The organism is Tenacibaculum piscium (assembly GCF_021390715.1).
GTDB classification, from domain to species: Bacteria; Bacteroidota; Bacteroidia; order Flavobacteriales; family Flavobacteriaceae; genus Polaribacter; species Polaribacter piscius.
In genome coordinates, this window is the sequence record NZ_JAJGWT010000001.1 from 115,956 (window position 1) to 173,626 (window position 57,671).

The following is a 57,671-nucleotide window of genomic DNA, read 5'->3' on the forward strand; positions in this document are numbered from 1 at the left end:
TTGCAACCTACAAAACTCATAAATGGTATGCTGGAACAAATTTATTCTTTGTCGGAGAACGAAAAGCAAAAGAATATAACGTAATCCCTGAAACAACATTTAAAACAATCGATTTAGAAAGTTATTTCGATATTAATTTAAATGGAGGCTATCATATAAGCGATTCTTTTTCAGTATTTCTACATCTGAATAATATTTTAAATACGGATTACCAAAGATTTAATAATTTTAACGTACAAGGTTTTCAAGCAATGGGCGGATTAAGCTGGAAATTTGATGCACTTTTTTAAAAAAAATATATTTTAACTATAAAAATGCATCTTTTTAAGGTTTTTAACGTCTATTATATGAACTTTAAAACCAAAAATTATGAACCATAAAAATCAATGTACGTGTAATTGCGAAGGATGTAAAACAGGAAATTGCTTAAATTGTACCTGTGAAAATTGTACTTGTAATCATTGTAATTGCTAAAATTTACTAGCATACAAAATGTATAAAATATAACAGTAATTATTTTTCATTAAATAATTACTGTTTTTATTTCAGAAAAAAATGACCAAAAAACAAGCCAAAATAGCAACCGTAACATCAGAATTAACAACCAATTATATTTGGAAAAAATATAGTGACGACCTTAAATATTTTATCTTAAGTAACGTTAAAAATGCCAGCAATACTGACGATATCCTACAAGATACGTTCATTAAAATACACACCAAAATAAACACCCTAAAAGATACTACAAAACTCAAATCATGGGTTTTTAGCATTGCCCGAAATTCAATACTCGATTATTTTAAAAATAACAATAAAACATTCGAATTTGCCAATTTCGAAACCTCTACAAATATAAAATCCGCAGAAATACACACCGCTAAAGATTGTTTAGAAGGTATCTTAAAAAATCTACCTAAAAAATATCGAATCCCTTTACTTTTATCAGATATACAAGGCGTAAAACAACAAGAAATTGCCGATACTTTACAACAAAGTTTATCAACAACAAAATCGCAAATTCAAAGAGGTCGCAAAATGATAACGAAAGGTTTTATCGATTGTTGCGGATTTGTAACAAACGAAAATGGCAAATTAGTGGGCGAAATTAAAGATAAAAAAGATTGTAAAATCTGTAATTTATAACCTGTAATTTATTTGACAAATCGCTTCTTTAAACCATCGATAATAATAGCGTGGTCTTGCTTGTCGTGAAGCCCTGAAACCGATACAATAGCAACCATTCCCACATTTTTAACAAAAATAGGAATCGAACCGCCTCGAGCTAAATATTCCTTCGAATCTAAGGCAAAAGTGCCATTTAACGTCATTTTTCCTTTCTTTAATTGATGTTTTACACTCAATGAACTTTCTTCAAAATTTTTAACAACATTCGCTTTACGGCGTAACCAATTCAGCTTATCGGCAGGTAAATTATCATCAACATATAAAAATATCGTGTAATTTAATCGCTCGATTTTTACCGCAACACGCTGTTGGCGTTCTTTGGCTAAATCTACAATCGCCATACCGATTTCAAGCCCTACTCGATTACTAAAACTCTCTAATTCTATTTTTTTAATGATGTTATCATCTTCATTTTTAGGCAATTTTTCAAGGTTTTTTTGAGAATATACATTGGTCAATATTCCAAAAATAATTATGATAATAATTTTTTTCATCTTAATGGATTTCTTTACTATTTTTATGTTGCAAAGTACAAAAAACTACAAAAATAGTCTTAACTATTCTCTACAATCGCAATTTCAGCATCGGTTAAATTGTATAATTTATAAACCATCGCATCAATTTCTGTATCGGTTTGATTTATTTGTGTTTTTAACGCCTGAGCTTCGGCTTTTTTTACCATAAAAACATCCATCCAATCCATTTCATCTAGTTTTGTAAGTACGGGAATTATTGGCTGTTCGTTTTTTACAAGTTCTTTATTATTGCTTTTTATCGCCTTGTTGAGTTCTTTTATAAAATCGCCAAATTCTAAATCGTGCCAGTTTTGAAGCTTTTTTGATAACTTTTCTAATTGAAATTTTTGCTTTAGATAGTTTTGGAAATTGTTAGATGTTAAATTATTTTTATTTGATAAATTAATTAATTTTTCTGATAAGACAGATAATTCTAAATCTATATTGTTAAAATTATTTGAAATTGGAATTGTTGTTATTTTATCTCTTCTAAAATCGTAAAAACCACCTTGTAATGTTGTACAAATATTTTTCAAATAAAAGAATACAAGTTTAGAATTTAAAAAAGCTAATAATGATTTTGAGTCAGTAGAAATAAAGAAATTATTATCTAACAAAAAAACCTCTCCTTTTTCATCAAGATAAAAATTACCTCTATTATTTATTCTTGGATATATAATTTTAGGCTGTTGCATTTCTTCATAGTAAGCACAAGCTCTCAAATTCCAATAATTAACACCTTGGTCATATCTTTTTATTAATACATCTTTATAATTATCTAACTCTTCTTTTATATCTGGAAAATCATTAAGAATATCTAAATCATATCCTGTAAATAATAAATATTTATCTTGAAAATTAAATGTATTTCTTTTTACTTCTTTACCTGTAGCTAAAACCTTTATTTGTTCTTTATTTTTAAAGTTTTTAGTTATTAATTCTTCTCGCTTTTCTGAATCAATTGTAAAAGCTTCATTTCTCCCTGTTGTTAAACCCCTAAATACTTTTTTATCAACAAAATCGCCTAAACTTATAGAATCTTTTTTTATTTTTTCTAAAAGTTTAAATGAAGTAATATCAATAAAATTCCACATTTCATCAGTTAAAGAATCACAAGAAACTAAATGTTTTTTATTTTCTAAAGTGATAATTGGGTCGTCCGTATTATCTCTTTTATTAATTTCAGAAAACAAAAATGTTTTTGCTTTATTATCCGATTTTTTATTTAAAATATAAATAATTGGATACGTAGTTGCATCGGCAAAAACAGGATAATCATCAAAATCTAACAATAATTCTAAATTAGCATCTTCCTTCATAACCTTTCTTATATTTTTCCCATAAGTGGCTTTTAGAAATTTATTAGGCAGAATAAATGAAAACAAACCTTTTTCATTCATTAAATTAATACCTTTTTCAATAAAATAAGTATATAAATCGGCTACACTATTATAGCATTTATAATTTTTTTCTAAATAAGGTTTTATCTCTTTAAATAATTCTTGTCTAACATACGGCGGATTTCCAATAATCACATCAAAACCGCCATTTTCAAATATTTGAGGAAACTCATTTTCCCATTTAAAGGCTTTATCTCTTGCAACGGTTTTACTATCAATTAAAGAATTTCCACATTTAATATTGCTATTTAAGTTGTTTAATTTTCGTCTAGGTTGTGCGGTTCTTAGCCAGAGAGAAAGTTTCGCAATTTCTACGGATTCTTCGTTTAAATCGACTCCAAAAATATTATTTTCAAGGATTTTATTTTCAATATCAGGAAATACAAAACCACCGCCTAAAAGTTTGGTTTTTAGTTCGTCAATATAGGTGTGTTCTTTAATTAAAAAATCTAAAGCTTGGTTTAAAAATGCTCCCGAACCACAAGCGGGGTCGCAAATAGTCAGTTTTAATAACCAATCTCGATAAACATCTAAGAACGAAACTAATTTAATAATCGTTGTTTTATTTCTGTTTTTTCGTCCTTTAAAATAGTCATCTTCTTTGATACCAAGTTCTGTTTTCTTTTCGGTACAAAGTTTACCAACGGTATTATCTACAATATATTTTGTGATGTATTTTGGCGTATAAAAAACGCCATCTTTTTTACGTTTACTTGTTTGTTTATCAAAATTTGAACCTTGAATTTCAGCATTTACACTTTCAATTTCATTTAATGAATTTTCAAAAATATGTCCTAAAATATTTACATCAACTTGGCTATCAAAATCATATTCCGATAATTTTTTAGTATGTTTATACAGTAAAGTATCATCTAAAATAAGCGAATCTAAAACGGCATCAGGTTTAAAAAGTCCGCCATTATAAGCGAAAATTTCGGCTTTTTTGTCTGTTCCTTCTCTACCAGTATCTAAATATTTAAAATACAGTTTAAAGCGATTATATAACGGAACTTCAACATCTAAATCTTTTAATTTATCCCAATTTTCAAGGATTTGAAGTGTTGAATTTGGCGGTAATAAACCTCTATCTTCGGCAAAGAAAATAAACAGAAATCTATCAATTAATTTTTGCGATTTTTTAAACAGACTAAGTTTGATATTTTTATTAATGCTATCAATATTTTCTTTTTCCTGTTCGGTTCTAAAAACAGGATTCTTTAAATTCTGTTTTATTAAATCTCTATATAATTCTCTTTTAAAAAGCGAATAATCGTTATAAAATTCTTTCGTAATTTGTTCTTCTTTAACTACGGATGCTTCTTTAATTTTTAAAGGAATATTATTTATGATATTATCTTTATGCAAGCACAAATACAAGAATTGAAACTGTTCTTTAGTAAGTTCAAAAAGATTAAATTCTTCAAATTCGGTGGCATCGTTTATATAGAATCGTAATTTTTCAAAATTGGAAGTAATTACATAAACACAGCCTTTCTGATTTGCTTTATAATCAAAAGCTTGTTTTCTGATGCTTTCTAAATCCTTGGTTTTCGTGCCTTTTAATTCGATAACGGCAATAGCAATATTATCGTTTAAAATTGCGCCATCTGCTTTTCGTGCATTTGTTTGATTTTTATATTCGGCAACTAGGTTAAAATCGGCATTTGGTTTTAGGGTATAATCTAAAATAGTAACAAATAATTCCGTTAAAAAAATACCTTGATATTCTTCTTCTTTTGAGCTTCTGATATTTTCTTGTATGGTAGGATTTAGAAAATACTTTGTGTATTTTTTGTAGGCTTTTTCTACAATTTCTTTTTCTTGAAGTTTGAGATGTTTTTTTAATACGGATTTTTGAAATAACGACATTTATAGCTTTTTTTATTGCTGATAAATTTACTTTAAAAAAGTTGTATCGAAAATTTTTTTAGTGTTGAAAATGATAAAAATAAAATAATGATTTTTTCAATAATAAAGTCGATGAAAAATATGGGCGAATAAATTTCCAAAAAAGGGCAGATATATTTACAAAAAGGATAGACGGATTTCAAAAAAAAAGTGGGGCAGACACATAGGTCTGCCCCTACATCGATAATCCGTAGGGGCGAACCTATGTGTTCGCCCAACCTATGTGTTCGCCCAACCTATGTATTCGCCCAATCTGTGTGTTTGCAAAACAGAGCAGATGGATTTCAAAAAAAAAGTGGGGGCAGACACATAGGTCTGCCCCTACATTGATAATCCGTAGGGGCGAACCTATGTGTTCGCCCAACCTATGTATTCGCCCAACATATGTATTTACCCAATCTATCTATTTAAAACTAAGAAACAACAAAATTGCTGACACATTTGCTGACACAGAAAACATTTAAACAACAAAAAACCTTACTATTTCTAGTAAGGTTTAAGTGAGCCCTGGAGGATTCGAACCTCCGACCGCCTCCTTAGAAGGGAGGTGCTCTATCCAGCTGAGCTAAGAGCCCGTAGTTTTTAAAGTTGCTACGTACAACTGTGTCGGGGTGGCAGGATTCGAACCTGCGACCTCCTCGTCCCAAACGAGGCGCGATGACCGGGCTACGCTACACCCCGATTAGTCATCTTAATTGCGGAGAGACAGGGACTCGAACCCTGGCGACAGTCACCCGTCGACAGATTAGCAATCTGCTCCATTACCACTCTGGCACCTCTCCTAATTTAATAACTGTTATAAATAACAACCTTAAATTGCGAGTGCAAATCTACATCTAATTAAAAGATTTCACAAGCTTTTTTTTATTTTTTTTCGTTTTTTTTTCATCATTCTGGATACTCGATACGTAAATGATAGATACTCATTAATTTAACTTTAATAATTTTTTTTATTTTTTCTATCTCTCTAAAGGTGATATCGGAATTTATAAACTGATTATCGTTTTTTTGCTTCTCAATAATTTTATCAATTAAAATATCCACCGATTGTGCTGTTGGATTTTTTAAACTCTTTGAAGCCGCTTCTGAAGCATCACACATCATTAAAATTGCTGTTTCTTTTGAAAAAGGAATCGGTCCTTGATATTGATATTTTTTGATATTTACTGCCTCTTCCCCGTGTTCTTCAACTGCTTTTTTATAAAAATAATACGCAATAGTTGTTCCGTGGTGAGTTCTTATAAAATCAATAATTCTATCGGGTAAATTATTTTTCTTTGCAATTTCAATTCCATTAATTACATGATTTAGAATAATTTGTGCGCTTTCTTCTGCTGATAAATCATTATGAGGATTTACACCTGTTGATTGATTTTCGCCAAAATACATCGGATTTTCCATTTTACCAATATCATGATACAACGCACCAGTTCTAACTAACATTGAATTTGCTCCTATTTCATTGGCGGCTGCTTCTGCCAAATTCGCCACCTGCATCGAATGTTGAAAAGTTCCTGGAGCTTTTTCATTTAAATCTCTTAACAACTTCGAATTGGTATTCGATAATTCTAATAACGTAACATCAGAAACCAATCCGAAGATTTTTTCATAAAAATAAATGAAAAATACCACCAAAAATGATAACAATCCATTGGCAGCAAACATTCCAAAATACGACCAATTTATTTTATCGGCACTTCCTTCTTTCAAAATGGAAAAAGCAAAATAAGTAAGCATATAAATTAAGGTAATCTGACCAACCGATATAAATAAACTCGCCCGTTTATAAAGCTCTGAAACTGTTAATATTGCTACAATTCCAGCAATAATATGAAGATAAATAAATTCAAAACTATTGGGTACAATAAACCCTAATAATAACACCGTAAGCACGTGTGTAAAAAGTCCTAAACGAGCATCAAAAAAAGTTTTTAATATAATCGGTAAAATACTCAACGGAACAACATACAGATATTCAGGATTAAATTTAACAACCAAGGTTTGTACGAAAATTATAAAAAAAACATTGAAAATAATAAACGTAACAGTATTATTATCATTAAAAATTTCTAATCGATATTTATGAAGAAATAATAAGAGCATCAACAAGGCTAAGGACACTAAAATTGTGTATCCGAAAACAATCCAATTATAATTCGATTTGGTTAAAAGTTGCGAACTCGAGGCTTTTTCATACGATTTTAAAACATTAAATTTCGTTGCTTTTACAATATCGCCTTTTAAAATAATTAATTCTCCTTTTGATACCTTTCCTTTTACATACGAAAGTTGTTTTAAAGCTTCGTTTAATTCTTTTGTACTATATTTTGTATCAAAAATAACATTCGGTTCGAGTGCTTCGGATAAACGATTTAAAAGTATTTCTTGTTTTTGAGCATCGACTTTATGCGTATTTTCGGCGATAAATTTCAGGATATCTTTTGATTGTACTAATCTAGCAAAAGGCACATCTTCAATAGCATTTCCTTTTCTTAGCAAGATTAATTCATCTTGATTTGCTTTGGGAATACTAGCGTCTTCTAAAAAACCGTAGGCATATATTTTGTTGATAATCGTTGTTCCCAACTCTTTTAAAACGGTCAAATCTTTGGTTGCTAATGAATCTGATAGCGTTATTTTTCGAATATAACTGGTTAAAACACGTGCGGGAGTTTCTTCATTATACACGAAATATTTTTTTAAATTATTGCTGATTTCTTTTGTTTCTTCATCAATTTCTTTGGCTGTTTTTTCAATGGCAAAATCAAAAGGAGCGTATAAATTATCGTATTGCCAAGGTTTTCCTTGCGTATAATCGTATTTAAATTGTCCTGCTTTTGGGAATAAATATACAATTGCCAAAACGGCTATCAGAAACAATAATACTTTATAGATAATCGCATTATTTTTATATAGTTTATTGATAAAATCGTTCATTTTTAATATTTAGATATGTAAATATAACCTTTCCGTATTATTTTGACTCCTTATTATAAAATGGTTATTTTAGCAGAAGAAATTTAACAAATTCCATCAATATGAAAGAAGTAGTAATTGTATCGGTCGCAAGAACACCAATAGGTAGTTTTTTAGGAAGTTTATCAAGCATACCCGCGCCAGAATTAGGGGCAATTGCCATAAAAGGTGCGTTGGCTAAAATAAATTTACAGCCCGAAATAGTTGATGAAGTTTTTATGGGAAATGTTGTTTCGGCTGGTATCGGACAAGCTCCTGCACGTCAATCGGCTATTTTTGCAGGGATTCCAAATACCGTTCCTTGTACTACGATTAATAAAGTTTGTTCATCAGGAATGAAAGCGATTATGTTAGCAAGTCAGGCAATTGCTTTAGGCGATGCCGAAATTGTAGTTGCTGGAGGAATGGAGAATATGAGTTTAATTCCGCATTATCAACACGCTAGAAAAGGGAATAAATTTGGTTCGATCACCCTAGAAGATGGCTTATTAAAAGATGGTTTAGTTGATGCTTACCAGCAAGTTTCGATGGGTGTTTTTGCTGATGCTTGTGCTACCGAATATAATTTTTCAAGAGAAGAACAAGATGCTTTTGCGATGGAATCGTATGAGCGTTCGGCAAAGGCTTGGAGCAAAGGAAATTATGCCGATGAAATTGTTCCTGTTGAAATACCACAACGTCGTGGCGAACCTATTATTTTTTCGGAAGATGAAGAATATAAGAATGTAAAAATGGATAAAATTCCTGCCTTACGCCCTGCTTTTTCTAAAGATGGAACCGTAACCGCTGCGAATGCTTCTACAATTAATGACGGTGGTGCCGCTTTAATTTTGATGTCTTTAGAGAAAGCTACAGAACTAAATTTAAAACCTTTAGCAAAAATAAAAAGCTATGCTGATGCGGCTCACGAACCAGAAAATTTTACGACAGCTCCTTCAAAAGCATTGCCAAAAGCCTTAAAAAAAGCTAATATTTCAATTGATGATGTTGATTATTTTGAATTAAATGAAGCATTTTCAGTAGTTGGTTTGGCGAATATGAAAATTTTAAGTTTATCTGCCGATAAAGTAAATATTAATGGTGGGGCAGTTTCTTTGGGGCATCCTTTAGGAGTTTCAGGAGCAAGAATTGTAATTGCTTTAACCTCGATATTAAAACAAAAAAATGCCAAAATTGGAGCGGCGGCAATTTGTAATGGTGGCGGTGGTGCAAGTGCAATGATTATCGAAAGAATGTAAATTTTAATAAAACAAATAAATGCAATTAACCTCTTTTGGAATTTGTAATTTAAGTAGTATTCCCATGCGTTTTGAAGCTAGCGATACTTCAGAAATGGTAAATCAAGTTCTTTTTGGCGAACATTTTAAAGTGCTAGAAAAAAAAGATAATTGGACTAAAATTGAATTGGCTTTCGATAAATATCAAGGTTTTATTGACACGAAACAATACCAAGAAATTAGCCAAGAAATCTATAACAATTTATCATCCGAAGAACATAAAAACTATTCGGGTGATTTTATTAATCTTGTTGATTTTAAAGATGATTTTGAAGATGATAATTCTAAAAATCAGCAAAAATTAACAATTCCTTTGGGAGCTAGACTTCCTTTTCTAAAGGATGGAGAATTTAATATCAAGCTAAAAAAATATACTTATCAAGGGAAAATCTATGATAAAAAACAAGATATTACCAAAACAGCGATGTTATTTTTAAATGTGCCGTATTTATGGGGCGGGAAATCTGTTTTCGGGATTGATTGCTCAGGATTTACGCAAATGGTTTACAAATTATGTGGCTATACTTTATTACGTGATGCCAGCCAACAAGCTACACAAGGCACGTCTGTAAGTTTTATCGAAGAAAGTAAAACGGGTGATGTCGCTTTTTTCGATACTTGTTTTGATACTTCTTTTGATGATGAAAAATCAGCAAAAATAACACACGTAGGAATTATTTTAGATAATAATACGATTATTCACGCACACGGAAAAGTTCGTATTGATACGCTAGACCACAATGGAATTTATAATACCGATTCAAAAAAATATACCCATAAATTAAGAATTATAAAGCGTTTTATTTCATAATATATTTTAAAAAATAAAACAGGCTCATAAAAAAACCGAAACATTTTACGTTTCGGTTTTTTTTATATTTTAATTGATAAAATTAGGAAGTTTTAGCTTATTTTTTAGCTTAAAAACTATCTTAATGATTTGTATAATGTTCTATATTCAGTTGCTTTCGCTTCCATTTCTAAAACTTCATATAAGTTCATTAATGTTTTAACAGTATCAACACTTCTTTTAATCGCATCTGCTTTTTCTAAAAATGGTAATGCTTCTTTATATACTTCTTTTTGCTGTAAAGCTAAAGCGTCATATTTTTTATTGTTGCTTAAATTTTTATTCATTTCCTCAACAATTTTTTTATCTTTTCCTAAGACAACAACGGCTAAGTTCATGTAAGCATCTCCATAATCAGGATTTAATTCGATTGCTTTTTTGTAGTATTTTTTAGCCTCTTCAGCTCTTCCTTGATTAAAGTTTACAACTCCTAAATTGTAGTATAAAGTAGGATTTTCAGGATCTAAAGCAACTGCTTCGCTCATTAATTCTCCAAATTTATCCATTTTATTAAGCTTCACATACATATCCGCTTCATTTAACAATAAATTTAAATCTTTTGGATTTGCTTTTCTTGCTTCCGCTAATGCCTCGATCGCTTCATCAGTTTTACCTTGTTCTTTTAACAAAAGTGCTACATTTTTAACGATAGTCGCTGTTTTAGACTCTGTAGATTTGTTCTTCGGATTAGTATATTGTTTCGTTTTCACTAATAAGTCTCTATTTTTTTTAGAACCTAAATTTTCAACTTCTCCTGTTAATTTACTCGTTGCTAAATATTGCGTTTCAATACCTGTATAACCAACTTTTCGTAATTCTCTATAATATTTAATTGCCGTATCATATTCCTTTGCTTGTGTAGCCGATATTGCTGCATTATAAGCAAATGAAGTATCTTTTGGACTTAATACGTATGTTAAATAAAAGTTTTCAGCAGCGTTTTTATAGTCTTTTTTATTGTTATATAAATCGACAGCTTTATCAGAAACTTCTTGAATCATGGTATTCAAGATAGGTTTTGCCTGTTCAGAGTATTTACTTTTACCCATCGCTAACAAGCTATTTAAAGCCGTTGCAGCATTTTCATAATCTTTTGTAGCGGCTAATGCTTTTCCTTTTAAAAAGTAAAACTTAGAAGTATATTTAGCTTGAGCTTTATCCATTACTAATTTTTCAGCAGCATTTAACGTAGTAATTGCTGTTGTAAAATCTTGTTTTTTTATGGCTTTCTCTGCTGTTTTCAATTCTGATTTTTGAGCTAATAATCCTAATGATGCTAAACCTAAAGAAAGTGTTAATAATTGTTTTTTCATTTTAGTTCTTATTTATTTATTGTTATTCTTGATCTTCGTTTGTGTTATTTTCAATTTCCGTGCCGTTTTCAACTGTAAGTTTTTCTACATCTTGAGTTTCTTCTTCGACTTCTTCTTCACGCATTACTTTTGCTACTGCAGCAATGCTATCATTTTCTTTGATGTTAATTAAACGAACACCTTGTGTTGCACGTCCCATCACACGTAAATCTTCCACAGCTAAACGAATGGTAAGTCCTGATTTGTTGATAATCATTAAATCATTTGAATCGTCTACATTTTTAATCGCTACTAATTCTCCTGTTTTTTCTGATATATTTAAAGTTTTCACTCCTTTTCCACCACGGTTTGTAACACGATAATCTTCTAATTTAGAACGTTTACCATATCCTTTTTCAGAAACCACCAAGATATTACTATCCATATCATTTACGGCAATCATTCCTATTACCTCATCTTTATCATGTTGTAAACTTATACCACGAACACCAGATGCGGTTCTTCCCATTGGGCGCGTTTTCGCTTCTTCAAAACGAATCGATTTACCCGATTTCAAGGCTAACATTACTTGACTATCACCAGTTGTTAATTTTGCTTCTAAAAGCTCATCACCTTCTTTAATGGTAATGGCATTAATACCGTTAGTTCTTGGACGAGAATATTGTTCTAAAGAAGTCTTTTTAACCTGACCTTTTTTAGTCGCCATAATTACATAATGACTATTGATATACTCTTCATCTTTTAAATCTTCAGTAACTAAAAATGCTTTTACTTTATCATCAGGTTCAATATTGATTAAGTTTTGCATCGCTCTACCTTTGGTATTTTTTCCTCCTTCGGGGATTTCATACACACGCATCCAGAATACTTTTCCTTTTTGAGTAAAGAACATCATATATTGATGATTTGTTCCGATAAATAAATGCTCTAAGAAATCTTCATTACGAGTTGTTGCACCTTTTTGCCCACGTCCGCCTCTATTTTGAACTTTATATTCATCAAGATTCGTACGTTTTACATATCCTGCATGCGAAATAGTTACCACAACTTTCGAGTTTGGTATCATATCTTCGATACGCATATCGCCACCAGCATAATGAATTACTGAACGACGTTCATCACCATATTTATCTCTAACATGAATTAATTCATCAGTAATTATTTGATAACGTCTTGGTTCGTTTGCTAAAATATCTTTTAAATCAGTGATTGTTAACATTATTTCATCAAACTCACCACGTAACTTATCTTGTTCTAAACCAGTCAATTGACGCAAACGCATTTCAACAATAGCTTTTGCTTGAATTTCTGTCAATTCAAAACGTTTGATTAAACTCTCACGAGCTTCATCACCATTTTTAGAAGCACGAATAATTTTAATTACCTCATCAATATTATCCGAAGCAATAATTAATCCTTCTAAAATATGCGCTCTTGCTTGCGCTTTCTTTAATTCAAATTCTGTTCTACGAACAATAACTTCGTGTCTGTGTTCAACAAAATAATGAATTAATTCTTTTAAGTTTAATTGCTCAGGACGACCGTTTACTAATGCAATATTATTGACACTAAACGACGTTTGTAATTGCGTATATTTAAATAATTTATTTAAAACGATATTAGGAATTGCATCACGTTTTAAAATATAAACGATACGCATTCCGTTTCTATCAGATTCATCACGAATATTCGCAATTCCTTCTAATTTTTTATCATTGACTAACTCCGCAGTTTTTTTAATCATTTCTGCTTTGTTCACCTGATACGGAATTTCAGTAACAACGATACATTCTCTTCCTTTTACTTCTTCGAAAGAAGTTTTAGCACGCATTACAATACGACCTCTACCAGTATGAAAAGCATCACGCACACCTTCGTACCCGTAAATAGTTCCTCCTGTAGGAAAATCTGGGGCTTTAATGTGTTCCATTAAGCCATCAATATCGATATCGTTATTTTCGATATAAGCAATCGTACCGTTTACAACTTCTGTTAAGTTGTGTGGTGCCATATTTGTTGCCATACCTACTGCAATACCTGACGCTCCGTTTACTAATAAGTTCGGAATACGCGTTGGTAACACGGTTGGTTCTTGTAGGGTATCATCAAAATTTAAGCGATGATCTACGGTATCTTTTTCAATATCCGCCAACATATCTTCGGATATTTTCTGCATTCTTACCTCGGTATAACGCATTGCTGCTGGAGAATCTCCATCAACAGAACCGAAATTCCCTTGTCCATCAACCATCATATAGCGCACACTCCAGTTTTGTGCCATTCGAACCATCGAATCATATACAGAAGTATCTCCGTGTGGGTGATATTTACCCAGTACTTCCCCTACAATTCTTGCTGATTTTTTATATGAACCTGTTGCTTTAATACCCAATTCATGCATCCCGAATAAAACTCTTCGATGAACTGGTTTTAAACCATCTCTTACATCTGGTAATGCTCTTGATACAATAACTGACATTGAATAATCAATGTAAGCTGCTTTCATTTGCTCTTCAATGTTGATCGGGATCAACTTTTCGCCATCTGCCATATATAATTCTTTAAAATTCTTATTTTGTTAATAAAAAGTAACTTTCATACTTTATCAAAAAGCACTAAAAACAATGCTAATGTAGCTATGTTTCTTAAAACATTGCAAGATACGATAATGACACCTTTTATACAAAAAATAAAGTTATTGTTTTAATGATACTTATCAACAATTTTAGCTATTTTTAAGCATTAACAACGTATATTTAACACACTAAAAAAAACGCTTAAAAACTACTTGGTATCTTTTTTGTTATTTTTAAGAAAAAACCTAAATTTACCATCATACAACTAAATTTTATGGACGATAATTTTTCACCAGAAGTTAAAAATGTAATTACTTTCAGTAAAGAAGAAGCCTTACGACTAGGACACGACTTTATTGGAACAGAGCATTTATTATTAGGTTTGATAAGAAAAGCAGACGGAAAAGCCATGGAAATATTAACTACTTTTAACGTAGATTTAGAGTTAGTTAGTACTAAATTGGAGCAATTAAATCCAGTAACTTCCTCATCAAACAACACCGAATCAACTAGCTTACACCTTACAAGACAAGCTGAAAAAGCGATACGAACAACCTTTTTAGAGGCGAAATTATATCAAAGTACCACTATTGATACCGCACATTTATTGTTATGTATTTTACGTAACGAAAATGATCCGACCACTAAATTGCTTAAAAAATATAACGTGACTTACAAAAAAGCAACCGAAATTTATAAAGAATTTCATTTAGAAGATTTGCCAGAAACACCAACTTCCGAAACACCTTCGGATAGTAATTTTCCTGGTGATAAATTAGATCCTTTTGGAAGATCGAACACCAACAAAGACAAACAAGATAAAAAATCGAAAACACCTGTTTTAGATAATTTTGGACGCGATTTAACCGCATTCGCCATTGCAGGAAAACTAGATCCTGTTGTTGGACGTGTAAAAGAAATTGAACGTGTTTCGCAAATTTTAAGCAGACGTAAAAAGAATAATCCAATGTTAATTGGAGAACCTGGTGTTGGAAAATCGGCAATTGCAGAAGGTTTGGCTTTAAGAATTGTAGAACGAAAAGTGTCAAGAATTTTATTCGATAAACGAATCGTTTCCTTAGATTTAGCAAGTTTAGTCGCTGGAACAAAATATCGTGGACAATTTGAAGAACGCATGAAAGCCCTGATGAATGAACTCGAAAAAAATGACGATATCATTTTATTTATTGATGAAATTCACACCATTGTAGGCGCTGGAGGTGCAACAGGTTCTTTAGATGCTTCCAATATGTTGAAACCTGCGTTAGCTCGTGGCGAAATTCAATGTATCGGTGCTACAACTTTAGATGAATACAGAACAAATATCGAAAAAGATGGCGCCTTAGAACGTCGTTTTCAAAAGGTAATTGTGGAACCAACAACGGTTGAAGAAACTATCCAAATTTTACACAATATTAAAGGAAAATATGAAGCACATCATCAAGTTTCATTTACCGATCAAGCTATTGAAGCTTGTGTAAAATTAACGAATCGATATATGACAGACCGATTTTTACCTGACAAAGCAATCGATGCTTTAGATGAAGCTGGATCTCGAATTCATATCACCAATATTGTCGTACCAGAACAAATCATCGAATTAGAAGCGAAATTAGAAGAGATTCGAACGCAAAAGAAAACTGCCGTAAGTGGTCAAAAATACGAAGAAGCAGCAAAACTTCGTGATGATGAAAAAAATATTGAAACAGCCCTCGATTCTGCGGAAAATCAATGGGAAGAAGATGCCAAATTAAACCGTGAAATTGTTACCGAAGACAACGTTGCTGAAGTCGTTTCGATGATGACTGGAATCCCTGTAAATAGAGTTGCCGAAGCTGAAAGCCATCGTTTAGCCGATTTACCAAACATGATTAAAGGAAAGGTTATCGGGCAAGACGAAGCGGTAACCAAAGTGGTCAAAGCAATTCAACGAAATCGTGTGGGATTAAAAGATCCTAATAAACCAATTGGTTCGTTCATATTTTTAGGTTCAACAGGTGTTGGAAAAACACAATTAGCAAAAGTTTTAGCCCGTGAATTATTCGATTCTAGCGATTCTTTAATCAGAATTGATATGAGTGAATATATGGAAAAATTTGCTATTTCTCGTTTAATCGGAGCGCCTCCAGGATATGTCGGATACGAAGAAGGTGGACAATTAACCGAAAAAGTTCGTAGAAAACCATATTCTGTAATTCTTTTAGATGAAATTGAAAAAGCACATCCTGATGTATTTAACATGCTTTTACAAGTACTCGATGATGGGCATATTACCGATAGTTTAGGGCGTAAAATTGACTTTAGAAATACCATTATTATTATGACTTCGAATATCGGAGCGCGTAAAGTAAAAGATTTTGGTGCGGGAGTTGGTTTTGGTACTGCTTCTAAAAAAGATCAGGAAGATGCACACGTAAAAAGTATTATTGAAGGCGCTTTGAAAAAATCATTTGCTCCTGAATTTTTAAACAGAATTGATGATGTTATTATTTTCAATTCATTAGAACGTGAAGATATTCATAAAATTATCGATATCGAATTAGAAAAATTATTAGCACGTATTGCTGATTTAGGTTATAAATTAATCCTAAGCGAAAAAGCAAAAGATTATATCGCTGATAAAGGTTTTGATAAAAAATACGGTGCCAGACCTTTAAAAAGAGCCATTCAAAAATATATTGAAGACGCTTTAGCCGAAGAAATTGTAAACTCAAAACTAGATGAAGGCGATACTATTTCAATGGATTTAGATCAAGAAGAAAATAAACTAGTTATCAATATTGAAAAAGGCGAAAAACCAACAGAATCTCGTACTGAAATATCAGAATAACGATCAAAAAATAATTCTAAAAACTCCTAAGATTTTTCTTGGGAGTTTTAGTTTTATTAACTATATTTAACTCACTATTTTTTATAATTTCACTTTCTTTCTGATAGAAAAAATCAAAAATAAAAAGACGTTAAAATACCGTTCCAAATTCTTTTGATATTCTTTTAGTCTTTTCTTTGATAAAAAACCTAAAAAAAAGTAACTTTGACCCCTAAATCCTCATTCATATTAAACAGTAAACCATGAAAAGACTACTACTTTTAGCCCTCATAGGAGTTACCATTATTTCTTGCGAAAAAGAAAAACCAAAACCTGTAAAAGATTATCTTATCTTATCAGGAACAATTGAAAATTTCAAAAAAAGAGAGGTTACTTTAACAGGATTTAACTTTGAGAAAAAAATAAAATTCGATAAAAAAACACGCTCGTTTTCGGATACTTTAAGAATTAAAGAAAATGGATACTACACTTTAAAAGCAAACAGAAAACCTGTTAATTTATATCTTTCAGATACCGTAGATACCAAAATTATTTTTGATTATAAAAATGCTGATGCCATCAAATTTGAAGGAGGTTATGCCAATATTAATACTTATTTTGTTGAGAAAAACAAAAAATTTGGTGAAATTCTAGTAAGCGCAAACAACTTATTTTCTTTACAAGAAAGTGATTTTTTAGCAAAAATGGATCAATATAAAGAAGCCTTAATTGATTTATCAATCGCTAATAATCTGCCTACAGATTTCTTGAAAAAAGAAGTTAAAAATATTAATTATGAATATTTAAGAAACTTGAGTAATTATCAAGATTTTTATGCAACTTTAACTGAAAATGATAAGTTTGTAGTCTCTGCTGATTTTCCAAATCCTCTTAAAAACTTCAATTACAGTAGCGGTGAAGATTACGTAAATTCATACGCATATCGTAAGATGTTAGAAACCCAATTAGAGGTTATCGCTAAAGAAAAAAATGAAGAAGGAGGCGATTATTATTTAACATATTTAGAAACCATACAAACCGAAGTTAATGATCCTTTAGCTAAAAATGATTTATTATATAAAAAAGCTAAAAATGGTATCACTTTTACTGATAATTTAAAAGAATTTCACGATAAATTTATGCAATATTCAACAGATGAAATGCATAAAAAAGAAATTTCAGAAAGTTATCACATATTAAAAGCAACCGCAAAAGGACAACCTGCTCCGAAATTTTCAAATTTTGAAAACTATAAAGGCGGAACAACTTCTTTAGATGATTTGTTAAATAAAGGAAACTATTTATATATTGATGTTTGGGCAACTTGGTGTGCATATTGTAAAAGAGAAATTCCTTTATTAAAGAATTTAGAAGAAGAATATCATGGAAAAAAATTAACATTTGTAAGTATCAGTGTTGATGATAAAAAACAACATGAAAAATGGAAACAAACAATAGTCGACAGAGAAATGACTGGAATACAATTATTTAGCGGTAAAAAGCAAGGAGATTTAGAATGGGCTCAAAAATTCTTAATAAAAGGATTGCCTAAATTTATCATCATTGCTCCTGATGGAACAATTGTAAGTCCTAATGCACCTGCTCCTTCTCAAGGAGAGAAATTAACAAACATATTTGATGAATTAGGAATATAATTCATTCATTTTTCAACTAAATTTTTAGTGTTTTCAAATACTGATAAAACTCAAAAAACCGCAAATATTTGCGGTTTTTTGAGTTTTATATTTAATATCTTATTTTTATTTTACTTTCAAACTCCATTCAAATTCAAATTTAGATACTGAAATTCCTTCTCCATTAATTCCTTCAGAAGTAACTAAAATAGTTTGCCCCTCACCTGTTTCAACCGATTTTTGAATCGCTTGTTTAATTGCCAATCCATCGTTACAAGAAAAATGAATTTTTCCTGTCGCTTTTTTGGTGAAATTGGCATTCATATTGGTAACTAACATCGATACTTTTTTGTTTGATGCATCAATAGCTTGTATCACTAAAATACCTGTGGATAATTCAGCAGCCATTCCTTGAACTGCCCAAAACATACTCTTAAAAGGATTCTGATTTATCCAACGATGCCTGACTTTTACTAACGATTTTTCTTCTGAAATCGATAAAACTCGAATCCCACAAATATATGCCGATGGTAATTTTAACAACGTAAATAAATTAATTTTTCTGGGCGTAAACTTCATTTTTTGAGTATTTATTGGCAATTTACTACTTTTTTTTAAAACTCAAAAAAGCTATAAAATCTAAAAAAAATGTTAATAAAAAGTTAAATACAGTACTTTGCATTGCATAGTACCTTTTTAAAGATATATATTTGCATAGTAAAATACTATATAAAAAAAACTGTTATGCAAAACGACGAAAATACGAATGCTCTTTTTATACATTTATCTGCTTTTTTAGGCTATTTTTTTCCTTTAGGAAGCATTATTGCTCCTTTAATTTTATGGCAACTCTTTAAAAGTGATAGTCCCTTTTTAAATCAACACGGAAAACAGGCTGTGAATTTTAATCTTAGTTTTACGCTGTATCTTTTTATAGCAACCGTCGTATTTCTTTTATTTTTATTCGGATTTTTCTTTGGAAGCTTTATCAATATCTATAACGAAACAGACTTTAATTTTAATGAAAATTATGCTTACTATGGAATTTTTTCTGTTATCGGTTTAGTTATTGGTGGATTTTCAATGACTGCTATTTTATTAAGTCGAATCGTTTTAATTATTATCGCTTGTGTAAAAGCAAATAAAGGAGAAGAATATCACTACCCTTTTACTATTAATTTTTTAAAATAACCTTACAAATCGTAGTACATGAAGATTGAAAATACAAAAGCACAAATGCGAAAAGGTGTTTTAGAATATTGCATTTTATCTATTTTACAAAATGGTGATGCCTATACTTCTGAAATACTTTCAACATTAAAAAGTGCAGAAATGATTGTGGTTGAAGGAACGATTTACCCGCTACTAACCCGCTTAAAAAATGCAGGTTTACTAAGCTACAGATGGGAAGAATCAACCTCAGGACCTCCACGAAAATATTATGTTTTAACCGAAAATGGTACACTATTTTTAAAAGAATTAAACACTACTTGGGGAAATTTAGTAAATGCTGTAAATTTAGTAACAAGTAAAAAATCAACTAAAAATGAATAAGACAATAAATATAAATTTAGGCGGATTCTTCTTTCATATAGATGAAGTTGCTTATCAAAAATTAAAACACTATTTAGAAGCTATCGCCCGTTCTTTAAGCGATGACCCACAAGGAAAAGATGAAATTATCTCCGATATTGAGGCTCGTATTAGTGAACTTTTATCTGAAAAAATAACCGATGTACGTCAGGTTATCAATGAAAATGATATTGAAGAGATTATTACCATCATGGGGCAACCCGAAGATTATGCAGAAACAAACGAAAGTTTTGAAGATGATTCATCATACCGTGAAAACAACAGAAAATCATCTAGAAAATTATTTAGAGATAGCGATGATAAATTTCTAGGAGGTGTTTGTTCAGGAATTGCACATTATTTCAATATTGATGTTATTTGGATTCGAATTGCTTGTATTATTTTAGTTGCCTCTGGATTTTCGCCTTTAGCCTATATTATTTTATGGGTTTTATTACCCGAAGCTAAAACAACTTCTGAAAAATTACAGATGCGAGGTGAAGCTATAAATATTGATACTATTGAAAAAAAAATTCGTACCGAGTTTGAAAATATATCAACAAAACTAAAAGATGGTGCGAGTGAAATATCTGATAAAATTTCGAGTGCCGATTATGAAAAATTACGTTCACAAACCTCTTCTGGATTGCAAGATTTTATTGCTACAATTACCCAAATTTTACGTGCGGTATTTAAAATATTTGCTAAATTTATAGGTATTCTTTTGATTTTTATTGCTGGTATCGTTATTCTTTCATTGTTATTTGGAGCATTTTCAATCGGTAGTTTAGAAATTTTAAATGTTGATAATGACTTTGTACACTATCCACCATTTTTTTATGAAGCGATTTTACCTAAATGGTTGTTAGCAATTTCATTATTTATATTAATCGGAATTCCGATGATGGTATTATTTATTTTAGGATTAAGAATATTATCTCCTTCGGTTAAAAAATTAAATAATACCACTACTTTTAGTTTATTAGGCGTTTGGTTGATTTCATTATTTGCCATTGGTTTTTCGGGTATCGAATATGCAACAACACACGCCTATAATGGTGCTAATGTGAGCAAACACAACATTGCTTACACTAAAGAACAACCTTTAAAAATTAGCGTTATTAATGATGATACCATTTATTATAACCACAATTTAAGCAACAGAAACAACGCTGAAGGTGTTGTGATTAATGATGTTAAAATGAAATATTCGAACGATATTAATATTGATGTTCGTAAAAGTGAAACTGGGCTTACTTATATCGAAATTAAAAAAACATCCGAAGGTAAAAAACGCAAGCAAGCAAATGATAACGCACAGGCAATTCAATATAATTTTAAGATAGTAAATAACACCATTATTTTTGATGCCTTCTTTTTAAGTGCGTATAAAAACATCTGGAAAGACGAAGAAATTAAAGCGACCATTTATATTGATGAAAATACAACGGTTTATTTCGAAGATTCAGCTGGTAAATTTATTGATGATATTAAAAATACCCAAGATATTTATGATCGTGATATGGCGAATCATCATTTTAAAATGACCTCAAAAGGTTTTGAATGTATCGATTGTAATTCCTTTAAAAAGAATAACAATAATAATGATGATGATGATGATGATGATGAAAACGAAAATATAATCAACGAAAACTCGGATATCTAAATTTAAGTATCAAATAAAAAAAAGCTAAAGCGTCATTGTTTTAGCTTTTTTATTTAATAATCATTTATATTTAACAAAAAAATGAAGCGGTCTTTTTTATATCGATAAAACCTTAACTATAATTAATCATAATTAAATTAAAAAACAGACTATGGACGCAAATCAGGAAAAGAAATCAAAAAAATTATTTGAACAATACAGTCAAGAAGAAATCAGTCAAGAAGATTTTGAAAAAGCCGAAAAGAAATCCAAAAACTTAGGCGAACAAATGGATAACTTCAAGTTATTACTAGAAATGCTCAAAGATTCTTGGAGCGGAACATATCAATTAAACAAAACATCTTTAGCGATTATTATTGGGGCTTTATTATACGTTGTGTCACCAATAGATGCCATTCCTGATATTATTCCAGTATTCGGTTGGCTCGATGATATTACTATCGTAGGATATGCCATGACAAAATTAAAAGATGTAATTCAAGATTACAAAAACTTTAAAGGGATTCGTTAAATTTATTAAACATCAAATTTTCGTCATGCTAAATTTATTTCAGCATCGCATCAACACAAGAACTACGGCAAATCAGGATGTGAAACTGAAATAAATTCAGTTTGACAGATTCTATTTTCTGTTTTCCTGCTATATTTTTTTTGATAAAATTTAAACAGGCTCTAAATAAAAAACTATAAAAAAACGGACTAAAAAATATGAAATTCCCCAAAAAAGGTGCGCTTTCTTTAGGCATCGCAACCGTTGGAATGCTATTGCTAATTACAGGTCTTAAAACTGAATTTTTAACACATACAGCTTGGCATATTTTATTAGCGGGTTTTGAAGCTGCCGTAGTTGGTGGCTGTGCCGATTGGTTTGCGGTTCGTGCATTATTTGCGGAAATTCCGATTCCATTTATTAAAAAGCACACCAATATTATTGTTAAATCGAGAGCTAAAATTTCTAACGGAATTGTCGATTTAGTATCTAACGAATGGCTATCCAAAGAAAGTTTATCTGAAAAAATAAAATCGGTCGCTATTGCCGATAAAATAATAGACGCTCTAAAAGAGGAAAAAAATATTTCAAAAATTATTCATTTTTTACAAGATATTCTTTTAAAATTTTCAAAAAATACCGATTTTTCAAAACTTGCTCCCTATTTAGAAAAAATACTAAAAAAGGAATTACAAGGAATCGAACTTGGAAAACCTTTAGGAATCTGGCTACAAAAAGCAATGAAAAATCAAGAACATTCCGAATTATGGAACGTCGCTTTATCGAGTATTTCTAAAACCATCAATAATGATGAAACACGTGAAATGCTCATAAAAAATGTTGCTAAACAATCTGAAAGCCTAAAAAAAGAAAGTACTTTTAAACTTTTTGCCGTAAAAACAGCACAAAAATTTGGAGGATTAGACAATGAATCTATAACCGATAAATTAATCAAATCAATGAATGATTTATTGGCAGAAATAGCCACAGACACACAACATCCGTTGCGTAACAAATTAGAAAACGAACTAGTAGATTTTGCCAAAAAATTGGAAATTGGAAACCCAGATGCACTTGCTTCAATTCAAAATATGCAAGAAAAACTAATCCATAATATTGAATCAAAAACCATTGTTGCTAAATTAGTAAACTCACTACAACATAAATTACAAGAAGATTTAAACAACGATAAAAGCGTTTTTATTGAATTTATCAAGCAAAAATCAACTCAAGTTATAAACGATTTTTCTACTAATTCAGAACTTATTGAAAAAGCAAATCAAAATTTAAAATCAGGACTTATTTCAATAATTCATAAAAATCATCATCTAATTGCAAACACGGTTTCCGAGAGTTTAGAAAATTTAAACAACGACGATTTGGTAAAACAAATTGAAGATAAAGTAGGTGATGATTTACAGTATATTCGACTCAATGGCGCACTTGTTGGCGGAATTGTTGGGATTATTTTACATCTTTTGAAAATGATAATTTTTTAATCAAACAAGAATTAATCACTAATTTTCTTATTTTTGTTTGATGAAACAATCATTTTATTTATTCGTATTTTATTCTCTGTTATTTTTGTCATTTAACTTAAACGCACAAGAAGAATTATCTGTAAAATCTTTTACAAAAACAACGCAAAATCATCTGCAAAAAAAACGACAAAAACAGCGACAAAAACTTCCTGAAGGATTTTCGTATATACATGATATCGCACCAACAATTAGACAAGAAATACGCTATTGTTCCGAAAATAATTTTACAGGAGTTTCTATTAATGGCTATCAAGAAGCCGTACTTATAGGAACTACCGCGATGGCAAAAGCACTGAAAAAAGTACAAACCGATTTATCAAAAAAAGGATTAAGTCTTAAAATTTTTGATGCCTATCGTCCACAAACTGCCGTGAATCATTTTGTAAAATGGGCGCGCGTTACAAACGATACATTAAGAAAAAAACAATATTATCCGACAATCAATAAAAAATACTTGTTTCAAAAAGGTTTTATTGCGTCTAAATCAGGACATTCTCGTGGTAGTACCGTCGATTTAACAATCGTGAATATAAAAACAGGTAAAGAATTAGATATGGGAAGTCCGTATGATTTCTTCGGAAAATCATCCTATATCACGTATCCAAAATTAACCGAAAATCAACAAGAAAACAGGCAGTTATTACAAACTGTTATGAAAACTCATAATTTTAGACCTTATGCTAAAGAATGGTGGCATTTTACACTGCGATTCGAACCGTTTGCTAAAACGTATTTTAGTTTTCCTGTGGAATAAATAATCCGAAGTTAAAAATAGCCAACTTTCTTAAATAGTTGTTTTTTAACTATTTATTTAGATAAATAAAAAACATCAGCATTATATTTGCTTATATTTTTTTTTAAAAAAATGATGAAAAACATACACCCTTTTTTACTTCTGATGACACTTAGTTTCAGTACCTTTAGTTTTGCACAACTTGACGCTTCTTATGGAAATAAAAAAGATAATAACACTTCTTTCGGTATGATTTCTGCCCCTGCAAGTGATGCAAAAAAACCTCAATCCTTAGATTTTTCCAAGACAAATACGGATGGTTTTAAAACCGCACACAGCCAACAACAAAAAGAATATCAAAAAAAACAAGCCGAAAAAAATTTAGAAACGAAAGGAATTTTAACCAAAGCAAAAATTGCCGAAGAAAGCTATTTAAATAATTTCCCGAAAATAAATGGCATGTATCATTATCCGATTATCGACCAAGATTTAGGAAGTTTTAGCACAAAAGATAAAAATGTAACCATTATTTGTCGTGATTATCAATATCCTGATGGCGATAAAGTAACTATTTTAGTGAATAATATTCCCGTGGTTAGTAATTTAATTTTAAAACAACGCTATCAATCTTTTAACATTTCCTTAGATGAAGGAATTAACACTATCGAAATTTTAGCACTAAACCAAGGTTCTTCAGGTCCAAATACCGCAGGTTTCAAAATTTTTAACGATACAGGAAATCTACTTTCAGCCAATGAATGGAACTTAGCAACAGGTGCAAAAGCATCTATTATTATTGCTAAAGAAAAATAATAATTTAGCGCATTTTAAAAATAAAAAAATAGCTGTATAAATTTTAATAAGAACTTTTTTAAAATTACTAAAAACTACTTACTTTTGTCGTTGCACTTATTAAAATAAGTGTAACAAACAAACATTAAATAAACAACTAATATATAATGAATAAAATCACCAAAGAAACCTATATCAACTGGTATAGAGACATGCTTTTCTGGAGAAAGTTTGAAGATAAGTTAGCCGCTGTTTACATTCAACAGAAAGTAAGAGGTTTTTTACACTTATATAACGGTCAAGAGGCTGTTTTAGCAGGTGCGTTGCACGCAATGGACTTATCTAAAGATAAAATGATTACCGCTTATCGTAATCATGTACAACCAATTGGTATGGGCGAAGACCCAAAACGTGTAATGGCCGAATTATATGGTAAAGTTACCGGTACTTCAAAAGGTATGGGTGGTTCTATGCATATTTTTTCAAAAGAACACCGTTTTTATGGTGGTCACGGAATTGTTGGTGGTCAAATTCCGTTAGGAGCAGGATTAGCTTTTGGTGATAAATACAAAGGAAATGATGCCGTAACATTATGTTGTTTTGGTGATGGTGCTGCACGTCAGGGTTCGTTACACGAAACATTTAATATGGCAATGAACTGGAAATTACCCGTGATTTTTATTGTAGAAAACAATGGATACGCCATGGGAACTTCTGTGGAAAGAACCGCAAATCATACCGATATCTGGAAACTTGGTTTAGGATACGAAATGCCTTGTGCTCCTGTTGATGGAATGAATCCGATTAAAGTTGCCGAAGCGGTAGACGAAGCGATTCAAAGAGCACGTCGTGGTGAAGGACCAACTTTCTTAGAAATGAAAACGTACCGTTATAGAGGACACTCAATGTCGGATGCACAACACTATCGTACAAAAGACGAAGTAGAAGAATACCGTAAAATTGACCCAATCTCGCAAGTATTAGAAATTATTAAAGAAAACGAGTATGCTTCTGCTGATGAAATTGAAGCAATTAAAAAAGAAGTAAAACAATCTGTAAGCGAATGTGAAAAATTTGCGGAAGAATCTCCATATCCAGAAGTAAATCAATTATTCGATATGGTGTACGAACAAGAAGATTATCCATTTATAAAATCTAAGTAAACCATGGCTACAATTATAAACATGCCTCGCTTAAGCGACACAATGGAAGAAGGAGTTGTTGCTTCTTGGTTAAAAAATGTAGGAGACAGTATTGAAGAAGGTGATATTTTAGCCGAAATCGAAACTGACAAAGCTACCATGGAATTTGAATCTTTTCACGAAGGTGTTTTATTACACATCGGAGTTCAAGAAGGTGAATCCGCTCCTGTTGATACTTTATTAGCAATTGTTGGTGAAAAAGGGGAAGATATTTCTAGTTTATTAAACGGAAATACTGCGACTATTGAAACTAAAGAAGCTCCTAAAGCGGAAACAACTGCTAACGAAGAAGTAGCTGTAAAAAATGATACAGTAGCAATGCCAGCAGACGCTATTGTAATTAACATGCCACGTTTAAGTGATACCATGGAAGAAGGAACTGTTGCTTCTTGGTTGAAAAAGGTAGGTGATACTATTGAAGAGGGTGATATTTTAGCTGAAATCGAAACTGACAAGGCTACTATGGAATTCGAATCTTTTAACGAAGGTGTTTTATTACACATTGGTGTTCAAGAAGGCGAAGCTGCTCCTGTTGATACTTTACTTGCTATTATTGGTAAAGAAGGTACAGATGTTGCTACCGTACTTGCTGCATTAGGTTCTGAAAATACAACTTCATCTGTAAAAACAGCAGAAAAAGCTATTCAAAAAGAAGAAGCTCCTAAAGAAGAAATTAAAGTAGCTGCTACTGAAACAGCAACTACAACAACTTCTGGCGGAAGAATATTTGCTTCTCCATTAGCTAAAAAAATAGCAAAAGATAAAGGAATTAAATTAACAGCAATTAAAGGTTCTGGTGAAAACGGACGTATCGTTAAAAAGGATGTAGAAAACTACACTCCTGCTGCTGTTAAAGTTGAAGCTCCTGTTAGTTCGGCAGCGACAACTAATTTTGCTATCGCTGGAGAAGAAAACACATCAGAAGTTAAAAATTCTCAAATGCGTAAAGCAATTGCGAAAGCCTTAAAAAATTCTAAATTTGATGCGCCTCACTTCTACTTAAATATTGAAGTAGATATGGACAATGCAATGGCTTCTCGTAAAATAATTAATGCCGTTCCTGATACTAAAGTATCATTTAACGACATGGTTGTAAAAGCCTGTGCGATGGCATTGAAAAAACATCCAAACGTAAATACAAGCTGGACAGATAATACTACATTATTCCACAGTCATATTCATATTGGTGTTGCCGTGGCTGTTGATGAAGGTTTAGTAGTGCCTGTTGTAAAACATACAGATGCGTTAAGTTTAACTCAAATTGGTGCTTCAGTACGTGATTTAGCTGGTAAAGCTAGAAACAAGAAAATTTCTCCTATAGAAATGCAAGGAAGTACTTTTACGGTTTCTAACTTAGGAATGTTTGGTATTGAAAGTTTTACTTCTATTATCAATCAGCCTAATTCTGCTATTTTATCTGTTGGTGCAATTGTACAAAAACCTGTTGTTAAAGACGGTCAAATTGTTGTTGGAAATACGATGAAATTAACGTTAGCCTGCGACCACAGAACGGTTGATGGTGCCGTTGGTGCTCAGTTCTTACAAACATTAAAAACTTTTGTTGAAAACCCTGTTACCATGTTAGCATAGGTTTTTAACTTACATATATTAAAAAAGCTCGAGCAATATCTCGAGCTTTTTTTATTTACAAATATTCTTTGCTTGTACAATATGTCGTTGATTATGATTAATTACAAATCGAAAAGTATCACCTAACCTAAATTTTAACAACGGTAATGTAATCGCTGTTTTTATCTTTGTCAGATTTTTATTTTCGGCTAACTCTAGTAATTCTAATAATTCTTTTTGAAATATAATAAATCGTTCTAAAACAACTTTTTTATCTAATTTTGAATAAATCGGATTCTTACTTTTAAAGGTATTCATTGTTTTCATTCTTTCTTTAGGCAACATCTCTAAAGCAAATTTATTTCCTAAATATCCCGATTTAAAAACTGTCGATTTTTGATGTTTAGATTTCTCTATTCTTTTTCTGATTTCATTATTGTAGAATTCTGCGTATAAATTCAAATGCTCTAAACATTCTAAAACAGACCATGATTTTGCTGTTTTTTTATATTGTAACTCTTCCGAAGTATTATTTTTTAAAGATTCTGCATAATTTATATGAGAAATTACAAGTTGTTTTAATTCTGATAATAATTCTTTGGTATTAAAAAAGCTCATGTTTGAAATTTAATTCAAATATGAGCTTTTTTATAAAAGTAAATATTGATGCTAATCAAGATTTTTTAATATCCTAGATAATGTTTCTGGCGTCATTCTTAAATAAGACGCAATATATTTTTGAGGTATCTCTTGAAATAATTGCGGACTTCTTTTAAAAACTCTATTAAAACGTTTTTGAGGTGAATAAGTAATTAAATCGATTTCTCTTTCTATTTGTTGATACATAAAGCTTTCCAATAAACGCATCCATATAGCTTCACATTCTTTTTCAGAATTTATAAAACGCATATAATTTGATTTAGAAATAACTTTTAATTTACATTTTTTAAGCGCCTGTTTGGTTTTTCAGTTAAAAAAGAATCTAACACCGTAATTATCGAGTTTTTATAACCAAACCGAATAGTGTGTTCTTCTTTTTCATCATCAATAAAAACACGTAAACTTCCTTGTTCAACTAAATACAAATTAGTATTTAAATCTCCTTTATTGATAAGAAAATCATTTCTTTTAAGTGTAATTTCTTTATCCCATTGGTTTTCTAATTTTTCTAAAAGCAGTAATAAAGGATTCATTAACATTTATACTATTAAATTTTACGCATTTTATCTATTAAATAAAAATCAGCTAAAACCAACGCAGCTAAAGCTTCTACAATTGGTACAGCTCTTGGTACAACACAAGGGTCATGACGACCTTTTCCTTGAATTTCGGTTAATTCACCATCAGAATTTATAGTTTGCTGATTTGTCATAATCGTAGCCACAGGTTTAAAAGCTACACGAAAATACACGTCCATTCCGTTTGAAATTCCTCCTTGAATTCCTCCTGATAAATTAGATTCTGTTGTTCCATCTTGATTAAAAACATCGTTATGTTCAGAACCTTTCATTTTAGCCCCGCAAAATCCGCTACCAAATTCAAAACCTTTTACAGCATTTATTGAAAGCATTGCTTTTCCTAATTCGGCGTGTAATTTATGAAAAATAGGTTCTCCTAATCCAACAGGCATATTTTGAATAACACAAGTTATCGTACCTCCAATAGTATCACCAGCTTTTCGAATTTCATGAATTTTAGCAATCATTATCTCTGCCGATTTTTCATCAGGACAACGAACAATATTACTTTCAATTTTAGATAAATCTAACTCTTGATATGGTTTATCAATAAAAATATCGCCTACTGATGATGTAAATGCATCAATATTAATATGTTTTATTAGTTGTTTTGCTAATGCTCCAGCAACTACCCAGTTTGCAGTTTCACGTGCCGAAGTACGTCCTCCACCTCTATAATCTCTAATTCCGTATTTTTTATCGTAGGTATAATCGGCGTGTGACGGACGATATATGTTGGTATTATGATTATAATCTTTACTTTTCTGATTGGTATTTTTAATCATAAAACCAATAGAAGTACCTGTTGTTTTTCCTTCAAAAATTCCTGATAAAAATTCAACAGTATCTGGTTCTTTACGTTGGGTTACAATTTTAGATTGCCCAGGTTTACGACGGTCTAATTCTTGTTGAATAGCCTCAAAATCGACCTCCATTCCTGCAGGAAAACCATCAATAACGCCACCTATTGCCGTTCCGTGCGATTCACCAAAAGTGGTTACTTTTAATATATTTCCAAATGAATTAAACATGCTTCTTAATTTTAAAACGAAAGTAATTTAAAAATTATAATTCTCTTAATGAAAAATGTAAAAACTAATTAAGTATGTATAAATATAACAGTAATGTTACCTTTTGTGTATTGCTATAAATTTAAAAACACTTATTTTTTAACGCTTCAAAAATTATTTAAAATATAACTTACTGATACCTAAAAAAATACACTATAAAAAATCAAATAATAAACATTTCAATAAAAATAATAGGTTTTTTATTTTTCAGAACTGAAAAAAGATTGTAAATTTGCAACCGCATTCAGATTTATTTGAATGTCTGTCTGGAGAAATGGCAGAGTGGTCGAATGCGGCGGTCTTGAAAACCGTTGTACTGCAAGGTACCGGGGGTTCGAATCCCTCTTTCTCCGCAAAAACCGAAACATTTACTTGTTTCGGTTTTTTTTGTGCTGATTTTTATGAAAAAAAAGTAATATATTTTTACGCATTACTTTAAAAATAGAACGAATCACGAAGGTAATATTATCTAAAATATTTTAAAATAAAAACGTTAATAAAACATTTAATATCTAAAAAAGTTATATATTTGCAACCGCATTCAGATTTATTTGAATGTCTGTCTGGAGAAATGGCAGAGTGGTCGAATGCGGCGGTCTTGAAAACCGTTGTACTGCAAGGTACCGGGGGTTCGAATCCCTCTTTCTCCGCAAAACCGAAACATTTAGTTGTTTCGGTTTTTTTTTGTAGTTATTATTAAGAGCTTGTTTAATTAAAAACTGTCAGTTCGAGTGATTTTTTTTCTTCAAAAATAATATCGAGAACTTTTTTATATAAAATTTAAACAGATTCTAAACCAAAAAAAACGCTATCAATATTATTGACAACGTTTTGTTTCTTTTTCTTCCTCTTCAGAAATAGCAAATTTCCCCCGATTATTCGTGTATTCGTATTCGTAATTTCTATTGAATTGTGATGAATTTTCCAAAAACCCAGCCGATTTCTCCGCTGTTTCGTTTTACTTTATACCAGTACGTTTTGATATAATCTAAATCTGTTTTTGAATAAACCATTCCTTCTTTTCTTTTTCCATTTTTATCTTTAAAAGAGATTAAAATATCATCATCAAATTCTGGATTTACAGCAACTATTTCAATAGATTTTCCTTTTTCTAAAACATGTTCTTTATCATCTCTATCTGTTACGGTTATTTTCTTTTTGATTAAAATAGTTTCTTTTTTAGAAATATATTTATCTAAAATAGTAACCTTTTCTCCAGCGTTTTTAAAAGAACCGATAATTTTATATTGAGATGAATATCCCTCTCGCATTATAATATCCGTTCCATTGATGTATCCAATGCTTCCTACATTACTTTTTTTCTCGTAGGTTTGAATGAATTTTATATTTTTTCGCTCAATATTTGTTAATAAATAATCGACATTATTATTTTTTCCTACATACCAGTTTATATTTCTGAAATAATTATCCATTTCTTCTGCTGGTTTAAAAATATATCCATGACGAGCAAATATTTCATTTCTCATTATTTTCAAATCTTTTTTTGTCAAAGATTTCATATCATAATGTGTCAATGTTCTTTCACTTGCTATCGGATATAATCCTACAAATTTTCGCGTTGGTTGTTTTCCATTATTAGTGATTTTTCCTACTGGCTTTTCTTCAATAGATTTCGCTTTAATTTCTTTAGAATTAGAACGATTTTCCATGTTGTTATCAACAGAAAACTTCATATTTCCTAACATTGTAAACAAACTATTTTCCGAATTATCTCTATTTTTTATAGTTTGTAACGCTTCAATCAGCTTTAATTTTTGCGTTTTAGACGATATTTCAACATCACTTCCGCAAGATGTTAAAACAAGGAGCGTCATTACAGTAAAAAGTAGGTGATTTTTTTTATATTTCAATTGTAAAATCATCATCATCAAAATTTTCAATTTGTTTATCTAATGTTTTTTTCAAGTCAGCCATAGGATTATGATTTGCCACATTAACCATCGAGTTTAAGCCTTCTCTGATATAATCTAAATTCCCCTCTGCTAAACCTTTATCAATTACTTCTTCCGATTTATCCATCGCTCGACTTTGTTTACTGTATTCCGTGTCGATATGTTTATTTATGGTATCATATTGTTTGTCAATTCTCTCTAATTCAACATGGGTTTGAGCTTTTAATTTTTGACTTTCAAAATGCATTTTTTGAACATCTGATAATGTACCCGCTAATTGTTGTCCATTATTTGCTAAACCAGATAATTGATTTGCTGTATTTTGAATATCTAAATTCACTTTTTCAACTTTGGCAAGTCCATTTTTTAGTCTAGTAATATTTTTACTATCAGTATTCGAATTATTATTATTATTATTATTATCCATTTTTAACAGTATTTAATTGGGTTTTTATTTTTTTCAATACACCAGCAAATTTGAAAACATCTTCTTTATTATTAACAATAACAGGTAATGCCTTTAATGTTCGCCTATTTATTTTTTCAAATTCTTTGAAATTTTCTGTAGAATTTTGTTCATATTTAAGCTGATTTTCTAATGATTTATGATATCCTTGTTTCAGCTGATTTTTGATAGTTTCATACTCTTGTGCTTTTTCTTTTCCGAGTAATTCACGACGGCTTTTAGCGTAAGCGATAAAATATGCACTTTTGCTACTTAATAACGTTTTCCAAAAAGAAACGGTAATTGGTTTTTCCTGTGCTTCTTTATCTATTTTGATTATTTTATTTGCTAAATCATAGGGTTTTCTATTTTCTTGATACGTTGTAAAAACAGCGTTTTCTTTTAATTGATTAACCACAGGTTTTAATACTTTTTCAAAACAAGTATCTAAAATCACATCGCATTTATCATACAATCTTTTTTCTTTTATAATTTCTTGTTTATCAATCTCTAACGATTGAATACGATCTTTTATTCCGTCTATTTTAGCACTCAAATCATAATCAGCTTCTCTAACTTTTTTAATCATTTGAGAATTTTGCTGTAATGCCTTTACGCCTGCGGATAAAAGCTCAATTCCAACGCCAACAGCCATTTCATTTCCTACCTTCTTTAAATCTCCTTTTGTAAATTCATTTTTATCGGAAATCGTACTAAAATGACCATTTTCTAAACTAGAAACAATAACATTTCCAATATTATTTCCTACCGTTCCGAAATCTATTTGTTGAATATCAGATACATCTAAATGATAATCAATCATTGTTTCTTTAAGTTCATATTCGCTAAAATCTCTAAACTCTTCGAATATTTGAAGATTATTTTCTTTGATAGCTAAAGGACCAAAAAACTCTCTTAAAACAAATTCTGTAATCCCCATTATCCGTGCATACACCTGTACTTTATCTTGTCCGAGTTGAGTACTGGCTTGTTTTATATCTTTTCGGAATGCTTCAAAATCAGGAAGTACACATCCTTTCAGATAATCAACTTTTTCTTCTAAATCATCTTTTGCACTACTTGACATTAAGTAAGTACTGCTTAACTTATAATTATCTAATCCCTTAAAAGATTGATTTAGTTGTGTTTTCAAACTATTATCAACAAGTACAACTTGATTAATTTTTTGAAGTTTATTTTCAATTTGTTGAATCTCTGATGAGTTCATAGAATTTCCACATTCACCACAAGAAGATTGATGTGGCTGTAATGAACTTCCACAATTGGAACAAAATATATTCATAGTTTTTGTTTTAATATTTAGGTTCGTGTAATAAAAATTATAAATAATAGAATTGGTAAAATCCAAATAAGAGCATCTTTTTTATAAGAAATCTCTCCTCCTAATTTTTTTGCTTTCTCTACTACAATTGGTTTTAAAACGAAAAAAGAAACAAGAACATATATTATATAAAAACCTAATAAAGACCAAAATAAAACCATTGTATCATGACTTTTATTTAATTTTACTAAGAGTTCTTTTTTGTTTTTCTTTGCTGATTTATTATTTGGGCTTATTTTTAAAACAGTTTCGAAATCGGTTAAAGCATTTTCTAAATCGCCATTTTTATGATATAAATCGGCTCTTTTCAGATATAATTCCGTATTATTTTGTTCTTTATTAATCGCTAAACTATATTCATTGATTGCATTATCAAAGTCTTCTTTTTGCTCAAAATAAACTCTTTTTAAAGCGTGTGCTTCTTCATCTTTATGATAAATTAAATATTTTTTAATTGCATCTTCAAAATCAGCATCATTATTAAGATAATAGACATACGCTAAATTCTTATACGCTTTTGATGATTCGCCTTCTAATTCGATTACTTTTTCAAAATTTTCTGCTGCTTGGTCAAGCATTTTTAAATTTGTAGATGCTATTCCTTTTAAAAGAAAGGCTCTTGGAATCGTTTCATTAATTTCAATAATTGTATTGACATGTGTAATTACATTTTGATAATCCCCTTGATGTAAGGAATTTTTAGCCTGTATCATGTGTGTATTACACAATTCTTTTTTTTGTTCCGAAGTAAGTTCTGTGGAACAACTTATTGAAATTAGAACAATAAATACGGCAAAAAAAGCGACATAAATTTTCTTCATATTATTTTTTTTATAATTGATTCTTCAACTTGATAAACGCCTATTTTAAACTAAAACAGGCGTTAAAATTGCTTTCATTTTAAAGATTAACTGACGCTAAAAGTATTCATAGAAACATCTCCAGGTGAAATTGTAAGCCCATACATTCTACTAAAAGCGTTGATAATTTGTTGTTTTCCGTCGGTTGTCCAAACCATTGTTCCTGGAGTTACCACGGTTACAGAAATTCCTGGTTCAACCCATTGTTGGTCGATGTACAATTTTTTCTTTAATGTAATTTGAAATGTTGCCATAATATTTAGTTTTAATTAAGTTTATTGATTTTTAGATTTAAATTATATAATTCAGGTTTATACGTTGTTAATATTAAGTACGCACTTTTGTAGTTCTTTTTTTCCATATAATAATTATATGCTTGTCTGATAATCGTATTAATAGCCAATCCGCCAACAGTAATTTCCATATCAGTATTTTGATTTAGGAAAATGGTCAATGCTTCTTTATCTGTTTTTTTCGATATCGTAAGAATTGAATGACGCAATACGGCTTGATATACTTTTATCATCTTTTTTAATTTATTGACTCACGAAATAAGTTTAACTTCACATTTGAGTAGAATTTCCGAAAAAAGATATATTCAAAATTTTACACCGTTTTTCGGAATCTAACTCAATTTATAATCAATTTTTATTCTTTAGAGCTTTTGAATAATTCAACTGCTCCCCAAATAGCTAATCCAACACCAGCACTAATAGCTAGTGGTGCTGCTAAAGTTGTTCCTATCACAGCTGTTGCAACTGTTGCAACTGTTCCTACTGCTCCCGTAACTGCTACTCCATTGTTCATTTTGTTTTCTGCCATTTTTTTTCAATTTAATTGTTTAACTTAAATTCATTCCTTGTTGATAACACTACAAAGGTGCAACATCAAAATACTTTAAAAACGATGTGTTCAGGGCTGAACAGAAAATAATTTCACACTTAAATTTGAGGCATAAAAAAACTCCTAAGTGTATTACTTAGGAGTTTTTTAAAAATAGAATATTTTAATTAATGACTATATTTAAGTTCAATAATTTGATTATCAATCGTAAAATGACAATATTTATTGGAGTCCATTTGTATTTTTTTCAGATGATTTTCAGCTAATTTTGGAAATTGCAAATCATTAATAGTTAATATATTATCTTTCACTTTAAAATAATGCGGATTTACAAAACAAGATAATTTCTTTTTAACATTATTATCAATAAAAATACTCGATTCCACTAAAGTATTTTCAATCAAGTATTTATTAGTGATACTTTTAATATAAACTTCTTTGTCAAGGGCAGTTCTTAATGTTAAATAATAGTAATACTCTGAATTTTTAGCTAATTTTAAAGCGTTTGTTACAATACCGTCTTTGATAATAAAAGGATACGCACTTTTACCCGAAATTAAAATAAAAGCAATATTTTGTATTTCCTGATATTTATTTCCAGCAAATTTTCCAGCATCTTTACTATCTTCAATACTTCTATTATTGATTAATATTTTAATGTTTTCGGTTTCTTTTTTAAGAATAACATCGGATTTAATTTTATAATCTATTTTAAAAACTTTGTTACAAAAATCTTTTAAAAAATCACACGATTTACTACAACTAACTGATGGCAATATATCGATATGTGAATTTAAAGAAATAATGGCATTTATCTCTTTAAAATATTTATGAAAATACAAATCAACAATCGCGGAAGTATCGGCTTGTATTTTGAAGGTAATTTCTTTAGTTTCTTCTTCAAAATAGAGTGAAAACTCACAATTATCGTGTGCTATAAAGCAGAAAATTCCGTTTATATATTTGGTGAAAGAAGACATTTTAAAAAAATACTTAGAAAATTCATATTGAAGATGTTCGAGTATTATTCTTAATGGAAATTTATTTTCTTGCCATTTAACTTCGATGAATTCGTTTAAATCACTTGAATTATTTGAATTATTTATTTTTTTTAATTTCGATACACTTAAAAATTCTTCATAATCATGATTGACAAGAAGTTGAATATCTTCTAAAAAATACTGTACATTTTCCAAACAATTTCGATTTTCAAAATCGCCAAGAAGTTCGGAAGGGATTCCTTTTTTTTGATTATCCAGTAATTCTAAGCTTTCTAAATTCGGAAAAATCTGTAAAATTAAATGCAATATTGATGCGGTAATAATTAATTCATTATTACTTAATAGTAAATATTTTAATTTTTTGTGTATTATTTTTTGATTAAAAAAATCATTATCAATTAAATTATTTGACAAATCTAAATATTCTAAATCAGCAGGTAACTTACTAATATTTAAATATTTAATTAAATTATTATTGACCTCTAAACTTTCAATTTTAGTTGGTAAATTTTGTAAAGTATCCAATTGATTAATTGCATTTCCGCTTACATTTAAGTCGATTAAATTTGGAAGATTAAGGTTTATTTCTGATAATTTTTGAATTGTTGTTCCAAATATTTGCAGATACGTCAAATTTTTTGGCAAGTATTTTATGGCGTCATTATAACAATATAAAATACTTAAACTTTCCAATTGATTTAATTTTGAAAGTATTTTAAAATCAAATTCAGAGAAATACGTCCAACCAATTGAAAATTCGGTAATGTTCGATTTTTCTATTTTTTGAAATAATTTTGTAAGTCCAAAATCAGCAATATGTGAGGGAAGTTTAGCGTACAGATTTCTAATTTGATTTTCCATCAAAATCCTTTCTGAAAGATTTTCATTAAACGGATATAATCTTAAATAATTCATGATGGTTTTCCACAAAGCATCTCCTTTTTGGGTTTTCCCCATTTGCAAAGGCATTAAATCTCCGCCTTCAAATATTAAAATTTTCACTTTTTCAGGAAGTTTTATATTGTCAAGAATCTCCATTGAAACGCCTGTAAAACTAACAACTTCTGCGGTAGTATCTATTTTAAAATTTTCAGGATTTAAATTTTTATCTAGTATTTTTTTATCTGATACATCATATAAATAATAATAATTTTTATCTTTTAGCGGATATATAAATTTTTCAGTAGATAAAATATCTTCTAATACATCTTGATTTTCTTCAATATCCATCTGAAAAGCATCGTGAAACCTTGCTTTATGAATAGAAATATTTTTTAACATGCAATGTTTTTTTTTATTGATAGCAATTATCCTTCAAATATAACTAAAATAAACTTTTTATCTTTTTTATCTTTTTAAAGACTGTTTAAATTTTATCAAAAAAAATTATTATTATAAAAACATAAAAAAACCTAATGCTTACACATTAGGTTTTCATTGACTTTAACTATTTTTTAACTCTTTCAAAAAAACAATTTAGAACAAATTTACCTTCTCCTTTTTTTGTTTTTAGGAGCGCTGTATTTTTTAGTTTCTTTCGCTTCCGTTTTAGAACCACCGTTATTTTGGCTTTCTTTTGCGTTTACTCTAGGCGCTCTATAATTTTTATTTTTACGTTGATTAAAAGGTACTTTTTCATCCAATTGATTTTTAGCACTTTTTGTATCTCTTCTATTTTTTACAGCTGTTTTAGGCGATCGGTAATTTTTACTTTTTCGCTTATTAAAAGGAACGGCATCATCAAAGGTATTTTTAGTATCTTTTGCACCTGTATTCTTTTTCCACGAATTATTTTCTGGTAATAATTTTTTAAGTAAATCTGTTCGTCCTACTTTGTTCAGCGTATTACGAATCCAATCTTTATTTTCTTTTTTATACCAAAAGAAAAATCGATGTTGATCTTCCTTTTCCTTGGCTGTTTTCGGTGTTTTTGTTGGTTTTAACGTATAAGGATGATATCCGCTGTAATAAATTACGGTAGCCACAGTCATTGGCGTAGGCGTAAAACCTTGTACTTGCTCCAACTGAAAGCCTAAATCTTTTGTTTCGGCAGCTAAATTAGCCATATCTTCATCTTCACACGCTGGGTGGCTTGAGATAAAATAAGGAATTAGTTGTAATTTTAATTTCTTTTTGATGTTAATGCGATCAAATCGTTCTTTAAACATATGAAAATATTTAAATGAAGGTTTACGCATTAATTTTAAAACAGGATCAGAAGTATGTTCTGGTGCTACTTTTAAACGTCCAGAAACATGATTCGTCATTACCTCTTCTGTGTAGGCATCTAACTCTTTTGGGTCTGCATTTTTATTGAATTCAGGAACCAACATATCATGTCGAATTCCACTTCCAATAAATGATTTTTTTATCTTCGGATGCGCATCAACAGCTTTATAAAGGTCTGTTAATGGTTTATGCGAAGTATCTAAATTACTACAGATTACTGGCGAAATACAAGAAGGCGCCACACATTTATCACAAATAGATTGCACTTTTCCTTTCATCTGATACATATTCGCAGATGGCCCACCAATATCAGATAAATATCCTTTAAAGTCATCCATTTTAGTAACGGTATCGACTTCTTTTAATACCGATTCTTGACTACGACTAGCAATAAATTTTCCTTGATGCGCAGAAATTGTACAAAAACTACATCCTCCAAAACATCCACGGTGAATATTTATCGAAAATTTAATCATTTCAAACGCAGGAATTGGTCCACGTTTATCGTATTTTGGATGCGGTAATCGTGTAAAAGGCAAATCAAAAGAAGCATCAATTTCTCCTTCCGTCATTGTTGCACACGGTGGATTAATCATTAGTTTTTTATTCCCAACCTTTTGAAAAATACGACGTGCATATAATTTATTCGACTCCTGCTCTATTACTTTAAAGTTCGATGCAAATGTTTTTTTATCCTTCAAACAAGCCTCGTGAGAATTAATTTCTACATCCTCCCAATTTTTATTCTTTGGAACATCTTCATGCTCATCAATAAGAACAGCGGTTTGTTTTATCGTTTTTAAACTCGAAAACGGCACCCCTTTTTGCAACAACTCTACAATTTCTCGTAAAGGTTGCTCACCCATTCCATACACCAACATATCTGCTTTAGAAGTTTCTAAAATAGTTGGTAATAATTTATCCGACCAATAATCGTAATGGGTAACACGACGCAATGAAGCCTCGATACCACCAATTAAAACAGGTACGTCAGGGAATTTTTCTTTTAATATTTTTGAATATACCGATGTTGCATAATCAGGTCGAAACCCTTTATCTCCATTTGGTGTATATGCGTCTTTATCACGACGGCGTTTACTAGCCGTATAATTACTCACCATCGGATCCATACATCCGCCCGTCACTCCGAAGAATAAACGTGGTTTTCCTAATTTCTCAAAATCTTGTAAATTATCATTTACACTAGGTTGTGGTACAATTGCTACTCGCAAACCATAACTTTCTAGTATTCGCCCTATTACTGCCGGACCAAATGATGGGTGATCTACATATGCATCTCCACTGAAGAGAATTACATCTAATTCTTCCCATCCTCTTAACTTAACCTCCTTATTTGTAGTCGGTAACCAATCTGAAACTCGTCTTATTCCCATGCCGCTGCAAAGGTACAACGTTTTTTACTGATATTACAATTCTTAAAAGGATGTTAAATATGCTACAATAGTGTAACATTTGGGTAATAATGAATACTTATGCACTATTATTTAAATCTATAAAAAAATTATTATGAAAAAAATTATACTCGGAGTTATTTCCTTAATCTTATTAGCAAGTTGTTCCACCTATAAATCGGTTCAAAACAAGGCTCAAACTATTGCTGTAAATATTGATTTAAATACCGTTGTTGATGATAAAATAATGATTGTAATAAATCCGAAGAAAATAAAAAAAGAAACAATAATTTATAACATTCCTGCAATTGTTCCTGGAACCTATGCAATGAGTAATTACGGAAAATTTGTTTCTCAATTTAAAGCAGTTGATTATAACGGAAAAGAATTATCAGTTAAAAAACTAAACGAAAATTCTTGGCAAATTAACAATGCTAAGAATATGGATAAAATATCTTATTGGGTAGAAGATACTTTTGATTCAAAAAAAGACCATAAAATTTATGTAATGGCTGGTACGAATATTGAAGAAGGAAAAAATTTCTTATTAAATTTACCTGGTTTTATTGGGTATTTTAATGATAAAAAAGAATTGCCTTATGAGATTTCTATCACGCATCCTACTCATTTATATGAAACCTCATCATTAATCAATAAAAATACGTCAAAAACTGATAATAGTAAAGATGTCTTTTTAGCTCCTCGATATGATGAAATTTCAGACAACCCGATTATGTATGCGCCACTTAATAACGTGAGTTTTACGGTGAACGGAATTGAAGTGAATTTAGCTATTTACTCGCCTAACAACACACACAAAGCAACCGATTTAAAGGAAGCTTTAAAAACCATGATGACTGCTCAAACTAACTTTTTAAAGGGTTTTGAAACTACAAATGAATACAATGTTTTAGTCTATTTATTTGACCCAGAAATGTATAAATTTCAAGGATATGGAGCTTTAGAACATAGATCTTCTACAACGGTAGTATATCCTGAAACAATGAGCAAAGAACAATTTGCAAGTAATATGATTAACGGAACGGTATCACACGAGTTTTTCCATATTGTTTCTCCGTTATCGGTTCATTCTGAAGAAATTCATTCTTTTGATTTTAACGAAGCAAAAATGTCGGAACATTTATGGATGTACGAAGGAATGACAGAATATTTTGCCAATCTTTTTCAAGTAAATCAAGGTTTAATTTCTGAAGATGAATTTATTAATGAAATGAATTCAAAAATTACTTCTTCATTAAATTATAACGATGCCATGTCTTTTACTAAAATGAGTAAAAACATTTTAGAACCTAAATACGCTAAAAATTATAATAATGTGTATCAAAAAGGCGCATTAATTGGTATGTGTTTGGATATTATTTTAAGAGAAGAAAGCAACGGAACGTACGGAGTTCGAAATATGATGTTAGATTTATCTAAAAAATACGGAAAAAACAACGCTTTTAAAGATGAAAATATTATTACTGAAATCGTAAAAATGACTTACCCTGCTGTTGGCGAATTTTTCAAAAATCATGTACAAGGAGCTACGCCAATCAATTATACTACTTATTTTGAAAAAGTAGGGGTTAAAAACCAAACAAAAAAAGAAAATTCAGCCTATTTTATCGACTCAAAAGGACAACCTTTTATTTCTGTAAATAGTACTAAAAAAGTATTTTTTACTATCAGAACAAACTCGGCATTAATTGCATTAGGTGTTAAAGCTGGTGATATTTTAGAAAGTGTGAATAATCAAAAAATATCTTTAGAAAACATTCGTCCTATTTTAGGAAAAACAATGCAATGGAAAGAAGGTGATAAAATAATGATGGAAGTTACTAGAAACGGAAAACTTTTAAAATTATCAGCAAATTACACACAACCAACTACTAAAAGTACTGGTTTAGTTCTTGAAAAATTATCTGCGGATAACAAAAAAATGATTTTAAGAAACGCTTGGTTAAAAAACTAAATTCAACATTATGATAAAAAAAACACTCACAAAACTACTTCTTATTGTTGTTTTTATAAGCTTTTCATCCGAAGTAAATGCACAATGGTTCAAAAAGAAAAAGAATAAAAAAGAAATAAGCACGGCAAAACCAAAACCTGATAAAGATGCTATAAAACCATACGAAAAAATCGTTACGAAAAAACATATCACGGATAACGGATTATTTAAAGTTCATCAAAAAGAGCAAGAGTATTTGTTCGAAATTCCTGATTCGTTACTTAATCGTGAAATGTTAATGGTAACTCGAATTGCTAAAACAGCTAGCGGTATCGGTTTTGGTGGCGGAAAACAAAATACACAAGTATTACGTTGGCAAAAAAAGCAAAAAAATATTTTACTAAAAGTTGTTTCGTATGATGTCGTAGCAGATACCTTGCTTCCTGTTCATAAAGCCGTGGTAAATTCTAATTTTGAACCAATTTTATACTCTTTTCCTATAAAAGCATTTAGCAAAGATTCAACAGCAACAGTTATCGATGTTTCTTCTTTATTTAACACCGATGTAAAAGCGATTGGCTTCCCTCAAAGAAGCAGAAAAGAATACAAAATTTCTAAAATGGATGCAAAGCGCTCTTATATTGAACGCATTAGCAGTTATCCTAAAAATATTGAAGTTAGACACGTAAAAACATACATTTCTAGCGCACCGCCTTCTAATAAAAGTGTTGGTTCAGTTTCTATGGAATTAAGCAATTCAATGATTTTATTACCTAAAAAACCGATGAAACGTCGTTATTTTGATGAGCGTGTAGGATGGTTTGCAAGGTCTCAAACAGATTACGGTTTAGACGCTCAAAAAAGTAAATCTGTAAAATACCTTGATAGATGGCGTTTAGAAGTTAAAGATGAAGATATTGAAAAATTCAACAACGGAGAATTGGTTGAACCTAAAAAACAAATTGTTTATTATATCGATAGAGCGACTCCAAAAGAATGGCGTAAATATATAAAACAAGGAATAAATGATTGGCAAGTAGCCTTTGAAGCCGCTGGTTTTAAAAATGCAATTATTGCAAAAGATGCGCCTACCAAAGAAGAGAACCCTGATTGGAGCCCTGAAGATGTGCGTTATTCTGTGGTGCGTTATTTAGCCTCGCCAATTCCGAATGCCAACGGTCCTCATGTAAGCGACCCTCGTTCTGGTGAAATTTTAGAATCGGATATTAACTGGTATCATAATGTAATGACTTTATTACATAACTGGTATTTTATTCAAACTGCCGCTATAAATCCTGATGCTAGAAGCATGGAATTTAAAGAAGAAACTATGGGACGTTTAATTCGTTTTGTTTCGTCTCACGAAGTTGGACATACCCTTGGATTACCTCATAATATGGGAAGTTCAGTAGCCTATCCTGTGGATTCTTTACGTTCGGCAACTTTTACCAAAAAATACGGTACAGCACCATCAATTATGGATTATGCGCGTTTTAATTACATCGCGCAGCCTGAAGATAAAGGCGTTGCTTTAATGCCAAATATTGGGCTTTACGATAAATATGCTATCAGTTGGGGATACCGTCCAATAGTAAATACATCGGCTAAAGACGAAAAGAAAACCTTAAATAAATGGATTCTTGACAAAGCAGATAATCCTATTTATAGGTTCGGACATCAGCAAGTTGTAAATGTTATCGACCCAAGTTCACAAACGGAAGATTTAGGTGATGATGCTATAAAAGCAAGTGCTTATGGTATTAAAAACCTTCAGCGTATTTTACCAAATTTAGAAAAATGGACAACTAAAGATGGCGAAAATTACGACGAATTAAAAACCATGTACGGGCAATTACTAGGGCAATTTAATCGCTATATGGGGCATGTAAGTTCTAATATTGGTGGTGTTTACGAAAACTACAAAACTGCAAATCAAGATGGAGCTGTATATACACACGTTCCTAAAAATCATCAAAAAAATGCTTTAAAATTTGTAAACGAGCAATTATTTAAAACGCCAACTTGGTTATTAGATAAAAATATTTTTGATAAAGTACAATTTTCTGGTGCCGATAAACGTATTGGCGAATTACAAGAAAGAACCTTAAATCGTATTTTAAAAACGGGTAGAATGGCACGTTTAATCGAAAACGAAACTTTAAACGGAGCAAAATCCTACACGCTTGTAAATATGATGCAAGATTTACGCAAAGGAATTTGGAGCGAATTATACACCAATAAATCCATTGATGCATATCGTAGAAATTTACAACGTGCGTATTTAGATCGTTTAGATTTTTTATTAAACAAAGCTAAAAATCAAAAAGGAACAAATAACGGAGGATATTTTAAACAAACGGCGGTAAATATTAGCCAATCAGATATTAAACCTGTTGTTAGAGGTGAATTAAAAAATTTAAAAAGAGATACAAAAAGAGCTTTAAGTGTGGCTAAAAACAACATTTCTCGTTATCATTTACAAGATGTTTTAGATAGAATAAATACTATTTTAGATCCTAAATAAGCTGTTTTTATCTTTTAAAATTATTTGAAGCTATTTCCCGCTTTCCGCACTCGCTTTTTTTGTTTTTTAAAAAAGAAAAAACAAAAAAGAGCTCAAACAATTGCTCAATCGGGGCTAGGGATTTTTAGATACTTTTAAAATATAGAAGATAATATATAAAGTTTTTAGAGCCTATTTTAATTTTATTGCAAAAACCAATAAAGAAACTGTCAGTTCGAGTGATTTTTTTCCTTCAAAAAAATTGTATCGAGAACTTTTTTAATATAAAATTCATCAAAAAAAAGCTAAAAAACACGGCAAATCAGGATGCGAACCTGAACTAAATTCAGGTTGACGAATGCGATTCCTTATTTTTCTGTGATATTTTTTTCAGATGAATTAAACAGGTTCTAAAACCTTTCCTAGAAGTTGTATCGAAACTGATTTTTAATATCGGTTTCAATACAACTTCTTTTATTTATATTTACTCCCTAAATAACCAAACCGCATGAAATTACTTCTTAAATTTTCACTATTTCTTCTACTTTTAATAAGTAGCTGTACACCAAAAAATGCTGTAAAAACAGCAACATCCGAAGAAAAAACATCTATAAAAAACACGTATGTAAAAGATAACTTCACTAAAAAAGAAGTGAAAATTACCATGCGTGATGGCGCAAAATTGCACACCACTATTTACTCGCCAAAAGACAGCTCAAAAACATATCCTATTTTATTACAACGAACTCCGTATAGTTGTCGACCTTACGGAAAAGACACTTTTAAAACTAAAATAGCTCCTAACCCTATTTTAATGAAAGAAGGAAATATTGTAGTCTATCAAGATGTTCGTGGTCGTTGGATGAGCGAAGGTGTTTACGACAATATGCGTGCTTACATTCCTAATAAAACAGCTAAACAAACCGATGAAACTAGCGATACTTTTGATACGATTGATTGGCTAGTTAAAAACACGCCAAACAATAATGGAAATGTTGGAACTTGGGGAACTTCATACCCTGGGCATTATGCCACTATTTCAGCAATTGATGCACATCCTGCATTAAAGGCGGCATCTCCACAGGCTTGTATTGGCGATTTCTTTTTTGATGATTTTCATCATAATGGCGCATTTTTACTAAGTTATTTTAACGCAATTCCATTATTTGGAACTTATAAAGACCAACCTACAGATTCGTCTTGGTATTCTTTTCCGAAAATGAAAACACAAGACCAATATCAGTTTTTTTTAGACAAAGGACCTTTAAAAAACTTAAACGAATATTTTCAATATGATAAATTAGATGCTAAAATAGCGTCTAAAACTATTAATGATAAAAACAAAATTGATGATTTTTTCTGGAAAGAAATTGTTGAACATCCTAATTACGATTCAATTTGGCAAAGCAAAGGAATTATTCAACATTTAAACAGAGTTCCTTCAACAGTAGCCACGATGATTGTTGGTGGATTGTTTGATGCCGAAGATTTATACGGTCCTTTAGAAACCTATAAAAATATTGAAAAACATCAACCAAATAATTACAATACCTTAGTTTTTGGTCCTTGGGATCACGGCGGATGGTCTCGAAATAAAGTAGCCAATACCGTTGGAAATTATTATTTTGGCGATTCAATTTCATTGAAATTTCAGAAAAATATTGAAACGAAGTTTTTTAATCATTTCTTAAAAGGAAACGGTTCAAAAAATAGTGGATTACCAGAGGCTTATGTTTTCGATACAGGAAAAAAAGAATGGAAATCATACGATGTTTGGCCTCCTAAAAGTGTAAAAAAACAAGCCTTTTTCTTATCAGAAAATCAAGAATTAACTACCAATAAAAAGAAAACTAAAAAAGGAAATTCAAAAACAACATTTGTAAGTGATTTAAAACATCCTGTTCCGTATTCTGAAGATATAAAAACAGTTTTCACGCCAAGAAAATACATGACCGATGATCAGCGTTTTGCTGCTCGAAGACCTGATGTTTTGGTTTTTCAAACAGAAATTTTATCCGAAGATTTTACTTTAGCAGGAGATATTTTAGCAAAATTAAACGTAGCAACAACAGGTTCTGCTGCCGACTGGATTGTAAAAATTATTGACGTACATCCTTCGGATATCAAAAATGATAATAAAGATATGCAAACGCATTTAAAATTAAGTAATTATCACATGATGGTTCGTAGTGAAGTGATGCGTGGGCGTTTTAGAAATAGTTTTTCAAAACCTGAACCGTTTACTCCTAACAAAAAAACAACTGTAAATATTAAATTACAAGATGTTTTTCACACCTTTAAAAAAGGACATAAATTACAAATTCAAATACAAAGTACGTGGTTTCCTTTAATAGATTTGAATCCACAAACCTATGTAGATAATATTTATAAAGCCGATAAAAAAGATTTCAAAAACCAAACACATACTGTTTTTTCAGATTCTAGTATTGAGTTTTCTGTTTTGGAATAATCAATTTAAAACACTCATTTTTTAAGCAAACCTCGTAATTTATTTCGAGGTTTTGTTTTTTTGTTTAGTTAGTTTTTATGTAGGTAATTATTAATTAACTTAGCTTCTAAAAAATTATGACCAAAAATTTATATATTAAAGATGAAGTTGTTTTGTGTACATATATCGCTAGATATGGAAAAAAAGAAATCGATGAAATTGATATTCAAAAAATAACAAACCGCTCAGTAGCTTCTATAAAAATGAAAATACAAAATATTACTTCAATGTTAGATGAAGAAGGTTTTGATACAAGTCCTAATATTTCTAAATTAACAGGTAAACCACAAGGTTTAAAAGGAAGAAAAACTAATTGGGATATTGTAAGTAATTTAACCAAACTAACTAAAAATGATTTTTTAGTTAAATGTGAAAATATAATTTCAAATCAAGTAAAAACTATTTAATCCTTTATAATATAACTACAACAACTCCAAAAAATCACTTCTATCAATTTCACGAGCACCTAAACTTTCTAGGTGTTCGTTATGAACTTGGCAGTCTATTAATTTATATGCACAGTTTTTAGCCAAATGAATAAACGCAACTTTACTCATATTACTCGCTTTACTAAACATACTTTCTCCACAAAAAACACCATTTTTTAAATCGATACCATACAAACCTGCTACTAAAATATCATCTTGCCAAACTTCTATCGATTTTGCAATTCCTTTATCGTGTAAATTGATATACGCATTTTCCATATCGTCGGTAATCCAAGTTCCTAATTGGTCTTCTCTGTGAATATGACGGCAATTAAAAATTACCTCACGGAATGCTTTATTTTCTGTAATTACAAAATTTGCTTTACGTAAAACTTGTTTCATCGATTTTGAAACTTTTACCTCATCAGGAAATAAAACCATGCGTTCTGGTGGCGCATACCAAACGATTGGCTCACCTTCATTAAACCATGGAAAAATTCCATTTTTATACGCAAACTCCAAACGTTCTGCCGATAAATCGCCACCAAATGCCAAAACACCTTCTTCATTTGCAAATTCATACGGTGGAAATACTATTTCTTTAGGTAACCAAATCATATCAAAATATTAATAAACACCACAAATATAGTGTAGTTATCAACAGTACGAATCAAAAAATAAAAACCTTAGCTTGATTTTTTATAATTCTTACAAAAATAAAAAGGTATCAATTCAATTTTCCATAATTTTGCAAAATGGTAAAAGAACTTCAACTACGCGTTAATTTAATAGAAGAAAAGAAAACTGATATTTTAAAACAGAAAGCTTCTCGAAAATTAGGAATCGCTATTTCAGAGATAACTACGGTAAAAGTATTGCGTAAATCTATTGATGCACGTAAAAAAGAAATTATTTTCAATTACAAAGTAGCCGTATATATTAATGAAAATTTGCCAGAAAAACCTGAATATGTTTTTGAATATCAAGACGTTTCGAATGCCAAAGAAATTCATATTATTGGTTTTGGCCCTGCGGGAATGTATGCAGCACTTCGTTGTATTGAATTAGGATACAAACCGATTGTGTTAGAACGTGGAAAAAATGTGCAAGATCGTCGTAGAGATTTACGTGCCATTAATCAAGAACATTTTGTAAATGAAGATTCTAATTACTGTTTTGGTGAAGGCGGCGCTGGAACATATTCTGATGGAAAATTGTATACCCGAAGCTTAAAACGTGGCGATGTTCGAAGAATATTCGAAAACCTTGTATATCATGGAGCTACAGAAGAAATTTTAATTGATGCACATCCACATATCGGAACTAATAAACTGCCAAAAATTATTGAAAATATTCGTGAAAATATTTTGAAATATGGTGGCGAAATTCATTTTGATACCCGTGTAACCGATTTTGTGATTAAAAGTAGTAAAATACAAGCAATTCGATTAAAAAATAAAAGCAATAGTGAAAACGAAATGACCGTTAATTCAGTGATTTTAGCAACAGGACATTCTGCAAGAGATATTTATGAACTCCTTGACCGAAAGAATATTCTATTAAAAGCAAAATCATTCGCAATGGGCGTTCGGGTAGAGCATCCGCAGGAAATTATTGACCAAATTCAATACAGCTGTTCAGGACAAAGAGATGAATTATTACCTCCCGCCGCGTATAGTTTGGTGCAACAAGTAAACGATAGAGGTGTATATTCATTTTGTATGTGCCCTGGCGGATTTATTGTACCAGCAGCAACTGCAAACGGAGAAATTGTAGTAAACGGAATGTCACCTTCTCGTAGAAATAACAAATTTGCTAATTCAGGAATTGTTGTTGAAATTAATATCGATAAAGACCTTTATAAATACGAAAAATATGGTGCGCTAAAAGGACTTCAATATCAAAAAGATTTAGAAAAATTAGCCTTTAATGCTGGCGGAAAAACACAAGCCGCTCCCGCACAACGTTTAACAGATTTTGTAGAAGGTAAATTCTCATCAAGCTTAAATGAAACTTCGTATCAACCAGGTTTAACATCAGCACCATTACACTCGCTACTTCCAAAATTTATCGGAAGCAGATTGCGAAAAGGTTTTGATGCTTTTGGTAAAAAAATGAACGGATATTATACCGAACAAGCAAATATTATTGGCGTAGAATCTCGTACCTCATCGCCAGTGAATATCCCTAGAAAATTAAACCTAGAACATCCTGAAATTCAAGGATTATTTCCTTGCGGAGAAGGTGGCGGATATGCTGGTGGAATCGTATCGGCAGCAATGGACGGAGAACGTTGTGCTGAAGCCGCTATCGCTAACTTATAATTAACGATATTTGTTTGATTTATCTGTAATTACCTCGTATTTTTGTATCTTGAATAAGAGAATTGGAATCTAATAAATGAACGTGAAAAAAATCAGAAAAAAAAAGAAAAATAAACCACATGTTGAGCGTTTGCATAATTATTATCATCGCACAGGGTTTTATATGTTTATTTGGGAAAGCTTAAAAAAAGCTTTTTGGCCAATCGTAATTGCTGTAATAGGCGTGTTTTTATTCAATAAATACGTGTACAATATCAATGACGGCTTACAACTAATAACCGAAACTTTTTCAACACTCGGAATCCTAATTACCTTCTATATTTCTGAAACAATATTAGGCTTAATTCCACCAGAAATTTTTATTGCTTGGTCGAAAAAAACAAGCAATCCAATTGTTATTTTAATAATTTTAGCAACCTTATCGTATCTTGGGGGATTAACCGCCTATTTTATAGGAAGAGCAGCTTTAAAAATAAATTCTGTACGAAATTATTTAGAAGTTAAAATGGCTAAAAACTTGAAAAATACCAGTAAATGGGGAGGGATTTTAATTTTAGTAGGTGCATTATTACCATTGCCTTTTGCAATTAGTTGCTTAACCGCAGGAATGATTAAATATCCTTTTAAAAATGTTGTTATTTTTGGATTATTTCGTTTCTTACGTTTCGCTATCTATGCTTGGGCTATTTTTAGCATCGTGAATTAAACGTTTAAAAATAAACATCAAAATATAAAATTACACAAATTCATATAAATTTACACGAAATTATGGGAGGCTTATCAAACAACGATATATTTAAAAAACTACGAGTAGCACACAAATTACGTGATACCGATATTGTTGAAATTTGTGCTTTAGTCGATTTTAAAGTTTCTAAAGGAGAATTAGGAGCGCTTTTCAGAAATGAAGAACACCCTAAATACATGGAATGTGGTGACCAAATTCTTCGAAATTTCTTAAACGGATTAATTATTCATCTAAGAGGTCCGATGCCTGCAAAGAAAAAAGTCGAACCTGAAAAATCGAAATAAAGTACGCAGAATAAACACAAAAATAAAGCATAAAAAAACCTTCTAAATATTTAGAAGGTTTTTTTATTTTGGGAGACTTTATAATGCTTGTTACATTTTAAATTAACTAGCGTTTTTATATTTTTGAAGTGTCTTTACTTTTTTATCACGTATTGAAATAGTTGAATTATCATTATGATAAATCATTTCAAAATCATTTTTTAACGCTTTAAACATAACATTGAAATTTTTGTATCCATATATTTTTGAATCAAAGTTTGCATCTAGTTTTCGAACCGATTCAACAAATTGACTCAATAAAACAACGCCATTTTCTTGCTCAATCATTGAGAAAGCCCATCGAAGAAAATTGATATCTATTTTTATAGTTTTTTTAGATTTCTTATTCTTTTTAGATTTTCTTCTTGATTTTTCCTTTAACTTTTCTTTTAAATTTGCTTTAGAACTTGCTTTAGAACTTACTTTTACGTTCGATTTTACATTATTTTTTTTGACGGTTAGTGTAATGCTTTTCTCCAGTTTTTTAGCTGCTTTTTTAGCTGAAATTTCCATCAATTTATCTATTGAAGGATCTTCTTTAAACGATTCTGTAAAAGTGAAAATATCACATGCATTTACAAATGATTTTGGTGTTTGTTCTTTACCGATTCCAATAACAGTTAATCCACTTTCACGTATTCTGCTGGCTAATCCTGTAAAATCACTATCGCTTGAAACAATACAAAAAGCGTCTATTTTTTGTTGATGTAATATATCCATCGCATCAATAACCAGTGCGATATCAGTGGCATTTTTACCTGTTGTGTGTGCAAATTCTTGAATCGGTTTTATAGAAAAAGTATTTAATACATCTTTCCAGTTTTTCAAATGTACGTTCGACCAATCGCCATATATTCTTTTGATGCTGATTTTTCCGTATTTTGATGTTTCCGATATGATATTTTCTAAATATTTAGCTTGGGCATTATCACCATCAATTAACATGGCTATATTCATCTTTTTATTTTCCATAAACTATCCTATTTAATTTTCAATCAATCTACAAATCATACTATAAAAGTTCTTTAAGTTTAAACTATCATATTGTTAAAAAAATGTGATTAATCATCAGAAAGAGAAAAAAGAGAAGAAAGAGAAGAAATAAAAGAGAAAACATTAAGTTTTAAAAGCCTGTTTAAAAATTAAATAAACTGTCAATTCGAGTGATTTTTTTTCCTTCAAAAAAATTGTATCGAGAACTTTTTTTAGCGTCAAAATCAATCAAAATCCATCAACATAAAATAATTAAAATTCTCGATACAATTTTAATTCCTTTTAGTCATTAAAATCACTCGAATCGACAAGGATCATCAAAAAAAGCTAAAAAACACAGAAAATCAGGATGCGAACCTGAAATAAATTCAGGTTGACGGATTCTATATCTTATTTTTCTGTGATGTTTTTTTTCAGATGAAATTTAAACAGGCTCTAAAACAAAAAAAGAGAAAGCGTATTGCTTTCTCTTTTTATAAAATAAATTCCTTTAATTTCTAAATTTTCAAAAAATTTAAATTAAAAAATTAAAATGGTAAATCGTCTTCTGCATCATTTGATAAATCTGGTGCTTGTTGAAAACTATCAACAGGAGGTGTATTTTGAGAAGTAGCTTGTGCTAAACTTTCAATTCTCCAACCTTGAATGGCGTTAAAATATTTTGCAACTCCTTCAGGATTAATCCATTCTCTACCTCTTAAATTAATCGAAACTTTTACGTCTTGTCCTACTGAATAATTGTTTAAAAGGTCACATTTATCTTGTACAAACTCAATAAGTATCATTTGTGGATATTGTTCATCAGTGGTAACGACTAATTCACGTTTTCTAAATCCGCTCGCTCCAAATGTTTGTGCTTCGTTAATTAATTTAATTTTCCCTATAACTTCCATATTCTTATTTATTTAAGTAAAAGTACCTTCCAAGCACTTTTTATATCATTATTTTTTAAATACTGCTGTGCAAATGTATGTTTTTTTTCAATTGTAAGCGAATTATATATTGGATGTTCTTTTGCAAAGTTATCAACAGTTTCTTGATTTGGCAATTCTGATACATTTGCTAACATCCCCAAATTATTCCCTGTTAAAATGGTACTACTTCGAATACTTTCGGGTATTTTATCGACTCCAATTCCGAGTGTTCTTATGGGTTTTGGAATTTCAAAAAAGCCGTTTCTTGCTCTTGAATAATAGTTACCTCCTGCCCTGGCAACTAAATCTATTTTATACTGATCTATACTTCCATCTTCGGATAATACATTTTCATTGATGTGTAATTTAACTACTTCACAAAGAATTAAATTCCCTGCACCGCCTTGTGTTCCTGTATAAATAATATCGGTTACTTTGCATTCGAATTGCACGGGAGCTTCGGCAACTCTAAAGGGTTTTATGCTATCAGATGGCAACATGGTAAACCCTGCTTTTTCAAATTCATTTACGCCTTTCGGATACATGGCACTACTTAATGACATTTGCTGTACCATATCATAATTTACCATATTGATAACCACTTCTTTTGTTTTTTCAATATTTTCGAGCGTATGTTTTTGGGTATTATCACGTACACTTCTTGCGGGCGAAAAAATTAACATCGGCGGATTTGCGCCAAAAACATTAAAAAAACTAAAAGGTGCTAAATTCGGATTTCCATTTTCATCGACAGTACTTGCAAAAGCAATGGGTCTGGGTGCAATCGCTCCTAATAAATAACGATGTAATTCGGCTACGGATAATTCTTTAGGATTTAATGACAGCATATTTTTAGTTGATTTTTATATTTTATATTCTATTTTATGATGTAAATATACTAACGTTTCACAAGATAAGTTATTATAGATATTTATATTTGGTTGATGATTTTAAAAAATAATTTTAAAAATAGTTTAAAAAATTCTTATTGGATAAAACGAATTATTATTTTTATTTCGTTTTTATTGATTTCGCTAATTTTGTGGAATACGTATTTATTTTTTCAGAAATTTAAGGAAGAAGAACGCGGAAAAATTGAAATTTTTGCGACTGCTTTTAAAGAATTAGCATCAAATCCGAATTTGAATGAAAACACGAATTTAATCAATAAAGTATATCAAACGATTGAAAATATTCCGACAATTTTAGTCAATAAAGATGGTACAATTGATTTATATCGAAATTTAGATACGATTAAGGCTAAAAATCCTGCATATCTTGAAGCACAATTAGCAATTATGAAATCGCAAAATGCGCCTATCAAGATTGAATATTTTGGAATTACGCAATATTTTTACTATCGAAATTCCGATTTATTAAACAAACTAAAATATTATCCATTAACCTTACTATTGATTTTAGCACTTTTTGTAACCATCGTTTATATGATGTATAAATCAAGTAAAGTTGCCCAACAAAACAAGCTCTGGACAGGAATGGCAAAAGAAACGGCACATCAAATTGGCACGCCTTTATCGTCATTATTAGGCTGGATTGCTATTTTAAGATTTGAAAATGTAAATGAAGAATATATCCTTGAAATTGAAAAAGATGTCGAGCGTTTAAACACGATTGCTAACCGATTTTCTAAAATTGGTTCACTACCAACTTTAGAAAAACAAGATATTATTCAGGCAACAAAAAAGACGTTTAATTATATCAAATCAAGAAGTTCAAAACAGGTTCATTTTTCTTTTTCTTCGGATATAGAACAACTTTCGATACTTTTAAATATTGAATTATACGGTTGGGTTCTCGAGAATTTACTTAAAAATGCTATTGATGCGATGCAAGGAAAAGGCAATCTTTCATTGGCGATTACAGCAACCCCAAAACAGGTAAAAATCAGCATTACCGATTCTGGAAAAGGACTTCAAAAATCACAATTTAAACAAATTTTCGAACCTGGTTTTACCACCAAAAAACGTGGCTGGGGTTTAGGTTTATCGCTCTCAAAACGAATTGTTGAAGAATATCATAAAGGAAAAATAATCGTTCAAAAATCAACCATTAATAAAGGAACAACTTTTGAAATTTCACTTCATAAAATTTAATAATTACTCAAAATTACTCGCTATTTTTTCTGATAAATTCAAAAATTCTTCTTTGGATACTGTTACTTTTTCTTTAAATTGAATATCTGCCATCGCATTTAAAGGAATTAAATGTACATGAACGTGCGGTACTTCCAAACCGATTACGCTCATTCCAACACGCTTACAAGGAACGGTTTTTTCAATCGCTTTTGCCACACGATACGAAAACTCCATTAATTCGATATATTCTTGTTTTGATAAATCAAAAATTTTGTTTTCTTCTTTTTTAGGAACTACCAACGTATGCCCTTTTGCATTCGGATTGATATCTAAAAAAGCAATGAAATCTTCATTTTCTGCTACTTTATAAGAAGGAATTTCTCCTGAAATTATTTTAGTGAAAATACTTGCCATGTTTTGTTGAATTTAATAGTTATATTTTTTTTATCAAGATGATAATTAAAAAGACATTCGTAAAAATAAAAAAAGCGTTGCTAGATGCAACGCTTTTTTTAAAGAAATATTTAAAAAATCTTATCTAGAAATTTCCATAATTTCAAATTTCATAATACCATTAGGTACTTTAATTTCGGCAATATCGCCTACTTTTTTCCCTAATAATCCTTTTCCGATAGGTGAATTTACTGATAATTTCCCGTTTCTAACATCGGTTTCAGAATCAGCAACTAACGTGTACGAAAACGCCATATCATTGGCCGTATTTTTAATTTTAACCACCGAATGAATTAATATTTTAGATAAATCTAACTGACTTTCATCAATAATACGCGCACTTCCTACGACATTTTTAAGCTTTGCAATTTTAAACTCTAAATGAGATTGTTCTTCTTTAGCTGCATGATATTCAGCATTTTCACTTAAATCTCCTTTATCTCTTGCGTCTGCAATTTCTTGTGTAACTCTCGGTCTTTCTACTTGTTCTAATTGAACCAATTCGTCCTTTAACTTCTTAAGTCCTTCGGCCGAATAATAGGATATATCACTCATAATTATATTAATTTAAAAATCCCATGCCGATATGGAATGAGATTGTCTCACAAATATACAAAATATTTGTAAATTCGTAGCGTTCCTCATCTAACTCAATTTTTTAATAATGAAAACTATTTTTTATTTATTAATTTTAATAATCGGCATAAATACGACTGTTCGTTGTACTGATAACGTACCTGTAAATGATTGTTTTAGAGGTATCGAAATCAATGCAATTATCGATTTAACATTGCCTGAATTTCAAGGATTATTAGTGCCAAATGGTAGTTCACAAAACACCATACAAGGACGAGATATTTATATTTTTAGAACAGGAAATAGCTACAAAGCCTTCGATAGACAATGTCCTGATAGAAATTGTAACTCATTAATGACCTTTAACGGCGTAGAAATTATATGTCCTTGCGATGAAAAAAAGTATAATTATATTTCAGGAGGTTCGCCAATAGATACGCAAGGTTGCAACGCTTTGATGTATTTTGTAACCAAAATTAACGGTTCACAATTAAGAATATCTCGTTAAATATACACTTAAATATAAGTCTGCTATCTTTTAGATTGTTATTTTTGCCATCACAACATTTTAAATTATTTATCTTGAAAAATTATTTTTCTTCAGACTTTAAATTAGGCGTTCTCGGTGGCGGACAATTAGGTAGAATGCTACTTGCCGAAACTCAAAAATTTGATATTTACACCCTTATTTTAGGCGATAACCACCAAGCTCCTTGTGCACAAATTTGTAATGAATTTCATCAAGGTGATTTATTTGATTTTGATACGGTTTATAACTTCGGAAAAAAAGTAGATGTATTAACCATCGAAATAGAAAATGTAAATATTGATGCGCTTGACAAACTAGAAGCTGAAGGGATAACTATTTATCCAAAACCTTCGAATTTAAGAGTTATTCAGAACAAAGCACATCAGAAATCATTTTATAAAGAACATCAAATCCCTACAGCAGATTTTACACATTTTGCTTTTTTAGAGGAATTAAAACATTCCTACGAAAGTAATATCATTGAATTTCCTTTTGTTTGGAAGGCAGCACAATTCGGCTACGATGGTATGGGCGTAAAAGTCGTGCGTACTTATGATGATTTACAATCGTTACCAGAAGGAGAATGTATTGCTGAAAAATTAGTACCTTTTAAAAATGAATTGGCAGTAATTGTTGCTAGAAATTCAGACGGCGATATTAAAACATATCCTGTTGTTGAAATGGAATTTCATCCAGAAGCAAATCAGGTTGAATATGTACTTTGTCCTGCAAGAATTGAAGAATCTGTCGCGAAAAAAGCACAAGAAATCGCTTTAAAAATTGCTAAAACTTTAGACTTCGTCGGATTATTAGCTGTTGAAATGTTTCAAACTGAAAACGATGAAATTTTAGTAAACGAAGTAGCACCACGAACGCATAATTCGGGGCATTATTCAATTGAAGCAAGTTATACCAATCAATTTGAACAACATTTGCGTAGTATTTTAAATCTTCCTTTAG

50 protein-coding genes and 5 tRNA genes (2 of these 55 cut by a window edge) are annotated in these 57,671 nt (G+C 30.5%); 27 read left to right on the forward strand and 28 right to left on the reverse strand.

Annotated features, from left to right (window positions below; all coding sequences use genetic code 11):
• On the forward strand, positions 1-290 hold the final stretch of the coding sequence (locus L0U77_RS00515; protein WP_233900598.1) for a porin family protein. The gene continues 1,564 nt to the left of window position 1, outside the view; the window shows 290 of its 1,854 coding nt (coding positions 1,565-1,854); its start codon lies off the left edge, out of view; its stop codon occupies positions 288-290.
• Positions 291-555: 265 nt separating this feature from the next.
• Positions 556-1,143, forward strand: a complete 588-nt coding sequence (locus tag L0U77_RS00520; protein ID WP_193699677.1) for a sigma-70 family RNA polymerase sigma factor — start codon at positions 556-558, stop codon at positions 1,141-1,143.
• A gap of 8 nt (positions 1,144-1,151) precedes the next feature.
• Here the strand turns inward: L0U77_RS00520 and L0U77_RS00525 are convergent, their stop codons facing one another.
• From L0U77_RS00525 to L0U77_RS00550, 6 genes are all read right to left on the reverse strand, one after another.
• Positions 1,152-1,679: a heme-binding protein gene (locus tag L0U77_RS00525; protein ID WP_233900599.1), complete on the reverse strand. Its 528-nt coding sequence runs from the start codon at positions 1,677-1,679 to the stop codon at positions 1,152-1,154.
• A gap of 59 nt (positions 1,680-1,738) precedes the next feature.
• A complete protein-coding gene (locus tag L0U77_RS00530; RefSeq protein ID WP_233900601.1) occupies positions 1,739-4,969 on the reverse strand; it encodes an Eco57I restriction-modification methylase domain-containing protein in 3,231 nt (1,076 codons plus the stop codon).
• 540 nt (positions 4,970-5,509) lie between these two features.
• A tRNA-Arg gene (locus L0U77_RS00535) sits at positions 5,510-5,583 on the reverse strand.
• A 31-nt stretch (positions 5,584-5,614) separates the two neighbouring features.
• Positions 5,615-5,689, reverse strand: a tRNA-Pro gene (locus tag L0U77_RS00540).
• Between the two features lie 17 nt (positions 5,690-5,706).
• Positions 5,707-5,790 (reverse strand) — tRNA-Ser (locus L0U77_RS00545).
• A gap of 106 nt (positions 5,791-5,896) precedes the next feature.
• On the reverse strand, positions 5,897-7,945 hold the full coding sequence (locus L0U77_RS00550) for an HD family phosphohydrolase (RefSeq protein ID WP_193699674.1): 2,049 nt from the start codon (positions 7,943-7,945) through the stop codon (positions 5,897-5,899).
• 101 nt (positions 7,946-8,046) lie between these two features.
• On the opposite strand from L0U77_RS00550, the gene L0U77_RS00555 reads away from it, so the two are divergent.
• Both L0U77_RS00555 and L0U77_RS00560 read left to right on the forward strand, forming a co-directional pair.
• The gene (locus tag L0U77_RS00555; RefSeq protein ID WP_233897009.1) at positions 8,047-9,222 is read left to right on the forward strand and encodes an acetyl-CoA C-acyltransferase; all 1,176 of its coding nucleotides are present in this window, start codon (positions 8,047-8,049) and stop codon (positions 9,220-9,222) included.
• 19 nt (positions 9,223-9,241) lie between these two features.
• Complete coding sequence (locus L0U77_RS00560; protein ID WP_233897008.1) at positions 9,242-10,072, forward strand: C40 family peptidase; 831 nt, start codon at positions 9,242-9,244, stop codon at positions 10,070-10,072.
• 116 nt (positions 10,073-10,188) lie between these two features.
• On the opposite strand, the gene L0U77_RS00565 is transcribed toward L0U77_RS00560, so the two are convergent.
• Together L0U77_RS00565 and gyrA are read right to left on the reverse strand one after the other, a co-directional pair.
• Positions 10,189-11,424: a tetratricopeptide repeat protein gene (locus L0U77_RS00565; protein ID WP_233897007.1), complete on the reverse strand. Its 1,236-nt coding sequence runs from the start codon at positions 11,422-11,424 to the stop codon at positions 10,189-10,191.
• A 22-nt stretch (positions 11,425-11,446) separates the two neighbouring features.
• The gene (gyrA, locus tag L0U77_RS00570) at positions 11,447-13,975 is read right to left on the reverse strand and encodes a DNA gyrase subunit A (RefSeq protein ID WP_233897006.1); all 2,529 of its coding nucleotides are present in this window, start codon (positions 13,973-13,975) and stop codon (positions 11,447-11,449) included.
• A 299-nt stretch (positions 13,976-14,274) separates the two neighbouring features.
• Here gyrA and L0U77_RS00575 point away from each other — a divergent pair, with 299 nt between their 5' ends.
• Together L0U77_RS00575 and L0U77_RS00580 are read left to right on the forward strand one after the other, a co-directional pair.
• Positions 14,275-16,830, forward strand: a complete 2,556-nt coding sequence (locus tag L0U77_RS00575; RefSeq protein ID WP_101917913.1) for an ATP-dependent Clp protease ATP-binding subunit — start codon at positions 14,275-14,277, stop codon at positions 16,828-16,830.
• 242 nt (positions 16,831-17,072) lie between these two features.
• A complete protein-coding gene (locus L0U77_RS00580; RefSeq protein ID WP_233861174.1) occupies positions 17,073-18,464 on the forward strand; it encodes a TlpA family protein disulfide reductase in 1,392 nt (463 codons plus the stop codon).
• 105 nt (positions 18,465-18,569) lie between these two features.
• Here L0U77_RS00580 and L0U77_RS00585 read toward each other — a convergent pair whose 3' ends face one another.
• Positions 18,570-19,022: a DUF4442 domain-containing protein gene (locus tag L0U77_RS00585; protein ID WP_233900602.1), complete on the reverse strand. Its 453-nt coding sequence runs from the start codon at positions 19,020-19,022 to the stop codon at positions 18,570-18,572.
• 165 nt (positions 19,023-19,187) lie between these two features.
• Here L0U77_RS00585 and L0U77_RS00590 point away from each other — a divergent pair, with 165 nt between their 5' ends.
• The 9 genes from L0U77_RS00590 (at position 19,188) to L0U77_RS00630 (ending at position 28,029) form a co-directional block, all read left to right on the forward strand.
• Complete coding sequence (locus L0U77_RS00590; protein WP_101917916.1) at positions 19,188-19,634, forward strand: DUF4870 domain-containing protein; 447 nt, start codon at positions 19,188-19,190, stop codon at positions 19,632-19,634.
• An 18-nt stretch (positions 19,635-19,652) separates the two neighbouring features.
• On the forward strand, positions 19,653-19,997 hold the full coding sequence (locus L0U77_RS00595; RefSeq protein WP_101917917.1) for a PadR family transcriptional regulator: 345 nt from the start codon (positions 19,653-19,655) through the stop codon (positions 19,995-19,997).
• Positions 19,990-21,681, forward strand: coding sequence for a PspC domain-containing protein (locus L0U77_RS00600; RefSeq protein ID WP_233900605.1), 1,692 nt, complete (start codon positions 19,990-19,992; stop codon positions 21,679-21,681). The genes L0U77_RS00595 and L0U77_RS00600 overlap by 8 nt, the downstream gene beginning before the upstream one ends.
• A 151-nt stretch (positions 21,682-21,832) precedes the next feature.
• Positions 21,833-22,192 (forward strand): YkvA family protein, encoded by a 360-nt coding sequence (locus L0U77_RS00605; protein ID WP_233899742.1) that lies wholly within the window; start codon positions 21,833-21,835, stop codon positions 22,190-22,192.
• Between the two features lie 197 nt (positions 22,193-22,389).
• Positions 22,390-23,670: a DUF445 domain-containing protein gene (locus L0U77_RS00610; RefSeq protein ID WP_233900606.1), complete on the forward strand. Its 1,281-nt coding sequence runs from the start codon at positions 22,390-22,392 to the stop codon at positions 23,668-23,670.
• A gap of 85 nt (positions 23,671-23,755) precedes the next feature.
• Complete coding sequence (locus L0U77_RS00615) at positions 23,756-24,466, forward strand: M15 family metallopeptidase (RefSeq protein ID WP_338126497.1); 711 nt, start codon at positions 23,756-23,758, stop codon at positions 24,464-24,466.
• A gap of 111 nt (positions 24,467-24,577) precedes the next feature.
• Positions 24,578-25,258, forward strand: coding sequence for a hypothetical protein (locus tag L0U77_RS00620; RefSeq protein ID WP_233900608.1), 681 nt, complete (start codon positions 24,578-24,580; stop codon positions 25,256-25,258).
• A 146-nt stretch (positions 25,259-25,404) separates the two neighbouring features.
• Positions 25,405-26,400: a pyruvate dehydrogenase (acetyl-transferring) E1 component subunit alpha gene (pdhA, locus tag L0U77_RS00625; protein ID WP_193706302.1), complete on the forward strand. Its 996-nt coding sequence runs from the start codon at positions 25,405-25,407 to the stop codon at positions 26,398-26,400.
• Positions 26,401-26,403: 3 nt separating this feature from the next.
• Complete coding sequence (locus L0U77_RS00630) at positions 26,404-28,029, forward strand: pyruvate dehydrogenase complex dihydrolipoamide acetyltransferase (RefSeq protein WP_233896990.1); 1,626 nt, start codon at positions 26,404-26,406, stop codon at positions 28,027-28,029.
• A gap of 51 nt (positions 28,030-28,080) precedes the next feature.
• On the opposite strand, the gene L0U77_RS00635 is transcribed toward L0U77_RS00630, so the two are convergent.
• From L0U77_RS00635 to aroC, 4 genes are read right to left on the reverse strand one after another with little or no spacing between them, the layout of a single operon-like run.
• The gene (locus L0U77_RS00635) at positions 28,081-28,626 is read right to left on the reverse strand and encodes a DinB family protein (protein WP_233896989.1); all 546 of its coding nucleotides are present in this window, start codon (positions 28,624-28,626) and stop codon (positions 28,081-28,083) included.
• 51 nt (positions 28,627-28,677) lie between these two features.
• Positions 28,678-28,917 carry a cyclic nucleotide-binding domain-containing protein gene (locus L0U77_RS11910; protein ID WP_338126498.1) on the reverse strand — a complete coding sequence of 80 codons (240 nt, stop codon included), beginning with the start codon at positions 28,915-28,917 and terminating at the stop codon, positions 28,678-28,680.
• 23 nt (positions 28,918-28,940) lie between these two features.
• The gene (locus L0U77_RS11915; RefSeq protein WP_338126499.1) at positions 28,941-29,201 is read right to left on the reverse strand and encodes a cyclic nucleotide-binding domain-containing protein; all 261 of its coding nucleotides are present in this window, start codon (positions 29,199-29,201) and stop codon (positions 28,941-28,943) included.
• Positions 29,202-29,215: 14 nt separating this feature from the next.
• Positions 29,216-30,277, reverse strand: coding sequence for a chorismate synthase (gene aroC, locus L0U77_RS00645; protein WP_233900615.1), 1,062 nt, complete (start codon positions 30,275-30,277; stop codon positions 29,216-29,218).
• Positions 30,278-30,584: 307 nt separating this feature from the next.
• Between aroC and L0U77_RS00650 the strand changes: the two genes are divergently transcribed.
• Positions 30,585-30,669: transfer RNA gene (locus L0U77_RS00650), tRNA-Ser, on the forward strand.
• A gap of 212 nt (positions 30,670-30,881) precedes the next feature.
• Positions 30,882-30,966: transfer RNA gene (locus L0U77_RS00655), tRNA-Ser, on the forward strand.
• A 252-nt stretch (positions 30,967-31,218) separates the two neighbouring features.
• On the opposite strand, the gene L0U77_RS00660 is transcribed toward L0U77_RS00655, so the two are convergent.
• The 9 genes from L0U77_RS00660 to L0U77_RS00700 form a co-directional block, all read right to left on the reverse strand.
• The gene (locus L0U77_RS00660) at positions 31,219-32,202 is read right to left on the reverse strand and encodes a YARHG domain-containing protein (RefSeq protein WP_233896984.1); all 984 of its coding nucleotides are present in this window, start codon (positions 32,200-32,202) and stop codon (positions 31,219-31,221) included.
• Entirely contained in the window at positions 32,177-32,656 is a 480-nt protein-coding gene (locus L0U77_RS00665) for a hypothetical protein (RefSeq protein WP_233896983.1), read from the reverse strand. Before L0U77_RS00665 ends, L0U77_RS00660 begins: the two co-directional genes overlap by 26 nt.
• Positions 32,649-33,977 carry a hypothetical protein gene (locus L0U77_RS00670; protein ID WP_233896981.1) on the reverse strand — a complete coding sequence of 443 codons (1,329 nt, stop codon included), beginning with the start codon at positions 33,975-33,977 and terminating at the stop codon, positions 32,649-32,651. Before L0U77_RS00670 ends, L0U77_RS00665 begins: the two co-directional genes overlap by 8 nt.
• Positions 33,978-33,994: 17 nt before the next feature.
• On the reverse strand, positions 33,995-34,837 hold the full coding sequence (locus tag L0U77_RS00675; RefSeq protein ID WP_233896980.1) for a tetratricopeptide repeat protein: 843 nt from the start codon (positions 34,835-34,837) through the stop codon (positions 33,995-33,997).
• 86 nt (positions 34,838-34,923) lie between these two features.
• Complete coding sequence (locus tag L0U77_RS00680) at positions 34,924-35,130, reverse strand: DUF6140 family protein (RefSeq protein ID WP_101914843.1); 207 nt, start codon at positions 35,128-35,130, stop codon at positions 34,924-34,926.
• 11 nt (positions 35,131-35,141) lie between these two features.
• Entirely contained in the window at positions 35,142-35,402 is a 261-nt protein-coding gene (locus L0U77_RS00685; protein WP_101914842.1) for a hypothetical protein, read from the reverse strand.
• Between the two features lie 122 nt (positions 35,403-35,524).
• On the reverse strand, positions 35,525-35,698 hold the full coding sequence (locus L0U77_RS00690) for a hypothetical protein (protein WP_159459597.1): 174 nt from the start codon (positions 35,696-35,698) through the stop codon (positions 35,525-35,527).
• Between the two features lie 188 nt (positions 35,699-35,886).
• Entirely contained in the window at positions 35,887-38,001 is a 2,115-nt protein-coding gene (locus tag L0U77_RS00695) for a leucine-rich repeat domain-containing protein (protein ID WP_233883955.1), read from the reverse strand.
• A 206-nt stretch (positions 38,002-38,207) separates the two neighbouring features.
• The gene (locus L0U77_RS00700; RefSeq protein WP_233896978.1) at positions 38,208-40,343 is read right to left on the reverse strand and encodes a YgiQ family radical SAM protein; all 2,136 of its coding nucleotides are present in this window, start codon (positions 40,341-40,343) and stop codon (positions 38,208-38,210) included.
• A gap of 133 nt (positions 40,344-40,476) precedes the next feature.
• On the opposite strand from L0U77_RS00700, the gene L0U77_RS00705 reads away from it, so the two are divergent.
• The 4 genes from L0U77_RS00705 (at position 40,477) to L0U77_RS00720 (ending at position 47,734) form a co-directional block, all read left to right on the forward strand.
• Positions 40,477-42,336 (forward strand): M61 family metallopeptidase, encoded by a 1,860-nt coding sequence (locus tag L0U77_RS00705; RefSeq protein ID WP_233896976.1) that lies wholly within the window; start codon positions 40,477-40,479, stop codon positions 42,334-42,336.
• A 10-nt stretch (positions 42,337-42,346) separates the two neighbouring features.
• Complete coding sequence (locus L0U77_RS00710; protein ID WP_233896974.1) at positions 42,347-44,839, forward strand: zinc-dependent metalloprotease; 2,493 nt, start codon at positions 42,347-42,349, stop codon at positions 44,837-44,839.
• Between the two features lie 487 nt (positions 44,840-45,326).
• Positions 45,327-47,288 carry a CocE/NonD family hydrolase gene (locus L0U77_RS00715; protein WP_233896973.1) on the forward strand — a complete coding sequence of 654 codons (1,962 nt, stop codon included), beginning with the start codon at positions 45,327-45,329 and terminating at the stop codon, positions 47,286-47,288.
• Between the two features lie 116 nt (positions 47,289-47,404).
• Positions 47,405-47,734 (forward strand): hypothetical protein, encoded by a 330-nt coding sequence (locus tag L0U77_RS00720; RefSeq protein ID WP_233896969.1) that lies wholly within the window; start codon positions 47,405-47,407, stop codon positions 47,732-47,734.
• A 15-nt stretch (positions 47,735-47,749) separates the two neighbouring features.
• On the opposite strand, the gene aat is transcribed toward L0U77_RS00720, so the two are convergent.
• Positions 47,750-48,373, reverse strand: coding sequence for a leucyl/phenylalanyl-tRNA--protein transferase (gene aat / locus L0U77_RS00725; protein ID WP_233896967.1), 624 nt, complete (start codon positions 48,371-48,373; stop codon positions 47,750-47,752).
• A gap of 137 nt (positions 48,374-48,510) precedes the next feature.
• Between aat and L0U77_RS00730 the strand changes: the two genes are divergently transcribed.
• The 3 genes from L0U77_RS00730 to L0U77_RS00740 all read left to right on the forward strand — a co-directional run bounded on the left by L0U77_RS00730 (position 48,511) and on the right by L0U77_RS00740 (position 51,111).
• Positions 48,511-50,079, forward strand: coding sequence for an NAD(P)/FAD-dependent oxidoreductase (locus L0U77_RS00730; protein ID WP_233883943.1), 1,569 nt, complete (start codon positions 48,511-48,513; stop codon positions 50,077-50,079).
• A gap of 76 nt (positions 50,080-50,155) precedes the next feature.
• Positions 50,156-50,785, forward strand: coding sequence for a YqaA family protein (locus tag L0U77_RS00735; RefSeq protein WP_101917937.1), 630 nt, complete (start codon positions 50,156-50,158; stop codon positions 50,783-50,785).
• 62 nt (positions 50,786-50,847) lie between these two features.
• The gene (locus tag L0U77_RS00740) at positions 50,848-51,111 is read left to right on the forward strand and encodes a DUF1456 family protein (protein ID WP_101917938.1); all 264 of its coding nucleotides are present in this window, start codon (positions 50,848-50,850) and stop codon (positions 51,109-51,111) included.
• A 102-nt stretch (positions 51,112-51,213) separates the two neighbouring features.
• Here the strand turns inward: L0U77_RS00740 and L0U77_RS00745 are convergent, their stop codons facing one another.
• The 3 genes from L0U77_RS00745 to L0U77_RS00755 form a co-directional block, all read right to left on the reverse strand.
• Positions 51,214-52,122, reverse strand: coding sequence for an NYN domain-containing protein (locus tag L0U77_RS00745; RefSeq protein WP_233896963.1), 909 nt, complete (start codon positions 52,120-52,122; stop codon positions 51,214-51,216).
• Positions 52,123-52,670: 548 nt separating this feature from the next.
• On the reverse strand, positions 52,671-53,036 hold the full coding sequence (locus L0U77_RS00750) for a DUF3127 domain-containing protein (protein WP_101917940.1): 366 nt from the start codon (positions 53,034-53,036) through the stop codon (positions 52,671-52,673).
• A gap of 8 nt (positions 53,037-53,044) precedes the next feature.
• Complete coding sequence (locus tag L0U77_RS00755; protein WP_233900616.1) at positions 53,045-53,905, reverse strand: flavin reductase family protein; 861 nt, start codon at positions 53,903-53,905, stop codon at positions 53,045-53,047.
• A 96-nt stretch (positions 53,906-54,001) separates the two neighbouring features.
• Between L0U77_RS00755 and L0U77_RS00760 the strand changes: the two genes are divergently transcribed.
• Positions 54,002-55,171 (forward strand): sensor histidine kinase, encoded by a 1,170-nt coding sequence (locus L0U77_RS00760; protein WP_233898244.1) that lies wholly within the window; start codon positions 54,002-54,004, stop codon positions 55,169-55,171.
• 3 nt (positions 55,172-55,174) lie between these two features.
• Here the strand turns inward: L0U77_RS00760 and L0U77_RS00765 are convergent, their stop codons facing one another.
• Together L0U77_RS00765 and greA are read right to left on the reverse strand one after the other, a co-directional pair.
• Positions 55,175-55,567 carry an HIT family protein gene (locus tag L0U77_RS00765; RefSeq protein WP_233861198.1) on the reverse strand — a complete coding sequence of 131 codons (393 nt, stop codon included), beginning with the start codon at positions 55,565-55,567 and terminating at the stop codon, positions 55,175-55,177.
• Positions 55,568-55,687: 120 nt separating this feature from the next.
• A complete protein-coding gene (greA, locus tag L0U77_RS00770) occupies positions 55,688-56,161 on the reverse strand; it encodes a transcription elongation factor GreA (RefSeq protein ID WP_101917944.1) in 474 nt (157 codons plus the stop codon).
• 109 nt (positions 56,162-56,270) lie between these two features.
• Between greA and L0U77_RS00775 the strand changes: the two genes are divergently transcribed.
• The gene (locus L0U77_RS00775) at positions 56,271-56,690 is read left to right on the forward strand and encodes a Rieske 2Fe-2S domain-containing protein (RefSeq protein ID WP_101917945.1); all 420 of its coding nucleotides are present in this window, start codon (positions 56,271-56,273) and stop codon (positions 56,688-56,690) included.
• Between the two features lie 74 nt (positions 56,691-56,764).
• Positions 56,765-57,671, forward strand: the 5' portion of a protein-coding gene (locus L0U77_RS00780; protein WP_233861199.1) for a 5-(carboxyamino)imidazole ribonucleotide synthase. 251 nt of this gene lie beyond the right edge of the window; 907 of the gene's 1,158 nt are visible here — the first part of the coding sequence; the start codon lies at positions 56,765-56,767; its stop codon lies beyond the right edge, outside the window.

Excerpts from the sequence above, each read along its gene's own strand:
- L0U77_RS00580 (WP_233861174.1), top strand. The coding sequence starts at position 17,073 with ATGAAAAGACTACTACTTTTAGCCCTCATAGGAGTTACCATTATTTCT.
- L0U77_RS00575 (WP_101917913.1), top strand. The coding sequence starts at position 14,275 with ATGGACGATAATTTTTCACCAGAAGTTAAAAATGTAATTACTTTCAGT.
- L0U77_RS00605 (WP_233899742.1), top strand. The coding sequence starts at position 21,833 with ATGGACGCAAATCAGGAAAAGAAATCAAAAAAATTATTTGAACAATAC.
- L0U77_RS00550 (WP_193699674.1), bottom strand. The coding sequence starts at position 7,945 with ATGAACGATTTTATCAATAAACTATATAAAAATAATGCGATTATCTAT.
- L0U77_RS00520 (WP_193699677.1), top strand. The coding sequence starts at position 556 with ATGACCAAAAAACAAGCCAAAATAGCAACCGTAACATCAGAATTAACA.
- L0U77_RS00635 (WP_233896989.1), bottom strand. The coding sequence starts at position 28,626 with ATGAGCTTTTTTAATACCAAAGAATTATTATCAGAATTAAAACAACTT.
- L0U77_RS00660 (WP_233896984.1), bottom strand. The coding sequence starts at position 32,202 with ATGATGATTTTACAATTGAAATATAAAAAAAATCACCTACTTTTTACT.
- L0U77_RS00720 (WP_233896969.1), top strand. The coding sequence starts at position 47,405 with ATGACCAAAAATTTATATATTAAAGATGAAGTTGTTTTGTGTACATAT.
- pdhA (WP_193706302.1), top strand. The coding sequence starts at position 25,405 with ATGAATAAAATCACCAAAGAAACCTATATCAACTGGTATAGAGACATG.
- L0U77_RS00675 (WP_233896980.1), bottom strand. The coding sequence starts at position 34,837 with ATGAAGAAAATTTATGTCGCTTTTTTTGCCGTATTTATTGTTCTAATT.
- L0U77_RS00730 (WP_233883943.1), top strand. The coding sequence starts at position 48,511 with ATGGTAAAAGAACTTCAACTACGCGTTAATTTAATAGAAGAAAAGAAA.
- L0U77_RS00610 (WP_233900606.1), top strand. The coding sequence starts at position 22,390 with ATGAAATTCCCCAAAAAAGGTGCGCTTTCTTTAGGCATCGCAACCGTT.
- L0U77_RS00700 (WP_233896978.1), bottom strand. The coding sequence starts at position 40,343 with ATGGGAATAAGACGAGTTTCAGATTGGTTACCGACTACAAATAAGGAG.
- L0U77_RS00750 (WP_101917940.1), bottom strand. The coding sequence starts at position 53,036 with ATGGAAGTTATAGGGAAAATTAAATTAATTAACGAAGCACAAACATTT.
- L0U77_RS00740 (WP_101917938.1), top strand. The coding sequence starts at position 50,848 with ATGGGAGGCTTATCAAACAACGATATATTTAAAAAACTACGAGTAGCA.
- L0U77_RS00670 (WP_233896981.1), bottom strand. The coding sequence starts at position 33,977 with ATGAATATATTTTGTTCCAATTGTGGAAGTTCATTACAGCCACATCAA.
- L0U77_RS00685 (WP_101914842.1), bottom strand. The coding sequence starts at position 35,402 with ATGATAAAAGTATATCAAGCCGTATTGCGTCATTCAATTCTTACGATA.
- L0U77_RS00585 (WP_233900602.1), bottom strand. The coding sequence starts at position 19,022 with ATGAAGTTTACGCCCAGAAAAATTAATTTATTTACGTTGTTAAAATTA.
- L0U77_RS00630 (WP_233896990.1), top strand. The coding sequence starts at position 26,404 with ATGGCTACAATTATAAACATGCCTCGCTTAAGCGACACAATGGAAGAA.
- L0U77_RS00665 (WP_233896983.1), bottom strand. The coding sequence starts at position 32,656 with ATGGATAATAATAATAATAATAATAATTCGAATACTGATAGTAAAAAT.
- L0U77_RS00745 (WP_233896963.1), bottom strand. The coding sequence starts at position 52,122 with ATGGAAAATAAAAAGATGAATATAGCCATGTTAATTGATGGTGATAAT.
- L0U77_RS00755 (WP_233900616.1), bottom strand. The coding sequence starts at position 53,905 with ATGCTGTCATTAAATCCTAAAGAATTATCCGTAGCCGAATTACATCGT.
- L0U77_RS00680 (WP_101914843.1), bottom strand. The coding sequence starts at position 35,130 with ATGGCAACATTTCAAATTACATTAAAGAAAAAATTGTACATCGACCAA.
- L0U77_RS00620 (WP_233900608.1), top strand. The coding sequence starts at position 24,578 with ATGATGAAAAACATACACCCTTTTTTACTTCTGATGACACTTAGTTTC.
- greA (WP_101917944.1), bottom strand. The coding sequence starts at position 56,161 with ATGAGTGATATATCCTATTATTCGGCCGAAGGACTTAAGAAGTTAAAG.
- L0U77_RS00530 (WP_233900601.1), bottom strand. The coding sequence starts at position 4,969 with ATGTCGTTATTTCAAAAATCCGTATTAAAAAAACATCTCAAACTTCAA.
- L0U77_RS00525 (WP_233900599.1), bottom strand. The coding sequence starts at position 1,679 with ATGAAAAAAATTATTATCATAATTATTTTTGGAATATTGACCAATGTA.
- L0U77_RS11910 (WP_338126498.1), bottom strand. The coding sequence starts at position 28,917 with ATGCGTTTTATAAATTCTGAAAAAGAATGTGAAGCTATATGGATGCGT.
- L0U77_RS00600 (WP_233900605.1), top strand. The coding sequence starts at position 19,990 with ATGAATAAGACAATAAATATAAATTTAGGCGGATTCTTCTTTCATATA.
- L0U77_RS00555 (WP_233897009.1), top strand. The coding sequence starts at position 8,047 with ATGAAAGAAGTAGTAATTGTATCGGTCGCAAGAACACCAATAGGTAGT.
- L0U77_RS00595 (WP_101917917.1), top strand. The coding sequence starts at position 19,653 with ATGAAGATTGAAAATACAAAAGCACAAATGCGAAAAGGTGTTTTAGAA.
- L0U77_RS00705 (WP_233896976.1), top strand. The coding sequence starts at position 40,477 with ATGAAAAAAATTATACTCGGAGTTATTTCCTTAATCTTATTAGCAAGT.
- L0U77_RS00690 (WP_159459597.1), bottom strand. The coding sequence starts at position 35,698 with ATGGCAGAAAACAAAATGAACAATGGAGTAGCAGTTACGGGAGCAGTA.
- L0U77_RS00565 (WP_233897007.1), bottom strand. The coding sequence starts at position 11,424 with ATGAAAAAACAATTATTAACACTTTCTTTAGGTTTAGCATCATTAGGA.
- L0U77_RS00760 (WP_233898244.1), top strand. The coding sequence starts at position 54,002 with ATGATTTTAAAAAATAATTTTAAAAATAGTTTAAAAAATTCTTATTGG.
- aat (WP_233896967.1), bottom strand. The coding sequence starts at position 48,373 with ATGATTTGGTTACCTAAAGAAATAGTATTTCCACCGTATGAATTTGCA.
- L0U77_RS00715 (WP_233896973.1), top strand. The coding sequence starts at position 45,327 with ATGAAATTACTTCTTAAATTTTCACTATTTCTTCTACTTTTAATAAGT.
- L0U77_RS00775 (WP_101917945.1), top strand. The coding sequence starts at position 56,271 with ATGAAAACTATTTTTTATTTATTAATTTTAATAATCGGCATAAATACG.
- L0U77_RS00710 (WP_233896974.1), top strand. The coding sequence starts at position 42,347 with ATGATAAAAAAAACACTCACAAAACTACTTCTTATTGTTGTTTTTATA.
- L0U77_RS00695 (WP_233883955.1), bottom strand. The coding sequence starts at position 38,001 with ATGTTAAAAAATATTTCTATTCATAAAGCAAGGTTTCACGATGCTTTT.
- L0U77_RS00765 (WP_233861198.1), bottom strand. The coding sequence starts at position 55,567 with ATGGCAAGTATTTTCACTAAAATAATTTCAGGAGAAATTCCTTCTTAT.
- L0U77_RS11915 (WP_338126499.1), bottom strand. The coding sequence starts at position 29,201 with ATGAATCCTTTATTACTGCTTTTAGAAAAATTAGAAAACCAATGGGAT.
- L0U77_RS00735 (WP_101917937.1), top strand. The coding sequence starts at position 50,156 with ATGAACGTGAAAAAAATCAGAAAAAAAAAGAAAAATAAACCACATGTT.
- L0U77_RS00590 (WP_101917916.1), top strand. The coding sequence starts at position 19,188 with ATGCAAAACGACGAAAATACGAATGCTCTTTTTATACATTTATCTGCT.
- gyrA (WP_233897006.1), bottom strand. The coding sequence starts at position 13,975 with ATGGCAGATGGCGAAAAGTTGATCCCGATCAACATTGAAGAGCAAATG.
- aroC (WP_233900615.1), bottom strand. The coding sequence starts at position 30,277 with ATGTTTAATTCATTTGGAAATATATTAAAAGTAACCACTTTTGGTGAA.
- L0U77_RS00560 (WP_233897008.1), top strand. The coding sequence starts at position 9,242 with ATGCAATTAACCTCTTTTGGAATTTGTAATTTAAGTAGTATTCCCATG.